Source organism: Tunturibacter gelidoferens (genome assembly GCF_040358255.1).
Taxonomy (GTDB): domain Bacteria; phylum Acidobacteriota; class Terriglobia; order Terriglobales; family Acidobacteriaceae; genus Edaphobacter; species Edaphobacter gelidiferens.
This window is the reverse complement of the sequence record NZ_CP132938.1, coordinates 115344-173014: the sequence shown is the minus strand read 5'-3', so window position 1 is coordinate 173014 and position 57671 is coordinate 115344. Positions and strand designations below refer to the sequence as shown.

The window sequence follows — 57671 nt, the reverse complement described above, 5'->3', positions numbered from 1 at the left end:
GTCCAGACTGAAGTTTCCAAACTCGTATAAGTGGCTGACCGTGTGTGACATGGAGCTTAATAATTCCTTTATCTTTTTTTTGCAATTCTCAAAAGACTTTCTTGGACGCTCAGTCTACGGTGATAGCTGCCTGATCACCGAGAGTTCCTCACAGGCCCGAGATTATAGGCACAGCGAACTATGCAAGTCGAGACGTAAAAGAGGACCCCCCATGCATGACACAGCCCATGGCCCGAAAGATTCCGTCAAGATCAGCTCCTCTACCCAAGTCCCACCCACTATCGGAGCCCCTGAGCCGTCTCACGCACAACTTCTACGCTTTCCAAAGAAGTCTATAAGGCATAACGTCGCAATGCGATCCGGAGTGTCCTCTCTGTTGGCGCTGCTTCTCGCGCTCGTCGGCGGCATTTCGGTATCCCGCGCACAGACTAACCGCGCAAACCTCTCCGGAACCGTTGAGGACATCACCGGAGCCAAGATTCCCAAGGCTCAGGTCCTCATCACCAACGTCGACACCCGAATAAGTCGGACCATGGTTGCAAACGATGACGGCAACTACAACGCGTCCGCCCTCGTCCCAGGCAACTACGTCGTTAAGGTCTCCGCACCTGGGTTCGCCGGCGAAACGCGCAAGGGTGTTGTGCTAACCGTCGGAGAGGCCTCACTCATCAACTTCACGCTAAAGCTTGGCAGCATCTCCCAGGAGGTCGTCGTCACAGAGAGCCCCTCGTCGGTCGACGTCACCAGCTCTCAACTTAGCGACTCCGTGAGCGGCCACGAGATGCGTGAGCTTCCCCTCAATGGCCGCTCCTGGACCGATCTCGCAGCCCTCTCCCCGGGCGTTACCGTCATCCAGACCCAGCCGCCAGTTAGCGCGCCCGACCGCATGAAGCGGGGTCTCGGCGGTCAGCTCAGCATCGCCGGAGGACGTCCCCAGCAGAACAGCTATCTCCTCGACGGAATCAACATCAATGACTACTCGAACGCAGGCCCTGGAAGTGTCCTCGGAGGGAACATCGGTGTGGACGCATTGCAGGAGTTCACAGTCGTCACCACCAACCCCACCGCCCAGTACGGCCGCACCGCAGCTGGAGTCATAAGCGCCGTAACTCGCTCGGGAACCAACGTCTTCCATGGAAGCGTCTACGAGTTTGCCCGCAACGCCGCCCTCGACGCCCGCAACTACTTTGATCCCGCCCAGAAGCCGGACTTCAGCCGCAATCAGTTCGGAGCCTCCTTTGGCGGCCCCATTCAGAAGGAAAAGACCTTCATCTTCGGCGACTATGAAGGCGTCCGTCAAAATCTTGGAGTCTCTTACATCGATACGGTCCCGTCCCCAGCCGCTCGCGCCGGAACCCTCTGCGTTCCCTCAGCCGACGGCTCTAACCCCTGCGCCTCCACTACTCACGTGACCCCCGACCCCGCCATCGTTACCTTCTTGAACGCCTTCATTCCTCTACCGAACACTGGAAACACCCAGGGCGACACCGGGACCTTCACCTTTCCTGCCTATCAGGTGACCAGTGAGAACTACTTCACGATCAAGGTTGACCGCACCTTTTCAGCAAAGGACAGCGTTGCCGTCGTCTACATGTACGACAACTCACCCAGCCAGCAGCCGGATGCCTTCAACAACGTCCTTACTCTCAGCAAAACAGTTCGCCAGGCAGTCTCGATCCTCGAGACGCACCTGTTCTCCTCAGCCACAGTCAATACCGCCCACATCGGCTTCAGCCGCGACAACGCTGGCTCCCCCTACGCCGCCTCCGCCATCAAGCCAGCTGCCGCCGACCCGCAGTACGGCTTTCAGCCTGGTGACAGCGCCGGAATCGTCCAGGTTCCCGGCCTCACTACCTTCACCGGAGGCGTGAGCGCTGCGAGCCCGCTTCTCTTTCGATGGAACTCCTTCCAGGGATACGACGACGTGTCTCACACGGCCGGTAAGAATAACTTCACCTTCGGCATCAGCCTCGAACGCATCCAGGACAACCAGGAGAGCTCCGATGCCCCCGGCGGCAACTTCTCCTTCCCATCTCTTGACGCCTTCATCACCAACCAGCCACAGTCTTTCATCACCACCCTGCCCTCCACCCTCACCCCGCGCAATCTGCGGCAAACCATCTTCGGAGCCTACGTCCAGGACGACCTCCGTCTGACCCCATACCTTACCCTCAACCTGGGCCTCCGGTATGAGACCGCCTCTGTCCCCTACGAGATCAATGGCAAGCTCTCCAACCTCCGCGTTCTCCAGGGCGATACTCCCTACCTGGGCAATCCCTATATCAAGAACCCAACCTTTAAGAACTTCCAGCCGAAGGTCGGCTTCGCCTGGGATCCCTTCCGCGATGGAAACACCTCGGTCCGCGGAGCCTTCGGAATCTACGACGTGCTCCCTTACATCGTCGAGATGGGCAGCGGCGTTGACGCGGCCTACCCCTTCGCCCAGGATGCCAGCACAGGAGTCCTCCCTGCAGGAGCCTTTCCAACCACCGCCTATGACATCGTCGCGAACAATCCAGCTAGCCGCAACTTCTACGTCCTCCAGTACGATCCTCCACGAAACTACATCATGATGTGGAATCTCAACGTCCAGCGTGCCATCGCCAAGGACACCACCTTGCTCGTCGGCTACGTCGGCTCTCGCGGTGTCCACAACTGGTACCAGACGGACGATGGAAATATCGTCCTCCCGACCACGCCGGATGGAAAGAGCTATTACTGGCCTACTCCCATCGGCAGCGGAACCGTCGTCGATCCTCTCGTTGGCCAAACCCTCGACGCACGCTGGAACGGTAACTCCTACTTCCACGGCCTGGAGACCCAAATCACCCAGTCTCCCTGGCATGGCCTTCAGGGTCAGCTCTCCTACACCTGGTCTCGTTGCATCGATACTAGTTCCGGCTCGGCAGCTTCTGATCAGTACAGGAACTCGCTTAATGTCGACCTCTACACCGCACCCCAAACCCATCGCGGCCCCTGCGACACAAACATCGGCCAGAACCTCACCATCAACTCGATCTACAACATTCCCGGAGACCAGTCCCGGCATGGCATCGCTGGATGGGCCACTAATGGTTGGCAGACCGGTGGCATCTTTACGGCGGCCAGTGGAGCTCCGTTCAGCGTCACCATCGGCGGAGATCCCCTTGGAACCAACGCCGCGATACCCTTCGACTTTCCCGACCGGCTCAAGGGCTGCGGCAAGCTCACCACCGGAGATCCGAACGGCGATATCAATCTCAAATGCTTTGCCTTCCCAAATCCTGTCAATCGCATGGGTAACGCCGGAAGAAATGAGCTCACAGGTCCGAGAAGCATAAACTTCGACTTCTCTATCTACAAGAACACGCCGATTGAGCGGCTCGGCAAAGACGCCAACCTGCAACTTCGGGCAGAGATCTTCAACTTGATGAACCACGCCGACTTCGCTGCACCCACAGACCACTTCCAAATCTACGATGGGTCAGGAAACGCCGTTCCTGCCGCCGGTCAGATCGACCAGACCACCTTCACCTCAAGGCAAATCCAGTTAGCAGTCAAGCTGACCTTCTGATCTGTCGAACCCCCCACCAGTACCTGCATCGCGAGCAGCACACAGGCCCTGGAAGCATGGCCCAAGGAAGTGACCATGAGAACAGAGATCGCTCCAGCCGTTGAGGTACGTACACCCTTTTATCAAAGCCTCTCAATACAGGTAACCGTCGCGATCCTTCTCGGTGTCGCCCTCGGCCGCTTTGCCCCGCAGACAGCCATCGCCATGAAGCCTCTCGGAGACGGCTTCATCAAGCTCATCGCCATGGTCATCACCGTGGTGATCTTCTGCACCGTCGTCACGGGCATCGCAGGCATGCAGGACATGAAGAAGGTCGGCAGGGTTGGAGGCAAGGCCCTGCTCTACTTCGAGATCGTCTCTACTCTTGCGCTTTTCATCGGCCTGGTTGCGGGAAATCTTGTCCACCCTGGCAGAGGCTTGAACGTCAATCCCGCCACCCTCGACGTAAAGGCTGTAGCCGAGTACGCCGGCGCCGCCAAGGCACAAAACACCACGCAATTCCTCCTGCACATCATTCCCAATACCATGGTCGATGCCTTTGCCCGCGGAGACATTCTGCAGGTCGTCTTCATCTCTGTCCTCCTGGGTATCGCGCTCGCCATGATGCGCGGCCGCGCCGAGCCTCTCATCCGCCTGCTCGAGGTGCTAACAGGAGCCATCTTCACCATCGTCAATCTCTTTATGCGCCTCGCGCCCATCGGCGCGTTCGGAGCCATGGCCTTCACCGTAGGCCGCTATGGTGTTACGTCCCTCGGGCCTCTGCTCAAACTCATTGTCACCTTTTATCTCACCTGCGCCTTTTTCGTCTTCATCATCCTCGGTGCAGTCTCCTGGCTCGCCGGCTTCAACATCCTCCGCTTCCTGCGTTATATAAAGGAAGAGATTCTTCTCGTACTCGGCACCAGTTCCTCAGAGTCTGCTCTCCCCAGCCTTATGGAGAAGCTGGAGAACCTCGGCTGCTCCAAGGCTCTCGTAGGCCTCGTCGTCCCCACCGGCTACACCTTCAACACTGATGGCAGCAGCCTCTACATCACGATGGCCGCGCTCTTCGTAGCTCAGGCGACGAACACCCACCTAACCTTTGCCCAGCAACTCAGCCTTTTTGCTGTTGCGATCTTGACCTCCAAGGGCGCCAGCGGCGTACAGGGCGCAGGCTTCGTCGCGCTCGTCGGAACCCTCATTGTCGTGCCCGCTATTCCCGTCGCAGGCATGGCGCTTATCCTCGGCATCGATCGCTTCCTCAGTACCTTTCGCGCTCTGGTCAACATGATCGGAAACGGTGTCGGCACCATCGTCGTAGCCTCATGGGAGAATGAGATCGAAGGCTCCGTACTCACCCACGCTCTCGCCACGCGTGAGAACCGTACCATTGACCGACAGATTATGGACCAACAGATCGCGGAGGGTGAAGAACGTGAACGCATCTGATGAACCTCTACTCACAAGTTTCGCCACGGCTGAGGTCACGCCTTCCCGCCGAAGTTTTCTGCTCAGCTCACCCGCCATCCTCGCGAGCGGCCTGGCAATATTAGAAGAGTCCTCTTTACACAGCGCCCGCGCCTCTGCCCAGCAGCCTTCGCAACCGGCCATCTGGAGCCGCGAGTACTGGGCACGCAGGGGCGACATCAAACTTTACCTCTTCCGTAAGAACGCCGGCTCCGCCTCTTCAGGTCACTCAACCCGTCCCATCCTCTTCCTCTGTCACGGCTCCTCCGTCTCCTCCCGCCCCACCTTTGATCTCACCGTCCCCGGCCACGGCGAATACTCCCTCATGGACAAGTTCGTCGAATTCGGCTTCGATGTCTGGACGATGGACTTCGAGGGCTACGGAAGATCTTCACCCTCCGCTGGCAACTCGAACGTCGCAGACGGCGTGGAAGATTTAAAAGCAGCCAGCCTGGTCGTGGAACTCGAGACCGGCCAGCGCAGCTTTCATCTCTATGGAGAATCCGGAGGTGCACTCCGCGCCGGAGCCTTCGCCGTCGCCCAGCCCGCCAGCGTCCGTCGCCTCGTCCTCGCCGCATTCACCTGGACCGGCAAAGGCTCTTCCACCCTCACCAAGCGCGCCGAGTCTCTCGACTCCTACCGCACCCACAACCTCAGACCCCGCGACAGAGACGCCATCCGCAGCATCTTCACGCGCGACAAGCCCGGTACCTCCGACCCCGCTGTCGCCGAGGCCATGGCCGACGCTGAGCTCAAATTTGGTGACTCCGCCCCTACCGGAACCTATCTCGATATGTCCGCCAACCTTCCGCTGGTCGACCCCACGAAACTCCGCGCTCCAGTCCTCATCGTTCGTGGCGAGTACGATGGCATTGCCACCGAGGAAGATCTGCTGAACTTCTTTCGCAGCCTTCCGGTCCCCGACCGTGAGTTCATCATCCTCCCCGGGGCCGCTCATTCCGTCGCCCTCGGTACGAACCGAAGTCAGCTTTGGCATACCATGCGAGCGTTTCTCGATATGCCTCCGCGTCTCGACCAGAGACCTGCGCCACCCACGTCCGGTTTATAACTTTGTTCTTTAGCTTCTAAGGGCAGTCCGCATCAGTACTTTGCGTGAACTTTCGGAAAGCGAGCACACTCTTTTCCTATGAGTCTCTTTAATCTGCTCTCCCGCCGTGACTTCCTCGTTCAGGGAGCCTTGGCTGGTGCCTCCGCAAACGCGCTTCCTCTCGTCTCTCCCGGCCCGTCTCCGCAGCCACCCGCGCAGCAAGCAACCAGCGACGTCCAACATTCCACTACCCCCGTGACCCACATCCTCGCCGATTGGCTGGTCGCCTGCCCGCCATCCGACGTACCCGATAGCGTGCGCAAGGAAGCCGTGCGCTCTATCGTGAACTGGGTGGGAGTCACCGTCGGAGGCTCTGGCCAGCAGGCCGTCCTCCGAGCCCTCAGCACCCTTCAGCCCTACACTCGCAGTTCCACGGCCCATCTCTTCGGACGCTCCGAGGCCCTCGACCCGCTCCGCGCCGCCCTCATCACCGGCATCAGCTCCCATGTGCTCGACTACGATGACACTCATCTCGAAACCATCATCCATCCAGCAGGCCCCGTCGCCAGCGCCCTCTTCTCGCTCGCCCAGAGCCGCCTCGTAAGCGGAGCCGATCTCCTCCACGCCTTCATACTCGGCACCGAGATCGAGTGCCGCCTCGGCAAAGCCATCTACCCTTCCCACTACGATATGGGCTGGCACATCACAGGAACCTGCGGAGTCTTCGGTGCCGCCGCCGCCTGCGGGCGCATCCTCGGACTCAACGCCCAGCAGATGCGGTGGGCTCTCGGCGTCGCCGCCACCGAAGCCGCTGGCCTCAAGATCATGTTCGGAAGCATGTGCAAGAGCCTCAACATCGGACGTGCCGCCGAGAACGGTCTTCTCGCCGCCCTTCTCGCTGCAAACAACTTCACCAGCTCCGACGAGAGCATAGAAGGTCACGAAGGCTACATCTTCGCCGCCTCCCGCCAGCACGACTACGCCCCTCTCGTCGACGGTCTCGGCCAACACTACGAGATCGCCCTCAACACCTACAAGCCATTCGCCTGCGGCATCGTCATCCATCCCATCATCGACGGCGTCATCCAGCTCCGCAACGAGCACAACCTCAAAGCCACCGATATCCGCTCAATCTCCATTCGCGCCAACCCACTCGTCCTCGAGCTCACCGGCAAGAAGACGCCTGCCACTGGCCTCGAAGCAAAGTTCAGCGTCTTCCACTCCGCCGCAGTCGTTCTCGTCCGCGGCTTCGCAGGAGAGAAGGAGTACACCGATGAGGCCGCACGCGATCCCCAAGTTATTGCTCTGCGCGAGCGCGTCTCCGTCTCCGTTGACCCTGCAATCCGAACGGACGAGGCTTACGTCACCATCACCACCACCGGCGGCCAAACTTTCACCAAGCACATAGAGCACGCCGTGGGCAGCCTGAAGAACCCCCTCACCGACAAAGACCTCTCCTTCAAGTTCACCCAACTAGCCTCTGGTATCCTTCCCTCCGCCCAGATCGAAAAGCTCCTCACCTCCGCCTGGAATCTCCCTGCGCAACACAACGCCGGCGACTTGCCGCGCCTCGGAGCCCTCGCATGACAAACGTTCCATCCACTACCTTAGCGAGGAATCCATGCTGAAACAGAACGACGAAAGGCCTTCCGTCGACGCTCTATCACGCCGCTCCTTCCTGGAGGCCGGTTCCGCGGCCTTGGCTGCAGCAGCTTTGGGAGGCGCCAGCCTCTCCGCCCAACAGCCACCCGCCGCCTCACCTAACGCATCCGGCTCTAATCCCGGTCAAGAGAATCTTCCGCTCCTCAAAGAAAACCCCAGCTCCAACACTCCTCCCCGCACCGACCACGGAGACGTTGGCCCGATCTGGTATTCCTTCGACCTTAACCACAAGCGCCTGGAGAACGGTGGCTGGACACACCAGGTCACTCAGCGCGAACTTCCTCCATCCAAGGATCTCGCCGGAGTCAACATGCGCCTCACCGCCGGAAGCTTTCGCGAGCTCCACTGGCACACCGCAGACGAGTGGGCCTACATGATCTACGGCTCCGCTCGCGTAACTGTCCTCAACCTAGATGGGACCATCCAGATCGAAGATGTTTCCAAGGGCGACCTCTGGTTCTTCCCCGCCGGCTTCCCGCACTCCATCCAGGGCCTCGCCTCAGACGGGTGCGAGTTCCTTCTGGTCTTCGACGAAGGATTCTTCTCCGAGGAGAACACGTTTTCCATCTCCGAGTGGGTCGCTCACACCCCTCCAGAGGTCCTCGAGAAGAACTTCCGCCTTAGCCGCAGCGAGCTCTCGAAGCTGCCCACACGCGAACTCTTCATCTTCCCCGCCGCTCTCCCGCAATCCCTCGAGCGAGACCGCCAATCCGCAGGCGGTCCCTCTGCCGAATCGTCCATCCAATACATCTTCCGCGCCGGCTCCATGCCGCCCACCAAGTCTTCACCCCAAGGCGAAGTTCGCATCGTCGACTCGCGTAACTTTCCCGCCTCGAAGTCCGTCGCGGCCGGTATCGTAACCCTCAAACCCGGGGGCCTGCGCGAGCTCCATTGGCACCCCACCGCTGCCGAGTGGCAGTTCTACATCGCGGGTTCCGGCCGAATGAGTGTCATAGCCCCAGGCGGCCGCGCTCGCACCATGGACTTCAACGCCAACGACGTTGGCTTCGTCCCCACTGCTGCTGGTCATTACATCGAAAACACCGGATCCTCCGACCTCATCTTTCTTGAGATGTTCAAGCTCGATCAATTCCTCGAGTTCTCTCTCAATAACTGGATACGTCGCCTCCCTCCAGAGATGGTCTCAGCTCACCTCAACCTTGACGCCTCTTCGATAACCCGCATCCCCGCCGAGAAGCTGGCCATCCTTTAATCGCATATCACGATTGGATCCGAGGGATCCTCACTGTTGCGCTTCCCCACTCGCACCGCGATTCGCCGAATTCAGGAGACTCTATGGACGCACCGCACAGATCGTTCGTACCAATGGCGGTCCCGAACTCCGGCCCCGAGCTCACCCGTCGGAATCTACTCGCAAAGGGCACCTGGGTACTGGCCGGCACTGCTCTGCATCTTCCTTCCTACCTATTCTCAGAGCCGCAGCAAACACCCTCCGTCTCCACTCCCATCGGCCCCGTCATGCAGAGCCTCAGCACCTACATGGCCTCAGCCGCCACCCGTCCCCTGCCTCCCGCCATCATCGAGCAGGCGAAAGATCACATCCTCGATACCTTCGCCGCCATGATCTCCGGCTCCCAGCTTCCCCCCGGCCGCGCCGCCATCGCCTTCGCAGAATCCTATAGCGGCAAACCAGTCGCCTCCGTCGCCACGTCCAATATCCTTTGCGGTCCGCTGGAAGCAGCGCTAGCGAACGGAGTCCTAGCCCACTCCGACGAGACCGATGACTCCCACTCCCCTTCACAGTCCCACCCCGGCTGTGCTGTAATTCCCGCCGCCCTCGCCGCGGGCGAACAGTTCAGCATCTCCGGCCACCATTTTCTTCGCGCCGTCACCCTTGGGTACGACATCGGCCCGCGCTTCGGCGTTACCCTCGGAGGAGTTGACTACCAGACCGAGACGCATCGCGATCCGCACGCTACCTCCGAAGGCTTCGGAGCCGCAGCGGCCGCAGGCTGCGCCGCCGCTCTCGATGCCCGCCAGATGCGCTTCCTCCTCGACTATGCCGCGCAGCAGTCCTCGGGCTTCACGGCGTGGCAGCGGGACACCCTTCATTTCGAAAAAGCGTTCGTATTCGCCGGCATGCCAGCGCGCAATGGAGTCGCTTCTGCGCTGCTCGTTCAGGCCGGCTGGAGCGGAGTCGACGACGTCTTCTCCGGCCCTGAAAGCTTCTTCGCCGCCTACGCCCCCCACGCCAATGCTAAGGGCCTCGTCGATGGCCTTGGAGAATGTTACGAGATCACGCGTACTAATATAAAAAAATGGTGTGTAGGTTCTCCGATTCAAGCGCCGCTCGACGCCGTTCAGCTCCTACTCAACCAGCACTCCTTCACCCCCGACCAGCTCCGTCACGTCACCGTAAGAGTCGCCACCCGCGAGGCCTCTATCGTCGACAACCGCCCACTCCCCGACATCTGCCTCCAGCACCTCGTCGCCGTCATGCTCGTCGAGCGAACCCTCACCTTCCGCTCCGCCCATGACACCGCTTTGATGAAGGACCCCGCCATCCTGCGACAACGCGCCAAGGTCACCCTGCTCGGAGATGAAGAACTCGAGAAGCGTCTCCCCGCCCGTGAGGCCACCGTCGAGATCCTCCTCAACGACGGAACCGTACTCACTCAGCACGTCGACGCTGTCCGCGGAACCGCGGAGAATCCTATGAGCCGTGAAGAAGTCATCGCCAAATCCCGCGATCTCATCGAGCCCGTCCTCGGCGCTGCCTCCTCGAAGCTGTTTATCTCCGCAGTCCTCCAGCTCGAACAACTCACAGACATCCACCATCTCAGCCGATTGCTTCGGACCTCCTGATTCGAACACGCCTGACTCTGCCTCTTTGGCGAGAAAACACATGGGTTGAATCTTCTGGCTGGCGTTGACTAATCTCTCTCGGGTTGGCGGTTGGAGAAATTCCTTGGAACAGACTAGGCGGGTTGCTCTACGTCGACAGCCGGAATGGGGTCGCCGCCGTCGTCAGTCCGCCGGAAGAGGGCAAGAGACAGCTTGGACAAGGAAGTTTGTTGCAGTAATTTTTTTGGCGTGGTGGATGCCCGTTTTTGCTGGGGGTTTTGGCAAAAACGGGTGCCAAGACGTGGTGTTTTGGTGGTGAAGTTGTGGTGTTATGCGTGGTAAACGTGGCGTTTAAGCAGTCACTTTGTGGGGCTCGAAAAATGCGCCACGAATTCTGGATTTATTTTGAGAGTTTCCCGTTTTGGGAATACTATTCGCGTATCCGCCCAAAAGCGCTCAATGCAGTAAGATTTCGTTGCTGATGGCATTTATGTATTCCGACGCACCGATCACAGTCGCGCCGCTCGACCTCGAATTCCAAGATAGACAGCCGCGACCGCTCTTGCGCTTCTTCAAATGGCATAACTGCTTCTTCAAATCTCAATCAGCTTATTGGATTTTTGGGCACCGAACATGTTTAATGTTTCGGCTCTACGAAGTCGGACGGTGCGCGAGTGAGGCGATCTACTTTATATATGACTACCGTGTCGATCTTACCCGCGGCGATGTCGGCGATCAGTTTCTTCAGTCCGGGTCGCTCCGTGTTGCCACCAGAGAATCCGCCGTCGTCATATTGGGTTGACAGAAGCTGCCATCCCTCGTGTCGTTGGCTCAGGACATAAGCTTCGCAGGCCTCTCGCTGGGCATGGAGAGAGTTGAAAGACTGTTCGAGTCCCTCCTCGGAAGACTTTCGGGTGTAGATGGCACAACGAATCTGACTCTTTGTCAAAGTCACGAAGCTTTCACCTTCTTCGTACCGAAAAACGCCGGGCCAGACCACCGCGTCCCAGTGATCTCACATGCGATTGGAGAGAGACTCTTGTAGGTCTTTCCGATGTAGTGATAACCTTCATCGTTGAGTGTGACCTCGTGGGCCTTTCCCCTCCATTCCCTTATGAGTTTTGTCCCGGCCTTGAAGCGCTGACGCGCTTCATCCCTCGAACGGCTCTGCGGTCTCAGCGAGGTCGCAAGTGATTGCGACCTCGCAATAGCCTTAGGGGAAAGGCCGCCATAGGCTTTTTCCTGGATCCTGTACGCAAGAATGGGCAGCATGAGTTCCGGACGTACCCGTCCCGGCTTTTACCAAAGTTATCCTTCCATAGCTCTACTAGGCGCGCTTTTAGGAAGTTTGGGCAGGCTACGAATGAAGGCAGATGTGACACCTTGCGGTTGTGTTTCCTCCATGAGTCCGCCCTCTCTGCGGCAGTCCCATTTCCGCTCCAATGAGGCGAACAGTCAAGTTGAAACCATCTCCACCTAGTCTGAGGCTATAAAGGGCCGAGCATCATTAGGAGTCTTCCGGCAACAAAATTCGGCCTTGCGACTACTCTCTTTGTTTCACTAATCCTTGTGCGAACGCCGTGATCGCCATGGAAAGTTTAGGTTTCCGAAGTATCGAAATGGATCCAGCCTGAGTTAAGACTCTTCACCATCTCGATGTAGAGCGCGGTGCGGTCGGCTGGCATACCCATCCCCTCCAGAACGCTTTGCCAGGCTGCCTCGGGCAACTTTGAAGGAAATCTGCGTGGCTGTCTTTCTGGATCGCAATATTGCAGCCACACCGTTTTTATGCGGGGGGTCCGAACAGAGCCGCGGCGTTTGGCGTCCCGGCCTGCATCTCATCGCGGATCTGCTCTGCGATTTTAGCCAGTGCAGCCTTATCGTCGCCTGGCTTGTAGTTGAAGACCACGCCCACAGCACCTACCGTTTTGCCGCTTTGATCTTTCATGGCAACTTCGTCCTCGAAGTGATTGCCGTTGACCTCCAGGTTGCTTTTGCCGGTGCGAATGCAGCGCGTGTCATCCTCGTCGCCGATCTTGCCAATGCGTCCGAAGTTGGAAGCTACGATGAGGTTTTTGTGGCCGGGAGGCGTTGCGTGTATCGCAAGGAGGATGACTTCAGGGTGTTTGGCGAGTGCTTCGTCGACCAACTTCTGCGCGCCGGGGGCGGCACTAGTGTAGGTGGGGTCCATCTCTTTGGCATCAACTTTTCTCATGCCTGCGATAGCCTGCTCCCGTGTTTGCTGCGCGTATGCTACGCCGAGAAGTGTCGCAAAGCTTGCGATCCATAGGATTCGAAGTGCTGTTTTCATCATGTCTCCTAGACTTAATCCGGCAATTACTCCGGTCTTCTGTGTGACGCTGTTGAAGCAGGTTTACCGGTATTCAACAGTAACAACGATGCCTCTCCGAGATGAGCCGCGACTTAACCAGATATGAAATTGCATTCATTCAGAGAGACTGGCTAGATAGCAGGTTAGAAGATCACCTTGAGAGCGAACTGGGTTTGACGACTGCTTCCGGCAGTGGGGCCTACGAGCACTCCGCCGGTGGAGGTGAGGACGGCACCGCTCGCGTTGAACAGCTGAGTGCCGGTTTTGGGGGGTGTGGCGTAGTTCACTTGATTCAGGACGTTGAAGAGTTCCGCGCGGAACTGGAGATTGAACGTCTCCGAGATGCGTGGAATATACGTGTTCTTCACAAGCGAGGTATCGAGATCATTGAGGCGGGGGCCGATGATGGAGTTGCGACCTGCGTTTCCGAGATGCGTGAGCCCGGACGTCGGGTCGAAGGAGGGGAAGGCGAAGCAGTTGAGGTTGACGTAATGACGATTGAGCGAAGAGACGCTTTTGACTGGATTGCCTGTGCACCCCGGACCGGTGAGACGGTCTGGAAAGGCGAACGGATCGGCGCTATGCAGGTTGAGAGAATCGCCGGAGATGAGAGGCGTGAAGGGCTCGCCTGAGCTGGTCTGGAAGATCCCTCCCCACTGCCAGCCATTCAGAAGTATGTGAGCTACCGGGATGTCCTTGCGGACGTTGGGAAGCTCGACGATGTAGTTGAGGACGAGGTTCTGTCCGATGTCGAAATCGGAGATGGCGCGGCGGCGATTGGGCGCCCACAACGGCAGACTGGAGACCGAGTTGGCAAAGGTGTCGCCAAAGGTGGAGGAGGAGCCGTCATCTATGGATTTGGACCACGTATAAGAAATTTGAAACTGCGTATGGTGATTGAAGCGCTTGTTGAGGCTGGCCTGTAGCGAGTTGTAATGGGAATAGCCGGTCATGAATACGGCACTAATCTGGCCAATGTTGGGGTTCAGCTTGGCAGCATTAAGAGCAGCGGCGCTCGGCGAGTTTTTTCCGTTGGGGCCATAGAAGAGGTAACTCCCATTAGTGACGATGGGTTGTACGGTGTTGACATCGTCCACGCGGTAAGGAAGGTGAGTGCCACGAGATCCTGCATAGCCTACCTGAAGGATCATGTCGTAGGGCAACTGCTGCTGGACGTTCATCGAATACTGCTGGACGTAGCTGCGGGAGGAGTGATTGGGGGCGTAGGCATAACGCAGATTTGCTGCAGAGAGCGCGAGATAAGCACCCGTCGGGAAGGAGCCGATACCTGGAGCGGCGTTGTTGCCGAGTTCAAGATAGGGGGCGGTGAAGATGGATAGCCCCTCGTAGAGGTAGTTGAGCTGTTGCGCGTCGTAGATGCCGTAACCGGCGTGAACGCTCGTCATGTCCTTGCCAAATGGATCCCAGGCAAAACCGACGCGTGGAGCTATGTTCTTGAAGCTGGCATTTTGAAAATATGGACTGCCGAGATGGGGGGTCGTGTCCGTGAGATTGCGGAGGTTGGCAAGACGGTTGGCCGTCTCGGTGGGGACAGTAACTGGCTCGTAACGGACACCGAGATTAAGAGTGAGATTGTTGGAGATGCGGTAGTTGTCTTCGAGGTAGCCGCCGAAGACCGACTGGCGAAGATCGCGTGGGCTGACACCCTGGGCGAGCGGCGCGTTGAAGCTTGTGGGGTGATTGGTGAGGAAGCTCTGCAGGCTGGAGAAGATGAATTGGCCATTGGGATTGGAAGTGCCAAGTTGATTGTTCTGCAGTCGCTCGAAGGCAAAACCAAATTTGAGGGCGTGTTTTCCTTTGGTCAAATAAAGATCGTCGTAAAGCTGGTATGAGTTGAGGTGGAAGACAAACTCGCCGGTCGCCTTGAGGCCGCCCTGAAAGTTGGAGAGTCCTCCGATATTAATCAGTCCAACAGGAAGCCCCGGAACGAAACCCAGAGCAGGATCACTCGCAGCTGGGTTGATGGCAGCGAGGGTGGTGGGCGCATCGGAGAAGACGCGGCTATAACCAAATTTAAAGGAGTTGAGCAGCGCGGCGGAGAAGACGTGCGATTCGCCAATTGTCGCCAGCTGACGTTTGGCCAGATTACCGGTGATACGAACGTTGAAGGGATCGGGTGAGGTGAGTTTTCCGTTGTCGTAGAAGTAGGTTCCTGTGAGCGAATCCTTGTCGGAGATGCGATGGTCGGCGCGAATGGTGAAGTAATCTTCGTGGCTGACAAAGGGATCGTTGAAGAGGAAGCTGCCAGTGTCGGCGTTAGGACCGGGATCGACGGTGGGGAGCGGATACAGAGCAAAGTAGGGACTGACTACCGGACTGACGGGCACCTGCATGTGGCTGGCGCAGGGGTTGCTACCGGAGGCGACACAGAGGCTACCGGTGCGGGCCGCGGCGGAGGGTACGATGCTGGAGGTATTTGCGCCCTGGTATTGGCGGAGACCCTCATAGTCACCGAAGAGAAAGGTGCGTTCTTTGATAACGGGACCACCAGCGGATGCGCCGAATTGGTTGCGACGGAACTCGGCGATCTGCCCCGGAGTATCAAACTCATTGCGCGCGTCGAGCGCGGAGTTGCGGAAGAACTCATAGGCGGAGCCGTGAAGACGATTCGTCCCGGCGCGAGTGACCGCGTTGATGATGCCGCCAGCAGCCTTGCCGTAATCAGCAGAGGCGTTGGATGTGACGACAGAAAACTCCTGGATGGCGTCCACGCCGAGGTTTGACCCGATGACGCCGCCGGGGCCGCCATTGGAGTAGTCATTGATGCTGATGCCGTCGACCCGATAATTGTTCTGCTGCGGGCGCGCGCCGCCGACGGTGAGTTGATTCCCGATGCCACGGTTGGCTCGTTGATTGGTGACGGCGATGGCAGGCTGGGTGCGCACTGCGGCGACGCCGGGCTGCAGATTGGCGAGTTGAGTCCAGTCACGTCCGTTGAGCGGGAGGGCCACGATTGTGCGCTCGTCGACGATCGGCATGGTGGTGGAGGTAACCATATCGATTGCGGGCGGCGCGGTGGTCACTACGATTTTCTCTCGGGCCGAACCTATTTGAAGCTGAATGTTGATCTCCTGCTGCGCACCAACATTGAGGGCAATATCCTTGATCTCCTGTGGCACAAAGCCGGATACGGTAATGGAGATGGTGTAAGTACCCGTTTGGAGATTGGGAACAGAATAAAAGCCGGAGGAACTGGCCGTGGACTGGGTGACAATCCCCGTGTCGGTATTTGTAATTACAACGGGAGCATTTGGAACGAGTGCGCCGGCGGGATCGGTGATGGTTCCTGCAATGGTTCCGGTCGAGACCTGTGGGCGCAGAGCTGGAGCTGCGCAAAGAAGAAGGGTAGCTAGGTAAAGTGCTTGCTTTGAAAATCGTACTCTCATGTAGTGCCTCTCAATACTGGCTGACTGCAATGCAATCGCTGTAACGTAATGCCAGAGTGATGCTCACGCGGCGGTGACCCAATTCATCACGGCGACAATGCATGACTATTGGACCTCTGCCATTTAGTTCTTTGCGAATGAAGAGTCGCTGAAGGTTACATAAAAGTTTGTTTAGAGATGGCTGTTGAGTTGTTTCTGAACGCAGCGACGAGCAAGCATAGCGGCGGAGAGTGGATGAATGCAATTTCATTTTGCTTTCAACACAGCCTCATGATGGTGCATGAGGCTTACTGTGAAGTCCGCGTAGATGGAGTGGCTCGATTCGGGCGACAAGAGGTATGCGGCCATCGAGGAGAGGTATCGGATGAAGATTCAGAAGAGATTAGCCGGACTGCTTGTCTTGAGTTCCTCTGCAGCGATCTATACCGTTGCGGGAGTGACGGGTGCCCGCGCGCAGGCACCCGCTATGAAGTTGGTGCAAACAATAGAGCTGCCGGGCTATACAGGCGACTTCGATCACTTCGCTGTGGATGAACAGCGCGGACGGCTGCTACTGGCCGCAGAAGACCATGCGACGCTGGAGGTCTTTGACCTGAAAACGGGTCGACACCTGAAGACAGTGAAGGGCTTTGACGCGCCGCACAGCATTCTGGTGCGGCCTGCCGCTTCGACGATCATCGTAACGGATAGTGGCAAGACGATGACGAAGGTACTCGACGCGGAGACGTACGCGATCAAGGGCACGATCAAGTTGACGGAGGGCGCGGATTCAGCGGCATATGACCCGGAGACGAATATCTACTACATCGTGACCGGCGGCAAAGATGTCGACATGAAGACGGCCAATGTGGAAGCGGTGAACCCGGATACGGGGCAGCGGCTGGGCGGGGTTACGTTCAAAGACAACCATGTCGAGGCAATTGCGCTGGAGAAGAATGGGAACCGCATCTTTGTGAATCTGACCCAAACAAACAAGATGGCTGTGGTGGACAGAAAGACCATGAAGGAAATTGCCGAGTGGCCGGTTCCGCCGGCGCAACAAAATGCGATGGTGGCTCTGGATGAGGCGCAGCACAGGTTGTATGTGGTATGTCGTGCAGACCTTAGCGGTGCTCCGGCGGGAAAGGTAGTGGTGATGAATTCGGATGACGGCAAAGTCGTGAGCACGCAGGATGCTCCGACAAGAGTCGACCAGGTGATCTACGACATCGTGATGCATCGACTGTATGTGCCTGGGGGGCAGGGATATACCGAGATTTATGACACTTCCGATGCCAATAATCTAAAATCCGTGGCGAAGGTATCGACCGCCCCAGGGGCCAAGACGGGGATTCTGTTGCCGGGCAAGAACTTGGTGTTGGCGGCTTCACCGGGTGAAACCAAGGCCGTTGCCAAGGTGATGTACTTCAGCATCCCATAGCAACTTCTCGCCACGACACTCCCGTTGTAGCAGTCAATCGCAAGTGAGGGGGTTTTCATCTATGCTTCATCTCTGCTTTACTGCTCAAGACTGTAATAGTGCGAGGTGTACGCAATGCGGATATTGCTTGTGGAAGATGAGCCTAAGGTCTCGGGCTTCGTAGAGCGTGGACTCGCCGCCGAGCGGTACGCAGTGGATGTCTCGGCGGATGGCCGCGACGGTCTGGAGATGGCACAGACCTATCCTTACGACCTGATTATCCTGGATCTAATGCTGCCCCGGCTGGATGGCCGCGAAGTGCTGCAGCGGCTTCGCCATAAGGATGCATGCGTCCCCGTTCTAGTGCTGACGGCGCGGGACTCCATAGAAGACAAGGTACGCCTCTTCGAGAGCGGTGCGGACGATTACCTGACCAAGCCCTTTGCATTTGCTGAGCTGCTGGTTCGGGCGAAAGCCTTGTTGAGGCGCGGACCGGTAAATCGATCGAGCACGCTGATGGTGGGAGACCTGGAGCTGGATCGCCTGACCCAACAGATTAAGCGCGGTGGCAGACGCATCGAACTGACAGCGAAGGAGTACTCCCTGCTGGAGTACCTGATGCAGAATGCAGAGCGGGTGCTCTCACGCAATATGATCATCGAGCATGTGTGGGACCAGAGCTTCGACGGAGTGACAAACATCGTCGACGTGTATGTGCGGCATCTGCGTTCGAAGGTAGACGACGGACAGGAGAGTAAGCTGATTCGCACAGTGCGCGGAGCCGGATACATGATTCGTGCAGGTGGTGAGGCTTGATTCCGGCCATCCATTTGACGACACTGCGGACACGGGTCACAACATGGTATGTCGGCCTGATGGCGGCTGCGTTGCTTGTCTTCGGCGCGGCTCTCTACTTTGGCGTGCAGGGCTATCTGCGAAGCTCGTTGGAGGAATCGCTGATTGGTGAAGCAAAGGGGATCGTCCTCACTTTTCTCTCGCAGGAGGAGAGCAAGGGACAATCATGGATGCAGGGTGAAATCGCTGAGGCATATGCCCCGGAGAACAGCGGACGGTTTATTCGCGTTAGCCGGCAGGATGGCACCGTGCTGTACCAGGGCGGCGACACGCGAGATCCTCATATCGATTCCTCGATTGTTTCGCAACCTCAATTGAGTGAGTCGAAGGATTTTTTTCGACACGAAAGTGCCGGCGGAACGCACAATCTGCTGATCTATTCACAGCCATATGTATCGCCCTCGGGAACCAGATACGTCGTTGAAATGGGCGCTTCCCTTGCCCCGATCTCACGTGTGCTGGCAAGCCTGTTGAAGATTCTGTTCCTTATAACGCCGTGCATTCTTTTTGCAGCGGCACTCGGTGGACACTTCTTGATGAAATTGCCGCTGCGGCCCCTGGAAATCTTGAGCGAGCAAGCAGAACGGATCGGCACTCATCAATTTGGCGAGCGCCTGCCCGTCATAGCGACCGGCGACGAGATGGAGAGGCTGTCGCTCTCGCTGAACCGTATGATTAGTCGCCTTGAAGACGCGCTTGCCTACAATCGGCGCTTCTCTGCAGATGTGTCTCATGAGCTGCGTACGCCGCTCACGATACTTCGCGGCGAGTTGGAACAGTTGCTCCACACCTCCAGAATGCCGATGACGCAGCGTGATTCCCTGGGCAGTGCACTCGAAGAGATCGACCGCATGGCACAGATAGTGGAAAGCCTGCTGACCATCTCCCGACTGGATTCCGGCACTGACGGTATGGACCTGAAGCAAGTAGACCTGAACTGCCTCGCACAATGGACCGTCGACCAGATGCACCTCATGGCGGAGGAGAAGAATATCGCGCTGCGATGCTCGCGGGTTGAGCCGGTGGCAATTATGGCTGACGCTGGCAGAATCAAGCAGGTGCTGGTGAATCTGTTGGACAACGCCATCAAGTACACACCAAATGGAGGCGAGGTGGCCGTCTCGGTATCAGCAATCGGCGCAACCCAGCTTGCGATTCTGGAGGTCAGCGATACCGGCATAGGCATTCCGGCTCGATCGCTGCCGCATGTCTTCGAACGCTTCTACCGTTCAGACAAGGCACGGACCAGAGAGTCGGGCGGTACTGGTCTGGGACTCTCGATCGCGAAAGCGATCTCGAAGGCTCACGGTGGAACCATGTCGATAGAAAGTGTAGAAGGCAGAGGGACGCGAGTCAGGCTCGAACTCCCTCTGTCTCCTTTGCCCGTTTCGGCCGTCCCCGGACTAAATATCCAGACCACGCCAGAAGGAAAGCCTGGAAACGTCTCTGTCGAACGAAGTCTTCATCAATGCGTGCATCTCGGTAGTGATCGGATTGGTCAACACAATCTGAATTCCCGTTAACTAATCCATCTCCATGACTCGGCGATTTTGCTTCAATTTACTAGTCGATGAGACCCACCCTTCCGAGTTGCAGACGAAACACAATCGCAAGGCACCACACCTGCCTTGATTCGTGGTCTACCCAAACTTCCTAAAACGCGCTTAGTAGAGCTATGGGTTGGTAAAGAACCGGGACGGTACGTCCGGAACTTCGACGCGTGGGTCGGTGTATAGGTCTGACCCATCGGAAGTCACTACCTTCCCACTCAGCAAGCCCGCTGATCTACGAGCTGCTGCGATCATGTCGCTGTGTGCGATCTACGGGCTGCGAAGTCCGGATCAGCAACATCAGGGTGAAAGCCTCGGAGGTTGCGCGTCAGGCACCATACGTATCCGCCGTCCACAACTACAAGACTCCCGCCGTCAGTCGCGACATCTTGGGAACCGAAATCGAAAAATGTTCGCTCTTTAAGGAACGGCCCAAAGCAAAGAGTAATGTCGACTGCTGAAAGAGTTCCGCCGCTCTCATCGATTCAGCTTGTGAGAGCCAATAGAGCGGTCCCACGCGCCAAGTTGCCCGGCTTACACCGAGAAGAGTTCGAAGCGCCGGTTCATTTATACGCCAGTGCTTTGTAAGTACCTCGGCAAAGAGACTATTGTGGGACGTTTCCGGGACTGCCATGCATGACTCTAAGCGGATACGTGAAGGCGGCCTGACGCTGGGCGCAAAGTGAATAAGCTTCCGATGGATGTGCCGGATATGAGTTCGTGCGGTGTCAGCGACGAAGGAAAGCTTCACGGGAAGAGTGAGGCAGGATACTATTCTAGCCATCGATCAAATGGATGGCGGATGGAGATTCCTGGGGTGAGTGATCGGGTGACGGCATCGCGTCTTGTTCGTCTCTGTGGCTTGTTGCTGAAGCAGTTGGAGAGCGCGGCCCGGGCACGCGTGCTGGCGACCGAGGTGGAGGCGCTGTTTGCGGATTCGGCAGTGGTGGTTTACATGGCGGATGAAGCGGCGCAGGCGTGGCAGGTGAAGGCGACTGTGGGTGGACTGACGATCAGCCGTGGTGCGATAGCGTATGATGCGGCGGGCAGCCTGGGCGCGGTGTTGGAGGAGCACGCGGTGATGCAGTTTGCCGCGGGGGATCTGGCGCGGGAGGAGTTTGCGCACCTAGATCTGCGGCGGAGTTTCAGTGCGCTGAGCTATGTGCCAATTCTGTTGAACGATCGGCTGCTGGGTTGCATAGAGATTGTGAGCTTTGGCGAGGCCGCGACGGAAGAGGCGCTGGACGAAGCGGCGGAGATGGCGGAGCATGCGGCGGTCGCGCTGGACGCGGCGCAGCGGTATGAGGCGGAGCGGGGCGCAGGGCTGGCTTCGGTGCTGCGGCTGACGCAGCTCTACGACATTGAGCGGGTGTTCAACTCTACGCTGGAGATGCGGGAGCTGCTTCCGATCATCTGCTCGAAGGTGCAAGATCTGATGGGGGCGGATGCGGTGAATCTGTGGTTGGTGGATCAGAGTGATCTGCTATTGACGGAGCAGGTGGGGGAGGAAGGGACGGCGTTGGGGGAGCGTCGAGCAGATGGCGAAGGGGTCGTGGGTGGAGTGGGAGAGACGGGCGAAGAGGCGCTGGTGCAGGAGGACGAGCGGTCGGTGATAGCAGCTCCGCTGCTGCATGCAGAGGCGCTGACGGGAGTGCTGGAAGTGGTGCGGTTCGGCGCGCAACGGCGGTTCACAGAGGATCATCTGTTCACGCTGACGCAGGTGGCGGGGTCGGCTGCGCAGGCGCTGCATAACTCTTCGCTGCTGCAGGCGGAGCGGAAGATCGAGGTGCTGCGGACGCTGGTGGGGGTGGGGCAGGAGATTACGTCGACGCTGAATCTCCAGCGTGTGCTCGAGGCGATTGTGAATCAGCCGCAGCTGGTGATTCCGTATGAGCGGGCGGCGATTGCGCTGGAGAACAGGGGCCGGATCGCGGTGCAGGCAATCTCGGGGGTGACGAAGCTGAATGCGTCGACGGCGGAGGTGCAGGAGCTGAATGGGGTGTTGAGCTGGGTGGCGGGCTTGGGAACGGAGGTGTATGTCACGCAGCGTGGGGAGGCGATCAGCGACGCGAGGCCGGAGACGCGGGAGAAGTTCCGGCGGTACTTTGAGACCTCGGGTATGCGGAGCTTTTATGCGCTGCCGCTGACGGATGATGAGGGGCGGCTGGGGATTCTATCGTTCGAGAGCTCGGATGCGGAGTTTCTGGGAGCGCTTCACCTGGAGATCATCAAGATTTTGTCGAGCCAGGCGACGCTGGCGCTGAGAAACGCCTCGCTATACAAGGAGGTTCCGTTCATCGGGATATTGGAGCCGTTGATTGAGAAGCGGCGGCGGTTCATGGCGATTGAGCGACGGAGACGGGGGCTCCTGTTGGGTTCGGTTGCGATGGTGGCGTTGGCGATGGTGCTGGTTCCGCTACCAATGCGGGTCTCGGGGCAGGCAGAGGTGAATCCATCGCAGATGCAGTATGTGCATGCGGAGGAGGACAGCGTGGTACAGCGTGCGTTTGTGCACGAGGGCGATCGCGTGGAGCCGGGGACTCCGCTGTTCCAGATGGCGGACTGGGGGCAGAGGGCGACGCTGGCGGGTGCGCAGGCGAAGTACGAGACGGCGATGGCGCAGAGGAATCGTTCGCTGACGGACAATGATGCAACGGCGGCGGGGCAGCACGAGGTAGAGGTGGAGTATGCGCGGGGCGAGGTGACGCGGCTGAACGACAGACTGGAGCGGACGACCTTGCGGTCGGAGATTGCGGGTGTGGTGGCGACTCCGCATGTGGAGGACCTGGTAGGGAAGAAGCTTTCGAACGGGGATCCGGTGGTGGAGTTAGTGAGCACGGCGAGTGTGGTGGTGGATGTGGCGGTGTTGGAGCGGGATGTTGCACTGGTGAGGCCGGGAGCGGAGGCAGTGGTGAAGCTGGAGTCGTTTCCGACGGCGACGTTTCGCGGACGGGTGGATGTTGTGAGTCCTTCGGGGACGACGGTGGGAGATAAGCACCTGTTCTTTGCGCGGGTGGAGCTGCCGAATGCAGATGGACGGCTGCGGCCAGGAATGCAGGGCACGGGGAAGGTTCGAGTGGGTTTACGGCCGCTGGGGTATGTGCTATTTCACGATCCCGCTTTGTGGGTTTGGTCTACGCTGTGGAACTGGTTCGCCTGGTAAGGAGCGCTATGGTTCGTCTGGTTGCGGCTGCTTTGGTGATGTTCGGGATGTCGGGATGCACGTCAGACCCACCTCCGGTGGCGGCGGCTTCGGCGGAGAGGGTGCGACCGGTTGTGGCTTCTACTTCGAGTGCGAGCGGGCCGCGGGAGATTGTGGTGTCGGGTCCGGTGACGGTGGAGGAACAGCTGGACGTAGTGGCGCTGCGGGCGGGGGTGATTGTTGCGATGCAGGTGGATGTGAACTCGGAGGTAGAGAAGGGTCAGGCGATGGCGCGGCTGGATGCGCGGCAGCTGGAGGCGGATCGCGCGACGTCGGAGCACAAGGCGGAGAGTGTGGATGCCGATCTGAAGAACTGGGAGTCGGAGCTGCAGGTGAAGGAGGCCGACCTGCGCCGGGCCGAGGCGATGCACAAGGAAGGGATCAGTACGCAGGAGGCATACGACCATAGCCTCTACGAGGTGACGGCGAGTAAGTACGAGGTGGAGCGGCAGCGCGGAGACGAGTTGAGCGCAAAGGATAGTGTGCGGTCGATCGATCTTGAGCTGGAGAAGACGCGAATTGTGGCACCGTTTCGCGGTGTGGTGTCGCAGCGGTATGTGCGGCAGGGACAGTATGTAACGGTAGGGGAGAAGTTGTTTCGGGTGATCGGGCGGTCGTCGCTTGAGGTGCGATTTACACTGCCTGCGACGGAGGCGCAGCTGCTGCGGCGTGGCGATGTAGTGACGGTGTCAGCGACTACAGACTTCAAGGAGAGCACGGCGGCGACCGTGACGCATTTGAGTCCGGTGGTGGACCCGGGAAGCGGCACGATTGAAGTGGTAGCGGTGGTGAAGGACCGGCTGCGGGGGCTGATTCCGGGGACGATGGCTTCGATAAGGATAGCGGGCACGCGATGAACCTGGCCGAGGCGCTTAATGCGGCGTTGCCGGATCTGCCGGCGCGGCGGGTACGCACGGGTTTTCCTAAGATGGATCCGGCGGCGGTGGTGAAGGAGAACGTGGAGGACGGAGAGCCGGTGATGGTGGTGTTGAACCGGAGCACGGACAAGATGTTTCGCTTCAACCCGGTGCAGTGGCGGATCATCGAGCTGTTCGATGGCGTGCGGACGTATGAAGAGATTGAGGCGTTGCATGCGGAGCGCTACGGTGTGGCGTACGGGGCGGACGATCTGCGGGAGTTTGCGGCAGGGCTGGATGATGCGGAGTTCTGGTATCGAACGCCGCTTGAGAGGAGTGTGGCGCTGCGTGAAAAGCTAGAGAGCGGACGTCACCAGCACACGCACAGAAAGTCGAAGTGGGGCGACATTGCGCATATGCAGTTTTCGGCGTGGGATCCGGATCAGTATTTCAATCGGATCTATCCGTACACCCGGTGGGTGTACAGCGGATGGTTTACGACGCTGACGGTGGCGTTGTTTGCGTGCATGCTGTTGCTTTCGGCGGCGAACTGGCAGCAGATCCGCCTGGACACGGTGCAGTTCTATACGTTCACGCACAAGAGCGCGTCGGAGCTGGCCCAGTTCTGGCTGATTTTTCTGTTCCTTGGGTTCTTTCACGAGTCGGCGCATGGGCTGACGTGCAAGCACTATGGCGCGGAGGTGCATGGGATGGGGTTTCACCTGGTTTATCTGACGCCTGCGTTCTTTGTGGATGTGAGCGAGGCGTGGGTGTATGCGACGCGGTGGCAGAGGCTAGTGACGATCATCGCGGGGATATGGGTCGAAATGATCTTCTGCGCGATGGCGACGATAGTGTGGTGGGGGACGCCGCCGGGAAGCGGAGCTCACAACTTTGCTTACAAAATCATGCTGCTGACGGGAGCGGCGGTGGTAGTGGTGAATATGAATCCGCTGATCAAGCTGGATGGATACTATGCGTTCTCGGAGATCATCGGGTTTTCGGATATCAAGGAGAAGTCGACGGCGTATCTGTCGGGGCTGGTGCGGGGCGCAATCTTTCGGCTGCCGGTGGAGATGGAGTATGTGGTGCAGCGGCGGCGGCCGGGGTACGTGGCGTATGCGCTGCTGTCGGGAATCTACAGCTATGGACTGCTATTGACGGTGGTCCGTTTCAGCTACAACGTGGCCGTGAGCTACAGTCCGCAGTGGGGTTTTCTGCCTGCTGGAGTCTTTGCGCTGGTGATCTTCCGCGGGCGTCTTCGAACGCTGCTGCAATTTGCGCGGACGGTGTACCTGGACAAGAAGGATAGGGTGCGGGCGTGGTGGACGGGAGCGCGGGTGGCGTTGGCGTCGGGGGTTGCACTGGTGATTGTGTTTGCTCCAGTGTGGCACGAGACGGTGACGGCGCGATTTGTGCTGGAGCCGGGCGAGCGGGCGGTGGTGCGGACTACGGTTCCCGGCAGGGTGGTGTCGGTGATGACCCGTGAGGGCGAGAGGGTGACGGCGGGCACGCCGCTGATCGAGATGGAGAGCCGCGAGGTGCGCTCGATGCGTGCGGGTGCGGGAAGCGAGTTTGCCTTGACGGGGATGAAGCGCGTGGAGGCGCAGCTGGAGCATGGCGATGAGAGCGAGGCGATTCCGGAGCATGCGCGCGCGGACGTGGAGCGGACGATTGCGGAAGAAGTGGAGCAGCAGCTGCGGCCGCGGGCACCGATCTCCGGTGTGGTGATGAATGCAGGCTTGAAGAACCTGGCGGGAAGTTACCTGGATGCAGGGGCGATGGTGGCGGAGATCGGCGATACGGAGCAGATGCGGGCGCGGATCTTTGTGCTGGAGTATGCCCTGCCGCGAGTGCGGGAGGGAGCGCGTGTGGATCTACTAGAAGATGGACGGTTCGGTGTGCTGCGATCGCGGGTGCAGAGCCTGGAGAGAGCGCCGGAGGCACTGGATGCGGCACTGGATACGGATGAGAAGATTCGAGGGGCGGGGACGCTGACGTACTTTGTCGTCGATGCGATGATCGCGAACGATGGCACGCTGCGCGATGGGATGACGGGGACTGCGAAGATCGCAGTGCGGCGGCGCAGCCTGGCGGGGGTAGCGGCTCGCGAGGTGCGGGAGTTTGTGCAGCGGAAGCTTTGGTAGGGAGAAAGAAAAGACGGGCGGAGGCAGAAGCCTCCACCCTGATGCACTTCGAGTTGCTGCAGAGAACCTAAGCGGAATTAAAGCAAAGGACCAACACAGGACAGAGTTACGTATACAGATCCTGAGGTTGTCCGGAGTATCTACGGTTAGAGCGAGGGGTTCATGGCTCGGCTGGCGATCTTCTTCGAGAGGACCGCGCGGCTGGCGATGGTCTTGGAGAGGACGGCTCGGCTGGCGACGGTTTTCGACAGCGCAACAGGAGCAGCTGCGGCGGCTGACTTGGGTGAAGACTTCGTGGTGGAGGCGGACTTCTTCTCGGGGCTCAGGTTGCTGGTGAGGGATTTCTTTTGGATAGCCATGATAGTTTCTTCTCCTTGAAATGTCTTCAGATCAGCTTGAGGTTCTCTTTGCTGGGACTGTGCTATGTCTTATTGCAAGCAGCGTGCCAAAGGTGGGAATTGCCAAAATACAGGGATTTTGGCGATTTTCGGCATGGGGCAGGTGGATGCGTACGATGGAGGGTCTCCGTGGGGGGGTAAATTTTCACCTCGCCGGGTTAATTTTTAACCCCGGACTACCTTTTGCCGTTGAGTTTGATCTGGTCTTCGTGGATACGGTGTTTGCGGCAGAGATACTTCATCTTTTCGACTGGGATGTGGAGGAGGGCGGCAGCGGCCGTCTTGCCGCCGGCGCGGCGCAGGGCGGCGAGTAGATAGGCGACCTCGATACGTGTGAGCTCATCTTCGAGGTCGAGGCCTTCGGGGGGGACAAGGATCTCGTCGTAGCTGGCGGTGCTCTCGTAGAGGACCTTTTCGGGGAGATGCTGCATGGAGATGGTGTCGCCGTCGACCATGAGGGCGAGGCGCTGAACGAGGTTTTCGAGTTCGCGTACATTGCCGGGCCATGCGCCGGTTTCGAGCACCTGGAGCGCTTCGGGGGAGAAGCGTTTGTGCCGCAGATTGCCGGCGGTGCAGTACTTGGTGAGGTAGTGGTCGAGCAGGAGGGGAATGTCGCCTTCGCGGTCGCGGAGTGGAGGGAGCGCTACGGGGATGACGCAGATGCGGTAGAAGAGGTCTTCGCGGAACTGGCCCTGCCGAACCATCTGCTCAAGGTTGTCGTTGGTGGCGGCGATGAGGCGGAAGTCGATCTTGCGCGGACTCTTGGCGCCGATACGCTGAACGGTTTTTTCCTGGAGGACGCGGAGCAGCTTGCTTTGGAGGAGGAGAGGGAGCGAGCCGATCTCGTCGAGGAAGAGGGTGCCGCTGTCGGCGAGTTCAATTTGTCCGAGTTGGGTGGCGTGGGCTCCGGTGAATGCACCTTTTTCGTGGCCGAAGAGCTCGGACTCCATAAGGGTTTCGGGGAGGGCAGCGCAGTTGACGCTGATGAAGGGCTGGCCGCGGCGCGGGCCGAGGTCGACGATGGCACGTGCGGCGAGTTCTTTGCCGGTGCCGCTTTCTCCGCGGAGGAGAACGGTGCTGTGGCTAGAGGCGACCCGGCGGAGGGTTTCGTAGAGGCGCTGCATCGGCTCGCTGCCGCCAATCATGTCGCAGAGGGAGTTACGCCGGGCTAGCTCGCCGCGGAGGTGCACGGCTTCGAGGTGCCTGCGGTGTTGCTGGCCGGCTTCGAGGAGATGATCGCGGAGTTCGGGGAAGCCGATGGGGGCTAAGAGGAACTCGTCGGCTCCGGATTTCTTTGTGCGAATGCGGGCGTTTTTGAGATGCGTCCGGGAGATGACGGTCAGATAGATGTGTGGCGCGGCGGCGCGGATGGATTCGATGTAGCAGAAGACGTCGGTGCCGGGCGAGACGATAGTGTCCAGGTCGATGACGAGGATCTCGGGTTTGTGTTCGGCGAGACTCTGGAAGAGAGTTTCGGAGTCTGCGGCAAGACGGATGAAGAAGGCGGGCGCGAGCTCCTGGCCGATCTCGGGCAGAGCGTCGTTATCGCTGGTGGCAAATAGCAACTTCAGCCCGTCGGTGGACTCTTGTGCACCTGCATTGGATAGCAAGGGCGCTCCAATAATAAAAAAGGATCAGGCGAGTATTATACGAGAGCTTCAAAATATCGTCCGCGATGAGCGACGGATAGCCATTCACTCCGGCGACGAGGATTGCCCATCCACGATCGACCGGAGCATCCACTCGCGGGATATAGCGGCAATCAGGTCCGCAATCCGATTCCGAATCCTCGCAAAATGGAGAGGTTTCTCACGCCGCCACCTGCATGTACACAATGACACCCGATAAGCATTTCATAATCGATGTCCATCCACGGCAATCCTGTGGAGTTCAAAGGGGAGCTGGTGCAGGTTCGAGCTCAAATCTGGCCTGTTACGGTTACTTTGAATGGGACAAGGCTCGATGGATACCAGTTCCTTGGGGTAGAGTCTGGAACCTGTCATTTTTTACCTGCTAACTTCATCAGACCTAACAGTCTGTACGGGCATACTTACTTTGCCACCTTCACTGGGAGAGTTGTCGGAACAATCAGGCCGTTGATCCACTTCACCCTTGGCGGCCCAGTAGGCGCTCTCCGGTTATGCTGCTGATCGAAAGTCAAGCAGACGTTCACGGAGAGGAAGATTACCTGAACGGCCTGGTCAGAAGGCCACAGATCTACGATCAACATAGTCGTTCCTTCATTACTCCGGAATAGCGCGATTGTCGTTCTGCCCGAAAAGTCACCTTTGCGGCAAGTTCAAGGTCGAAGTTTCTCATAACCCTGTTTCAAGGAACTACAGGAACCACTTGTCCGAGAAGCCGACTATACGGCCAAATGGAGAAGTTCCGGTTTGCCGACGACCCGGAAGTGAATGACCAAACAGATTGACCGGTCATCGCATGATCATAGGTTCGCTGGGAACTTGGAGAGGTCGGCTATTCAGAACACAGACTTCGATTGCTCGAGGCGCCAATTCGATCATTCACGGCATTATGAATCCGCTGCTTGCACCCTGGGTAACGCTCCGTTGTCTGAACTGACATATGGCCAAGCAGATAACGCGGTTGTTAGCTGATTCAACCCAGCTCATTTTGTTTCATGAGAGCCATCCGAGATCCAAAAGGTCGGCGATAGGTTCAGTAAACGAACAGGAGCCGAAGCCAATAGCGAAGTTCTCTCGCGCTTCTCTGATTTGTTCCGCGGATAGTTCCTGATCACACCATGCAAGAGCGTGCCTGCTCCAGCGAAAGGCGGTAGGATCGTGTTCATTCAACACTGCTAAAACCTTCTCTTCTGTTGCTCCGTAATAGGCGATGATTGCCGCGACGAAGACATTGATGAAACCGTTCATCAGAGCGGATGCGCTCCCCGGTTCATACGTGAGCCGTTGAACGGAACGCAAAGGATGATGCAGTCCAGCCGTTGCCTTGAAGGGAACCTTTGCTTCGGCGCAGGCCGCGAGAAATTCCGCGACCTGCTCGACGCTGGGGATGGCATCGGCAGTAACGCCTCCGGTCCTAATCTTTGCGCGCGCGTTCCCTTCCTTCAGTGCAGGAATCATTTGCCTGCAATTCTTCAGTGGAAATTCGACGTAGAGAGTTGTCTTTGGGGGTGCGGCTGAGAGCAGCTCATGCACCTCAGCCAGATTTGCAGCCTTGGACTCGAGGACGTCAACAACTGCGACCCTCCTATCGAGTCCAGATATCAGGCGAGCATCCTGCTGCGCATTGCCCGTGCCGAGTGCGCCCAGGAGCCATGGTGTCAGCTGCTCGTCGCTGCCCACCTCCATCAATGCCGCGCTGAATTCTGTCAGCCTCGCAACTGGGACGATCAAGCGTCCCAGAGCCCGTGCATATTTACCAGAGCGGTAACTGGCATAGTTCCGGGTCGACGTTAGCATATCGAGGCCTGCGGGAGGAAAGAGCCCCGCGTAATCTATCAATCTGTTCAGGAATGGTTCAATTGGAGTCATTTGCTTTTTCTCTTCTTTACCTTCGTCGTCGGCATTCCGAATTCACCCTTCCATATGCGATGCCAGTCTACCTCCTGAAAGGTCGGGTCATTGGCAACTTGCCGAAAGTTCCGCCGGGTGCGGGCCGCGTGCCCGTATTCGCGCCAAGTTCGCCTAAGTGCGACCGGAGGGCTGTCGCTATCGTCGCCTGACCAGCGACCCCGCTCGTCAGGCGAAGTTGCCGATAACCCCGTTTTCAAGGAAGTTCGACGCCAAGGTTCTAGGCGCGCCCGCTTCTCGCTGATACTCTGGCGTCACCACGGTCCCCAAGGAAACTTATGCCTGAGACACCGGACATCTCGGCGGCTGTGCCCGCTGAGGCGACGCCACCGCTGAGCGAAGGCGAGACGGCAGAGAGTGCGGAGACAACACACGTTCCAGAGACTGCGAAGGAGCACGAAACCATGCTTGATGTACACCCGGCGCATCATGCGGCCAGTAGCTGGAAGGAATTCTTCATCCATATCGCGACGATTGTGCTCGGGTTGCTGATTGCGGTCGGTCTGGAGCAGGCGGTAGAGCACTCCCACCATCGCCGGGAGGTCGCAGAGGTGCGGGAGGAACTGCGGGGCGAGCGCGAAGCTAACAAGGACTCCTTCAGGAGTGAGACGACCAACTGGCGTTGGGAGACGGCGGAACTCGAAAATAACCTGATGGTATTGGCCTATCTTCAGAAGCATCCGGGCACGCCGGATGAAAAGCTGCCCGGCAGCCTCGTCTGGTTCCATGCTTCCGCTCCTAACACCCAGGCGGCCTGGGATGCGGCCAAGAACAGCGGCGTCACCAGCCTGATGCACCGCGAAGAGGTAGAGCAGTATGAAGACACCTACAACAAGCTTAAGAGGATCGATGACGCGCGGTCGCTTGCGTATGACGGGATGAATGACGCCTCACGGTACGAATTGACGGATAACCGGCTTTCGCACCTAAGCCCCGCGCAGATCGCCGAGATTACCACTCTGACGCAGATCGCGCTAACCAAGCATTGGTTGGAGGGTGTCGCGCTCGAAAACACAACTCGGGAGTTCAAAGATTTCCCGCCCTCGATCACCTCAGACGAGCTCTCTCAGGTTCGTAACCGGAAAAATGTGGCTGAGGCGATGAAGGAATCGCCCTTTGCTCTGACGATCTCGCGGATGAAGGCGGCGGGGTATGTGCCGTAGGCGGCGGCCAGCGTGCAGGTTCCGGAGATGAATTAAGTGCATCGCTCCATGCGAGGCGTCTACCCGCCGCATCACGCCGCCAACACCGCCAACACCGCATCTTTCCTTCAATGAGGATAGAACTTTGAATTCCCGTAAAGTCGGCATTTCGGCAAGTTCGTCACGAAGTTGCCGAAATGCCGTTTTCATGGAATGACTGTTGCGTAGTCGAGGATTACTACTGAGAAGCCGACTTCTCGTTACTAATCCAGCCTTGATGAGCGCTTAGACGATGACGTACCAATTGAGTGCCTCTGGAAGATTGGCGGAATATCGACTATTCGGCTCTCAATGCTTTCATTGGATCAAGGCGCGATGCACGCCACGCGGGAACGATACATGCAAAAACGGCCACTGCAAGCAGTGTTGCGGCAACCGCGGCAAAAACCGCCGGATCGAGCGGCTTGATCTGATAAAGCAAGTCGCGCATCAACCGGCCGGCTGCCAGGCTTGCTGTGAGTCCCACGACAAGACCGAAGACCGCGGGCCGCATTCCATCCAGCAACATCTTCCGCATTACCTGTTCACGTTGTGCTCCCAGTGCGATGCGGATGCCGATCTCGGTCGTCCGCTGCGCTCCGATGTACGACATCACGCCAAACAATCCAACCGCCGCAAGAACCAGCGACAGCGAGCCAAAAGCGACGAGCAGCGTCGTGTTGAAGCTCTGGTCCTGGGTCGATTTCCCCAGCAACTGGTTCATGGTGAGCACATCGGAGACAGGCAGATCGCGGTCCATCTCCGAGACGATTCGCTGTACCGGGAGAGCGAACTGCTCCGGGTCATGACTCGAGCGAATCACAAGCGTCCCAACGTTCTCAACGCCGGCATCCAGCGAAAAGTACTGCACCGGCCTCGGCGTCTCGCCGATTGCGTAGCGGGTATCCCCGACAATCCCCACAATAACGGCATTCTGCCCGTGTACGTGCAGATGCTTGCCCAGCGAATCTTCACCCGGAAAGTACTGGCTGGCGAAAGATTGGCTGATAATCACTTCGTTGGCTGTAGCCAATCGCTTCCCGTCAAATGTGCGTCCGCGCAAAATCGGAATGCCCATCGCGCCGAAGTACTTCGGATCGGCCGAGCGGCTTAAAGCATACAGACCTCTGCCTTGGGGCAAAGGGGGATGCTCCACAATGTTGAAAGTTGAATCCACCTCATAGCCCTGCCCGGGCACAAGTGTTGCAAAGCCTGCCGCGTCCACTCCCGGCAAAGCGCGCACACGTTCGAGCAGCGTGTCGTAGAAGTTGGCTCGCTGGGCTGGCGTCGCATAGCGGGCATCAGGGAGGCCAAGATGCATGGTGATCACACCTTGCGTAATGCAGCCCATGTCGGCGGAGCGCAATCGTTCATAGCTTTTGAGCAGCAGCCCCGCGCCAACGAGCAAGATCACAGTCAGTCCGACTTCGAGCATGAGCAGCACCTTGCGCAACGTGGCCCGCGCATTGCCCCCACCTACCGAACGCGACGCCTCATGCAGCGCGCCGAGAATGTGCCTGTCGCTGTTACTGAACGCAGCAATGAGTCCGGAAAACAGCGCGCACAGCATGATAACGCCGACCGTAAACGCCGCCACCACGCCGTCGATGTGGATCGAGTCGACACGGCTCATGTCGTGGCGAGCCTGCGACAGCCAATGAAGCGTGGCGAAGGCGAGCAAAAGTCCCAGAACACCGCCGGCTGCCGAAAGCATCAGGCACTCCATCATCCGCTCGCTCATCAGACGCAGCCAGCCTCCGCCCAGAGCGGTGCGAATAGCCAACTCTTTGCGCCGCGCCGCCGCACGCGCCACCAGCAGGTTGGCCACATTGAGGCAGGCAATCAGCAGCAGGCAGCAGGTCGCCTCCAGCAGCACGTAGAGCGGCTTCTTGATTTCGCCTACCAGGTGCTCCAGCAACGGCCGGCTGCTCGCGCCTCTGAATACGAATGGGTCGTCGAGGTGCGCATTGTGGGTGCGCTGGGAGATGAGACTCAGATCGGCCACGCCTTGCGCCGCGCTGACTCCCGGCTTCAGCCGCCCCACAACGCGAAACATGTGATTGTTCAACGAGGTCATCGTGGCTTCGGGCTTGTCGTGGTAAACCGGTGTCCATAGCTGCGTAGACGGGTCAGGAAAATCGAACCACGCCGGCATAACGCCGATAACGGTGTACGGCGCAGCATCCAACTCGATCGTCTGGTTCAGAATTGCAGGGTCACCGCCGAAGCGTCGCTTCCACAGACCCCAGCTGAGCAACACTGTGCCGTTGGCTGTGGGACTGTCATCGGCCTGCGTAAAATCGCGGCCCAGCGCGGGCTGCACGCCCAGTGTGCGGAGCATGTCCCATGAAAACAACGCACTCTTCAGCTTCTCTGGCAATTGCCCATTCGAACCCGAGAGCCCAACCCGAATATCCTGCGCGAGCGCGAGACTGCTGTAGCTGCGGTTCTCCTTCTTCCACTCGGCGTACATGCCGCCAGAGACCACGTTGGTATCGGTCGTGTCGTCCCCAAGAGCGCCCGCCTCGTAGAGCATCACAAGGCGATCCGGATCATGGAACGGCAAGGGCTTGAGCAATACGCCACGCACCACCGTGAACAGCGCGACGTTGGCGCCAATGCCCAACGCCATCACGAGAATGGCGATGATCGTAAAGCCGGGCGTGCGGCGAAGCGTGCGCAGACTAAAGCGCAGATCGCGGGCGAGGGATTCAATCCAACTCCAGGACCACACCGCGTGTGTCTGGTCACGAATAAGAGTCGGATTGCCAAAGGCGCGCAGGGCTGCGTAGCGAGCCTCTTCTCCTGAAACGCCACCCTCCCGCTGCTCCTCTTCTTCCAACTCAAGATCGGAGCGCAACTCCCGCTCCAGGTCGGCATCTCTCTTCTTGATCTGCCACCATCTCATGTCAGGCCTCCTCGGGTACCGGCCACATCACGCGCGCGACGGCTTCGGCCATCTGCTTCCACTGCGACTCTTCGACCAGCAACTGCTTCCTGCCTTTGTCAGTCAACCGGTAGTATTTGAACTCCCGATTTCGGTCCGGCGCAGTCTCCCATTTGGAGACGACCCATCCTCGTTCTTCCAGGCGATGGAGCGCGGGATAGAGCGAGCCATGCTGCATCTGCAGGAATTCATTCGTGGTCCTCTGAATATGCTTTCCGATCTGGTGACCGTGAGCAGGCCCATGGAGAAGGGTCCTCAGGATAAGCATGTCAAGCGTTCCCTGGAGCAGCCCGACCCGTTGCTGTGCTCGCTTCGCCATAGAAGACACTCTACCGTCGATCTGGCAGTGATAGTAGACATTCGACCATCGCCTGTCAAGGGACAAAGCAGGGTGAATTCTCCGAAGACGACCTCAGGGACGTAGAGCTCATTGAGAATAATTTGTGCGCCAAAAGGCCGATCAGTAACGAGAAACGCGCTTGTGTTTACCAATAGGCGGCTAGCGTTCCCGAAAAGTCCCGTTTTCGGAAACTACGGGTGCTGCCTGCATGGAAGTTGCCGAAAGCCCCGTTTTTCGTGAGGAACGGATGGTGCAGTTACGCCAGGGAATCTTAGACTCGTATTGCGCCGTGAAGGGTGGGGTCGAAATTCTCCGGCCAAATCGTCAGAGAGTCAAACGTCGCACCTATCAATCGAGTCCTGTCAAAAACACACCCGCCAAGGTTTGCTCCGTTGAGGGATCCCGTTTATAAGCGAGGCATCAGTGAAATTTGCGTGGGAAGCGTCCGCACCCATCAGGTAAGCGCCTTGAAGGTCCGCCTCAATAAAAGTTGAATATTTGAGGTCAGCTCCCTCAAATATCGCTCGGTGCAAGTACATGCCGTCAAAGTTATAGCCTGCGAGGACTGATGCATCTATTTCGATCTCAAAATCTGCGCGGGTGGCGATCTTCATTAGATCTTCAGGAGTTTAGAACCATGATAGTTCCTTGAAAGTCGGCTTTGCGGCAAGCTCAAGGTCGAAGCTTCTCATAACCCCGTTTTTCGCGAGGTTCGATGTCACACACACTCAGGCCCTATGATGTCGATGAGCCAGCGCCAACAATGCGAGCAATCATGGGCCGTGTATAAACCTCCACGGGATCTTCGTCTCGATTGTTCCCGTGGTAATACTCACCTTCGTCAAAAGCGACGAATATATCCCAGAGGGCGGGGCGGTGTTCGTCGGCTGACGTAATCACACCGTAAAAGACCGTTCACCACTGCGTCGCAGAAGGCGAACGTCATCGCAGAAGAGTGGAAACCCTGAGCTAAATTCATTGCTATTTCGTCGTACAGAGTAGAGCGGGGTTCGTCGAGCAAGCGCTCCACCGTTGAACGTCGGCTTCAGTCAACCCAGGCCCGCGAGGATGTGGGTAACCCAATTGATCCTTGTAGAGAACTTCAACTCAGTCAGGATGTCCAGGACATGCATGCCGAAAGTTTAACCCAGGCTGATTCTTTCCAACTCCGCTGGACGAAGTTTCCCAAAACTCCGTTTTGAGGGAACGTCTCACCCCGCGTATTCTCAACCCATCAACTACGCGACTGTCGTGCCTGAGTTGTTCATCCGAATTCCCAAGCTAGAAGCTGTTTATCGTACAGAATTCGCATATATGGGAGACGAAGAACCCGGTCAATACAGTGTCTTCGGCTCGATCCTCATCCCTGCCCTGACCGCTGCGATGGAGAACGGAGATCTGGAAATGATTTTGCCAATCTGTGCATTCTTGGAGGATGTCTCGACCGCTGCCCGCCACGACGGCGTACTGGAGACGCTGTTGAAGGTCGAAGTGGCAGAGTGGCTTGGATGGGCGGCGAACGAGGAGCGACTTGCTCCATGGCTAGGTACAGAGACAAAACGCATCTGCAACTATGTTCCCGGGCTTGCGACCCAACGACTCCAGCTACGGTCTGAAGAGAAAGCCAACACGATCACTGCTCGGATCGCTGCAGCAATCAAAAGTCTCAACCCAAGGTAAGTTGAAGATTCCCGCAAAGTCGGGTTATCGGCAAGTTCACCCCGTCGGATCGGTACGCCACCTCAACTAAACTCACCCCCCACCGGCATCTTTTCTGGCTTTACCGATAAATCGAAGGGTCTTTCCTTCATCGATACCGACGCCCTCCGAGTGGTAGCCTGTTTGCCATGCCACAAGCCCCCGTGGATCTCTTGAACGAAAAGCTTGCATCTGTCGCGACCGACATTGAGGCCATCGAAAAAATGATCGCCTCGGAGCCGCCACAGACCACAGACCAGCTCCTGGCGCTCCGCACCGTACAGGAGCTATACCGACGCCTGGCCGACGATCTCCGAGTCGCCATCTCCCTCTTCGAGTAGCACTAAGGTCAATTTCTGGGGACAGACCGTGCTTCAGGGAGTGCGAAATCGCTTTCGCACCGACTGAGCGCCCTAGAAGTCCTCGTTCGGGAAGTGTCTCAGAAAAGCTCTCATGGCGCTTGTTCAGGCTCGGTGACCGAGATAGAACCGGAAGCGAATAATCGGAATGCCTCCACGACTAGCTTGGGCACCTCCTCGTGATTCCGCTTCGTCACGAGTTCGTGCCCTGCGCCAGGAACTGGAAGCAGTACGGTCCTTGCCCGAATGAGCTTCAGCACCGCCACCACCTCATCGATGGAGCCGAACCCATCCCGTGTGCCGTGGACGAACATCGCCGGGGTTCGGAGGCGTGGGAAGTGCTCCGTTCGTAACTCATGGGGTCGTTGTGGTGGGTGAAGCGGGTATGAGAGCAATAGGAGTCCGTCGACGAGACCGGGTTCGGTCGCGCCGAGCATCGACGCTTGCCTCCCTCCGTACGAATGACCGCCGAGGAACACTCGGCCCGAAGTTTGTCGGCGCAGGGATCCAACTGCCGCTCGAAGTCCCTGTTGATCGCGCTCAGCACTGCCGCGCGGTGGGGGCCCATGTGGTCGCATCTGGCGGAAGGGAAGATCGCAACGAAGGACTGTTAGCCCCGAGTCGCAAAACGCAACCGCCAGTGCCACGAGAAGCTGAGATCCGCAGTTCGCTCCCGCACCGTGCGTTAGGACAAGGCAGTCGCCGCCCGAACCGGTCGGCCGGTGCACGAACCCTCGAACGGGTGCTTCATTCGGTGTAGCGTCCAAGAATTCCCGGCTGTTGTTCATGGCGTCCTGGAGTGGAGAAACGATCGCAGCATCGGCTGAAACAGACTTTGGTTACAGTATCTCGTGAAAGCACGAGGTCAGTTTGCGAAAACTCCGGTTATTCCCAGATGAAAGCGAGATTGTTGCTGCGTCGTATGTACCGCGATATGCTGACGCCATCATGGCGACCAGAGATGAACTCAAACTTCTTATCGACCAATTTCCCGAAGGACGCCTTGAGCCTGTGATGCAGATGCTTAGTCATCATGTAAATCATCGAGGTCCCAAACTGGATATAGTCCGTATGCAGAGAAAAGGCCAAGAATACAAAAAGCTAGTTATGCAGCGGTTTCGTGAGACAAGGAAGCCCGGAACGATAAGCTTAGGTGATTCTCAGGAATGTACGAGGGCACTCCTTTTGGACAGCATTCCTTCGTTTACTGGGATGACAAAGCATTAGTCCACCAGACCCTTCAATCCTTCGACGGTCAAAGTTCTCCGCCGATGACATCGATGGTTCCCATTGTTCGGGAGAACATCACATTGATTCGGTGAGGCCCTGTTGGCAGTTCGCCTGTTACTTTGCCCCGAACCGCATGCCAGATTGGACGGGGGATCTGTATCTGCAAACCCGAGATGTCTGGCCGAGCTGAAAGTCGAAGTCCGTCGCAGCGTCCGCTTCTGGACAAGTCATTCTCATAAATGGACACAACAACAATCTTTTCTCATGTAGGCATTCAACATAAAACTGCGCTTATGTAGAGATCCAACATGGCAACCTAAGTGCTCTTGATGGATGCGGTCATTTAGGAGGACCTTACTCATGAAAGCCTTTTCTATGCTGTCCAGCGGATTCGTCGTGCGGTCGAAGAGATCGTATCTTCTTCTTGTTTGCCTCGCGGCATGCTGTGCGAACGGCTTGCGGCTGAAGGCGCAGATCCTGACACGGGAAGATCTGCAAAGAGAGACAGCCGCGTATGAAGCGGCGTCGCGTAGTGCAGAGCCACCGCAGATGCCGGCAGTCGAGGCAGGGCGTATATGGTTACGTCTCGGCATTCTGTACCAGGATGCAGGCAGGTACGGTCCCTCGGAGACGGCCTATGAGCACGCTATGAGGCTGCTGACGGCTGTGCCGGTCTCTGCGCCAGACCTCGCAGATACCATTGATCGCCTGGGAACCCTTTACATGGAGACGGGTAATCTAAAGGGTGCGGAAGCTGCGGAGTCGAAGGCGATGAAGATGCGGGAGGCGGCTGGGTTGGAGCCAGAGCTGCCGCAGAGCTGGTATCACCTTTCTGCGCTATATCTGCGGGAACATCAGGCGGAGAGATCTCGATCGTTTGCGCTGCGCGCCTTCGATGCGTTCTCGAAGGACAGGAACGCCACTCCGGAGGACAAGATCGGCGCGCAGCTGGTTCTGTCCGGCTCTCTATGCCAGTTGCATCGATACCCTGAGGCCATCTCTTACCTGCAGTCCGGGCTACAGCTTTCGAACGAATTTTATGGGGCTGAGCAGCTGCCAACCGGGCTGAATACATTTCTGCTGGGCTATGCGTACTGGAAGAGCGGTGATGCGGCATCGGCGAATAGCCTGATGCAGCGTGGATCGGAGATTCTGGGCAAGACGTTGGGATGGCATCCTACTTATCTGTCTGTGCTGACGCAGTACGCGCATTTTCTTCGAGACACGCATGAGCAAAGAGCTGCCCACGAGGTGGAGCGGGAGATTAAGCAGGGGCGTGCTCATTTGAGCCGGGAGCCAAACAGCCAGACGATGCAGACGATCGATATTGCTGCGCTCTTTTGAAGGGAGCGACTACTCGGTCTTCAGTGCCTGCATGGGATCGATGGAGACGGCACGCCGTGCGGGCAACAGAGCGGCCAGCACGGCGATCGATACAAGCAGCATCGCAGAGGACAGGAAGATGGCGGGATTACCTGGTTGGATCTCAAAGAGGAAGTCGCGGACCATGCGGGCGGCGAAGAATGCGCCTAGTCCTCCGGCGAAGAGACCTACGGCGAGCAAGCGCATCACCTGACGCATGACGAGGTGGAAGACTTCCATGCGAGTCGCACCGAGTGCCATTCGGAGACCGATCTCCGTTGTTCTCCGGGTCACGTTCCATGCCACAAGACCATAGACACCGATGCCGCTTAGCAACAGACCGAGGAATGCGAAGAAGCCTGACATGGCGGATAACAGCCGCTCGCGTGAGACTGAGTCGAGAAAGGTCTGTTTGAATTCGAACGGGGCGATCTCAGGACTGGACGGGGCCATCTCGTGCAATGCAGTGAGATATGCCGATCTCGCAGCGGCATCGTTGCGGGCATGAATGACGAAGAAGAGATTGGCTCCGGCGTTAGTCATGCCGGCATTGCCGGTAGTAATTGGAAGATAGACGATGGGTGGGGTCGACTCGCGCAAGGTGTCGTACTTCGTATCCTGAACGATGCCGACGATCTGGAAGTCGTGGAAGGGATAGTTGGCGTTTTTTTGGTAACGAACGATGTTTCGCAGGGTTTTGCCAAGGGCCGAGGTGTTGGGGAAGTAGAGCCGAGCTGCGGCGTGGCTTATGACGCAGGAGTTTCGGTCGGAGTCTTTATTTTCCAGGTCGCGCCCGGCGAGGATGGGTATGCCTACGGCAGAAAAGTAGTGGGCCGCTATTACATTCCCCATGACTTCAGTTGGCTGGGCTTGCCCGGATTTGTCTGCAGCGACGAATTCGTCCATCCAACGATCTCCCATGAGGGGTGAGATTGCGGCGACACTGGCCTGCTCGATGCCTGGAAGCTCCTCCATGCGCGCAGCCATGCGGCGGTAGAGGGCGACTAAGGCATCGCCTTTTTCGGGGATGCGAAGGAAGTCGGTCAGCACGATGAGTACGTTGTCGGTTCGATAGCCGGAGTCCTCGGTGAGCAGATGGGTTATGGTGGTGCCGAATAACGCAGCGACCACAACCAGGGTGAGCGAAAGGGCCAACTGAAAGGGGACGAAAAAACTGCCCAGCCCGGCGGCACCGAGATGCATTCGCGGATGGGAGCTGCGGAGGTCCGCGTCTACGCTGGTGCGGCCTGCGGTCCAGGCGGGAGCCATCCCGAAGAGGAAGGCACAGAAGACGGCACAGGCGATGGTGACAGAGAGCACGGTGAGATTGGGCCGCATGGAGATTGCCTGCTCCGCCTCGGCGTTGCCGAGCATGTGGAGGATCCAGGGGCCACTGAGGGTGGCGAGCCAGATGCCGAGGAGCGCGCCGGGGAGAGCCAGCATGAGGCACTCGACGAAGAGCTGCCGCATGAGGCGCAGCCGGCTTGCTCCCAAGGCTCCGCGAATCGCGAACTCCTGCCGGCGGGCGGAGGCGCGGGCGAGAAAGAGGCCGGAGAGATTGGCACAGCAGATGAGCAGAACGGCGGCGACCATCAGTTGCAGGAGCAACAGCGGTTCCGTGTACTGTGAACGAAGCCTGCTCCAGCCAGTGCTCGCGGGCCTGACTTCGAGACGGGCTCTCTCAATCTGAGGCATATGCCGCAGAGCAGGTGGCAGAGTCGCGTCGAGGATGGCGGGAAAGAGAGCGCTGATCTCTGCTTCGGCCTGCGCGCGGGTGACGCCTGGGTTGAGACGGGCAAATGTATCGAGCCACAGCCGGCCGCCGTCGCGCTTGGTGTCCTGACCATAGAGGATTGCCTGAAATTCGAGCGGCAGATAGATGTCGGGATGTTCGGCGACGATGACTCCCTCGAATCCAGCGGGAGCAACACCGACGATGGTCGCACTGTGGTCGGTCACGGTGATGTGCCTTCCGAGCACGGAAGGGCTGGCTTGATAGCGTTCGACCCAGATGCGATGGCTGATGACTGCGGCCAGGCCGTCGGGTCCGCCGCCCGGCTGGTCGTCGGCGGGAGTAAGCAGACGGCCCAGCGATGGGTTTACGCCCAGAGACTGAAAGGCATTGCCGCTTAGGATTGCGCCGTGTATGCCGCTGTTGACGGCTCCGTCCCTGAAGGGAAAGTCGTAGACACACCAGGCAAAGATGCCATGAAAGGAGCGCGAATGACTCTCGATGAATTCGATGATCGGGAGGTTGAGAGGCGCGTTACTGCCATTCCTTTCGGCGCTCATACTGATGGTCAACCGCACCAACTCGCCGGGATCGCGGACGGGCAGAGTCTTCAGCAAGAGGGCATGGGTCAAGGTAAAGACGGCAGTGTTGGCTCCGATTCCGAGAGAGAGCGTAAGGATGGCAATCAGAGCGAAGCCGGGAGAGTGCCTGATCTGACGGGTTCCAAAGCGCACATCCTGAATCAGCGCATCGACGAATGGGAGCCCACGTTGCCGGCGGTAGCTTTCCTTGGTCTGGGCTACGCCCCCAAATTTGAGGAGTGCGGCGCGCCTTGCGCCCTGTGGCGACATGCCGCGATGCAGGTTCTCTTCCACGGCGAGATCGAGGTGCGTAAGCAACTCCTCGTCGAGCTCCTCGTCGAGCTTGCTCTCTCCGAAGAAGGCGACGCAGCGGCTCCACAAGGTTTGCAGCCAGCCCATAGAAGAACTCCTAACGAGGCGTGGTGAGGAAGCGGGCCATCGTGGCAGCGATCCGCTCCCAGCTTTCCGTCTCTTTTTCGATCTGCTTCCTGCCGGATCGGCTCAGGGAGTAGTACTTGGCGCGGCGGTTGTTCTCTGAGGTTCCCCATTCGGCAGTAATCCAGCGCTTCTGCTGCAGGCGAAGAAGAGCCGGATAGATGGTCCCCTGATTCAGGTTGAGAGTGTCATCGCTTACCTGCTCGATCCGACGTGCTATGCCATAGCCATGCAATGGGCCCATGGACTCCAGTGTCTTCAGCACCATCAGATCGAGGGTGCCTTGCAGAACGTCAGATTTGCTCTCGCCCATTTGCTCCCCTGTTGATTTTCAACAGATACTTTGCGCCCTTTTCCAGTTGAATGTCAACAGGAAGTCCCTCGATTGTCTCAAGAGTATAGTTCGCCTATCACGAAAACCTAGGGACTAATTGAGCCTCGTGAGGGGTTCCAGATTCCCGGGTTGCGGCCGGATGACGGGCAAACCCGGAGTATCCCGTTGTGCCCGTAAAGTCCGGTTATCGGCAAGTTCGATCCCGTTATTGTCGAAAAACCCGTTTTGCGTGCACTACAAAAGGAGAATGATTACTTCCGTATTGCAGACCATCCGGGAGTTAGGTGACGAGCATGGCGTTTACCAGGACTGATCTCCGAGCTGTGGAGCTGCAAGGGCCGCCGACGAGGCTCTAATCAAGTCTGGACTACGCTTAGGGAAAGAAGCATAATGTCGTGGTCAAGAAGGCAGGCGTGATGACCCCGTTGAAAACTCGGGTTCTTCAGTTGCAGACGATCTGAACCAATTCTTCGCAGAGGATTGGAACAATTAGGGATGCTGATCACTGCCAAAGGCTCATTCGCAGACGCGACGCTGAGGGTTTTCAGGACGATAGGCAGTAAACGAAGCGGCAGCCGACTATCGTGTACCGCCAATGCACAGCGTTATTGCGTTGATGTGGGGGTTGGATCCAGACGCAGCTCACTTCCAATCTGGCCGTTGGTCGAATTGCCGGACCGGAACATAGGGCTCGGTTCGCAACATTCGCGGCGCCAGAGAAAATTGAACATGGAGGGAAAGAGCCATGGAATATAAGGTTAAACTCATTTCGACAGCTGGGATTGCTGTGGCCATCTCGAAAGCTGAACTCTATCGCTCGCTCAACGAACCGGAAGAGGCAGAGTCGATCTGTCGCGATATCTTGACCATCGAACCGCAGCATCAGCCCGCACTCCGTTTGCTTGGTCTCTCCCTTACAGATCAATTCACCGGCCGTGAGTCTGATCGCTACCGGGAAACCGAAGAGATCTTCCGGCAACTCAGGGATTCGTACGAGCGCCTCTACTACGCTGGGATTCTGCACGAGCGACGCGCAAAAGCCCAGCTCAACGCCGGGCAACTGCCTCGCTCATTGGTGGCGCTTTTCGACCATGCTCTGCGCCATTTTGCAAAGGCTGAGAAAATCCGCCCGGCAGGGAACGACGATGCCATCCTTCGCTGGAATAGCTGCGTGCGGCTGCTTCAAAATCCCGCCTACGAATGGGGAGAATTGGAACAGGAATTGGTTCCCTTTGATGTCCAGGACGCCCGGCCGAGATAGCAAATCTCCCCGGTATTGGGAGAAGTGAGTTTCAGTTAGAGGATGCGGAACAGCCGCTTCAGGGGATCGAAATAACGGTCCACGACGCGCTCTTTGAGCGGGATGATCGCGTTCTCTGTAATCGTGATCGACTCGGGGCAGACCTGGCGGCAACAAGTCGTGATGTTGCAGTAACCGATGTTGTGTTTGTGCCTCAAATCGCTGACCCGGTCTTCGGTGTCAAGCGGATGCATTTCCAGTGCGGCTGAATAGACGAGCAGACGCGGACCGATAAATTCGTCGTGCTTGTGGTGTTCCCTCAGAACGTGGCACACGTCCTGGCAGAGAAAACACTCGATGCATTTGCGAAACTCCTGCACGCGCTCGACGTCGGCCTGCTGGATTCGCCATGTTCCATCGGCCGCGTCGGGTGGGCGTGGCTTGAATTGCTTGATCGTCTTCTTAGCCTGGAAATTCCACGAAACATCTGTGACCAGATCGCGTATGACCGGAAACGCGTGCATCGGTTCCACGATGACTGGCATATTCAGGTCGATGGCACTTAGCCGGGTCATACACATAAGGCTGGGCATGCCATTGATTTCGGCAGAGCACGACCCACACTTGCCGGCCTTGCAGTTCCATCTCACCGCCAGGTCGGGCGCTTGCTGCGCCTGGATGCGGTGCACCGCGTCCAGAACAACCATGCCCTCCTCCACGGCTGTTGTGTAATCCCGGAATGCGCCGCCTGCGGAGTTTCCGCGCCAGATGCGAAATGTCGCTGGTGTGGCCATCTCTGTCGTCTCCCGCTATTTCATCTCTTCAATCACCTTCTTTAGCTCATCCGGCATCGGCGTCAGTGCGCGCCTTTCGACTTGCATCTCACCGTCTGCGCTTCGCCTGATGACGATGTTGTACTTTCCCCACTCCGAATCCTTGTTCGGGAAGTCTTCGCGGAACTGCGCGCCGCGGCTTTCTTTTCGCAGCAGCGCAGCACGGGTAATTGCTTCAGACACGACCATCATGTTGCCGATATCGATCGTCGTGTGCCAGCCGTTGTTGTACTCGCGATTGCCCGCTATGCCTGTTCGCTCTGCTCGCGTGCTTAACTGCCCGATCGCGTCGAGCGCCTGTTGCATTTCACTCTCGACCCGCACGATCCCGACGAGGTCCTGCATGGTTTCCTGCAGATCGTATTGAATCTGGTATGGGTTCTCGCCGGCAGGGCCACGGTCAAAGGGAGCGAGGGCCGCTGTTGCGGCGGTCTGAAGCTCCTCCTCGTCGATCGTTACTGGGCCGTTGGCGTTGGCGAATTCTGCGGCAAAGCGCCCCGCACGCCTTCCGAATACAACGAGATCAGAAAGGGAATTTCCGCCCAGCCGATTCGCGCCATGCAATCCTGCTGCCGCCTCCCCCGCGGCGAAAAGCCCGGGCACACTGGACATCTGCGAATCGCCATCGACGCGAATTCCCCCCATCATGTAGTGAGTCGTTGGACCAACTTCCATCGGCTCTTTCGTGATGTCAAGATCGGCAAGCTGCTTGAATTGGTGATACATGCTGGGGAGCTTGCGTTTGATATGCTCCTCTGATTTCGGCATGCGCTCCTTGATCCAGGAAATATCGAGGAAGACACCGCCATGCGGCGAGCCGCGACCTGCCTTGACTTCGCGATTGATGCACCGCGCAACATGGTCCCTGGTGAGCAGCTCAGGCGGACGGCGCGCATTCTTATCGCCTTGCGTATACCGCCAGCCTTCTTCCTCAGAGTCCGCAGTCTGCTCCTTATACAGGTCAGGGATGTCGTCGAACATGAATCGGCGGCCTTCGCTGTTGCGCAAGACGCCGCCTTCGCCGCGGACACCTTCGGTTACGAGAATCCCGCTCACGCTGATCGGCCAGACCATGCCGGTGGGGTGAAACTGAACGAATTCCATGTCCTGGAGTTCGGCTCCGGCGCGATACGCCAACGCAAGGCCGTCGCCTGTATATTCCCAACTGTTGCTGGTCACCTTGAAGGCACGCCCGATTCCGCCGGTGGCCAGCACCACTGCCTTCGCGTCCCACAACTGGAAGCGGCCCCTCTCGCGGTCGTATCCGCAAGCTCCTGCAATGCGATTTCCGTCGAGCAGCAGGCTGAGTACCGTGCACTCCATGTGGACTTCCATCCCAGTATGGATGCCGTGGTCCTGGAGTGTGCGTATCATCTCCAGGCCGGTGCGGTCGCCGACGTGGGCCAGCCGGGGATATCGGTGTCCGCCGAAGTTTCGTTGAAGAATCTTGCCGTCCGTCGTGCGATCGAAAAGCGCGCCCCATGCCTCGAGTTCGCGGACGCATTCCGGAGCTTCTTTAGCGTGGAGTTCGGCCATGCGCCAGTTGTTCAGGTACTGACCGCCACGCATCGTATCGGCGAAATGAACCCGCCAGTTATCGCGATCGTCGACATTGGCCAGCGCTGCCGCGATGCCTCCTTCGGCCATTACGGTATGCGCTTTGCCGAGTAGTGATTTGCAGACCACGCCGACCTTCGCACCCGCGGCTCCAGCTTCGATGGCGGCGCGCAGGCCTGCTCCGCCAGCTCCAATCACGAGTACGTCGTAGGAGAACCGCTGGAATTCCGGCATCTAGAGAATTCTCCAGTCATGCCAGATGCCCATCGAACAGAGACGGATGTAAATATCGGAAAAAGCAACCCAAAGAAGGCTCGCCCATGCCCACTTCTTATGCCCCGCGTTCAGTCGGCTCACAAAGTTGTAGATCTTGTGCCGAACGGGGTGATCCGAGATCTGGTCAAATGTTCCGCCGATCAGGTGTCGGAATGCATGACACCCGAATACGTATCCGGCCAGAAGCACGACATTCACGACCAAAACGAGACTCCCAATCCCGATCCCAAATCCCTCAGGAAAAAAGAAAGACCTCAACGCGTCGTAGACCAGAAAGCCCCAGACAATGTACGAGAGCCTCAGAAAGTAGCGATGAAAATTCTGCATAATGAGCGGAAAGGTTCTTTCCCCCAAATAACTTTTCCGGGGCTCACTCACCGCACATGCCGGAGGATCGGCCCAAAACGATTTGTAATACGCGCCGCGGTAGTAGTAGCAGGTCACACGGAACAAGCCTGGAATCCAGAGAATGAACAGCGCTGGAGAAAAGGGCAGAAAGTTCGGATACCATCTCGGTTTCGGGCCAAACAAGGCGTGTGGGGAGCTGCCGAAAAGCTCGGGCGAATAAAACGGCGAGATATACGGACCATAGGTGTAATGGCTGTTCTGGAATGCCGCCCAGTTGGCATAGACGAGAAACGCGCCAAAACCCAAGAGGATTGCCGTCGGAGAAAGCCACCAGGCGTCGCGCCGCGACGTTTGGCCAAACTTACCGTCTTTCCAGACTATGTCGGGAGCTGACACAAGTCCCTCCACGGCGGATGGGCATTCGCAGACTGCGCCCTTCCCGCCTCGATGGCATCGGATTGTATAGCAAGAACTCTACAGTCAACCACCTGCCATGTGAGTCAGGCTGATTCCGGACCGACAGTCATGCGGAAGTGATCCCCGGTTCGGCCCTCGTGCTACCTAATTCCTCCCGGTTGACGGGCAAACCGGAAGTATCCTGTATGCCCGTAAAGTCGGCTTTTCGGCAACTACGCCTCATCGTGTCGCCAATCATTCAAAACTGCGGGTGATGGGCTTCATTTAGTCATCACAGAGTCACCGAAAAATGAACGCAATGTGACGAGATGCTGAAACAGTTGAACTGATTGGTGTCCCCGGTGGGATTCGAACCCATGTTATCGCCGTGAAAGGGGGGTTAGTGGTAGTTTGTATGAGCTATGCAAAGCTTCCTCCGATTCAGTGAACCTGATTCGACTCTTGTTCGGTTCCTGCAAGTTCGCGAAACTCGGGTTATTGAGTGCTCTTGTCGCTGAATGTGCAGTTCAAACAGGAATGCCCGGGTAAGAGTCTATTTGTGCCATCGCACGTTGCGGGAACATCATGTCATATCTGTTCTTCAAACATGCGTCGCGTAAAAAGGCATATCGTTGTCATCAAGAGTTCTCCGCCAATGCTTCTTGCAATTTCTGATTGCGCAAAGACCACTGGTGTCCAGTCAATCACAACAACGACTCTGTCGTTCTGCGTTTGGACGCTGACTAAGCCGCTATCATGTAAGTAGCAGCAAATACTCCATGGTGTGCGAGATAACGTTCTTAAGGCACATTGGTACAAACATTCCCTAGAATGACGTCGACGGCAGCGCAAGCCAATAGCTCGAGTTCGGAATCACTTTCATGCTCACCGATTCCTGCCAACAGACGGTATAGGATGTCTCCCGTCAATGAGTCGTGAAGCATCACTGCTATCCGTTCAATCGGGACCGTCGTCCCTCGCAGCTCATCGCGATGGCTTTCCAATACCAATCGTATGAAGGAAGCCGTTCTGGCGGGACCGTACGTGTACCACGCCTCGCCTACTTCGGGACAATTTGCTGCCTCCCCGATGGCGAGACGATGAAGCTCCACGGACCGTTTTGCGCTGATGAGCTTCAAAATGTGAAAAGAGAGTTTCTTTAGGCTCTCTTCAAGGTTCAAACCTGTGTAGTCGATCTTCGCGAGCGGCTCATTCGACTCGCGGCACAGGTTCTCGATACTGCTAATGAACAGCCCACATTTCCCGCCGAATTCGCTGTAGACGGTGCTTTTCGAACCGCCAGCCAACTCAACGATCTTGTCGATGGTGACACCTTCATAGCCGCGCTTCAGAAACAAGTCTGCTGCGACTTTTTGAAGTTTGCCGTTTCGAACGTCTCCTCGCGACCGCTTGTCAGGCATTCATCTTCCGTCCTGAATGCGTAAAAAATATTCAATAAGATCCACAGCTTCACTTCTCCCGTAATAACAGCATTTTATGTGCTCTTTTTCTTCAGCACCTCTGGAACACTCGTGCGTCGAATTTGCCGTCGAGCGCATCTAATGTGTAATGTACAGTACAGTACATTACGAACGCAAGGCAATCATGAACTATCTGGAGGTCATATGGGAAGCAAACCTAATGATTCGTTCATTGACCCGATAGCTGACCAGGTTGCGATTCAGCGTGGAGTCGCCGTTCGGTCGACGTCTCAACCGGGATCCAATTCAACGATCAGCGTTGTGCATCCCGCTGAATTGAGCAGCGAGACTCAGCAGACACCGGGATCGCTGAGGATGTCCGCCATTGCAGCGATGCATGGCATCGTCTCCTCGCTATGGGCAGGCATATTCGTGGTCGAGCCTTCAGCTAAGACCGGCATTCACCACCACGGCGAACAGGACACCGTCGTTTACGTCCTAGAAGGAGAGGCTTGTGTGCGGTGGGGCGATCTGGGAGAACACTCAGCCACCGTTAGGGCGGGTGATTTTCTGCATGTGCCGGGCTGGTTGCCGCATCAGGAAATCAATTCGTCGCGGGAGCACACATTTCGATGGGTAGTTGTACGGAGTACACCAGAGCCGATCGTGGTGAACTTGCCTGATGATTTCTGGACGTCAACCAACTCAAAACCGTTAAAGAGGAACGCCAGTGAGCACTAGAAGAGATATCTCGAGCTTTGCTGTCGAAAAGACGGCCACTCTGAATATGCCTTCCAAAATTCAACACGAAAAGGAGCAGTCTAATGAATAAGAAACCGATTCTTTCAGCTGCAGCTGCCGGCACACTCACCTTCGGTGGCGATATCACGGTCAACCGGATGGGCTATGGCGCCATGCGTATCACTGGGGCAGGCGTGTGGGGACCTCCCGCGGACAAAACCGCCGCCTTGGCGACTCTACGGCGCGCGATTGAACTCGGCGTGAACCTGATCGACACGGCCGACTCCTATGGCCCTGGCACATCAGAAGAGTTGATTGAGGAGGGGCTCCACCCATATCCAACTGGATTAGTAATCGCAACCAAAGGTGGGTGGGAGCGCCCGGGCCCCGGCCAATGGACGCATAATGCCAGCCCGAAACATCTTACCGAAGCACTCGAGGGGAGTCTGAAGCGTCTGCGTCTGGACCGTATCGACATCTATCAACTGCACGCTCCCGATAATGCCGTGTCCTTCGAGGCTTCGGTAGAGGCACTGGCCGGACTCCGGAAGCAAGGTAAGATCCGTCATGTTGCGCTTTCGAATGTGACTCGCGAACACGTGGAAAGGGCACGCAAGATCGTGCCAATTGTCTCGGTGCAGAACCGCTACAGCTTCGCTGACCGGGAATCCGACTTCATCGTCGATTATTGCGAGCAGAACAATATTGCTTTCCTTCCGTGGGCTCCCCTCGGTCAAGCGAAGGAGGCACATGATGGCATCAAGAAAGTCGCGAATGATCTTGATGCAACTCCTTTGCAGGTCGCCTTGGCCTGGCTGCTTAAGCGTTCCAAAGTAATCCTGCCTATTCCCGGAACGTCCTCGGTCAAGCACCTGGAGGAGAATATCGCTGCTGCCGATCTTGAGCTCCCTCAGGCAGCGTACGACAAGTTGGCTGCTGTAAGCCATCCTCCCGCAAGTTTACGTGGTTGAAGCGCTGTTAAAAATTTGAATGCTTCTTGCTAAGCCATTGCACGATCGACTGTCGCCAAAAATACAGATCTGGAGATAAGAATTATGAAACGTTCACGCTTCGCAAAGTTCCAAGCATTAGTCCCTCTCGCCTTCGCCGCGTTTCTTCCGTCTGCGCTCCATGCCCAGCAGACGATCACCGGTCAGTCCGCCTTCGCCGACTACACGCAGCAAAAGCCTGGCGTCCGACGAAAGATCACCGTGGCAGACTTGCCGGAACCGAAGCCGTCTGAATCTGTAGACAACGGTCCGACCCTTGCTAAAAGGCCAGAGGGCGCGTGGCCCATTGCCCCAGCCGGTTTTACGGTTCAGCTCTATGCGGGCGGTGACGCAGCCACTCCTATGCAGCGATCCGAAAATAAGAAAGAGACGCACGGGCCTACCTCTGGAACCTTCGTGATGCCCCGCATTATCCATACTGCACCGAATGGCGATCTCTTCGTAGCAGACTCGCAGGCTGGCTCCATACTGGTGCTGCGCGGCGTTACTGATGCGGGGAAGGCGGACACCATCAGCACCTACGCTACGGGTCTCGATCACCCCTTCGGCATTGCGTTTTATCCCGCGGGCCCAAATCCTCGCTGGATATACATCGGCAACGCGACGACCGTGGTTCGATTCGCTTACAAGTCCGGAGACCTGAAGGCAGACCGCGCGCCCGAAACAGTCGTGCCCGATCTTCCTGGCTATGCTCAACTCCGCGGCGGTGGCCACTGGACGCGAGACGTTGTCTTTTCTGCCGACGGTAAGCATATGTTGGTGTCGGTGGGAAGTGGATCGAATGCGGACGATCCTGACACCCATCCCGGAGAGTTTCACCGGGCCGATGTTCTTGAGTACACCCCTGAGGGCAAATTTGTCGAGGTGTACGCCTACGGCATTCGTAACTGCGTCGGCGAGGCGATCAACTCTATTACCGGTCAGCTCTGGTGCTCAACGAATGAGCGTGACGCCCTTGGGAACAATCTCGTTCCAGACTATGTGACTTCAGTGAAAGAAGGCGGCTTTTATGGTTGGCCCTGGTTTTATATGGGAGGCCATCAGGATCCGAGACTAATGGGCACGCATCCTGAACTCAAGTCCAAGGTGATTACGCCAGATGTGCTGGTTCAACCTCATATGGCCTCGCTCGGAATGACGTTTTACCCTACCAGTAAATCCACGTTCCCGTCCCAATACGATGGCGACGGATTCGCATCCGAACACGGGTCCTGGAATCGTGCGAATCGCGGAGGCTATGAAGTTATCCGGATTCCCATGAAGGACGGCAGAGCCACCGGCGAGTATGAGGACTTTCTTACAGGATTCGTCACCGCGGATGGACAGGTCTGGGGCCGACCTGTAGGCGTGGCCGTGGGTCATGATGGCGCTCTCTACGTGACAGATGACGGCTCTCGCAGCGTTTGGCGCGTATCTTACACCGGCAAATAGCCAGACGGTGCTGAATTTCGAGCAGACATCCAACCCAACATGGAGGCAACCGACATGATTTCTAAATACTGCGGGATTGGAATCGCCGCTATCGTCATCGGATCATCTCTGACGGCCCTACTGGCTCAAACCGGCGCGAATACCGTTGCAAGCGGTAAGCGCGAAATCCTGTTGCAAACGACCGAATCGTGGAACGGCAAACCGTACATACACTACCCCACTGCTCAGCCACAACTCACGACGATCAAACTAACCATCGCACCACATACCGCCTTGCCATGGCACACGCATCCATATCCAAACGTCGTCTATGTACTTTCCGGCACACTCACGCTGCATGACAGGGCCAGCGGCAAGACCCAGGTGGTTCATCAGGGACAAGCGGTCGGCGAGTCAGTGGACGATGTGCATCGGGGCGAGTCGGGTGACGAACCCACCGTACTGCTGATCACTTATGCAGGCACTCCAGGCGTTCCAACCTCAGTCCCTGCAAAGGGCGAGAAGGCGGAGTACTGAATCGTCTCAGCTCAACCGATCTATGAATATGGTGTTTCGTTATGTATAAGGCTTTACGGGTCGATCGAAATGAACTGCATTTTTGCCGAGCTTTGATCCTCCTTGCGATGTGCTTGCTCCCTGGCTTCGCGAAGGCACACGCTCAAGGAAACTACGAGATCCAGGTCTACGGCGCCGACACGGTGCCACCAAAAAATTTAATGGTCGAACTGCACTCGAACTACACCATCTCTGGCCAGACTCAAACGATTGGTGGCGTCTATCCGACGAATCACCAGGAGCATGAAACCGTCGAGTTAACGGAGGGAATCAACAACTGGTCTGAGATCGGTTTCTATGTATTTACCAGCGAGCAAAATGGGCTTGGAGTGCAGTGGGTCGGAGATCATATCCGGCCGCGTGTCCGAGCGCCAGATAGCTGGCATCTTCCAGTTGGCCTCAGCCTTTCCACTGAGATCGGATATCAACGAGCTGCCTACTCACCGGATACGTGGACCTGGGAGATTAGACCGATCATTGATAAGACGATGGGCCGCTGGTACCTCGCGTTCAACCCGGCGCTTGAACGCACCTTGCATGGTCCTGGCGTCAATCAAGGGCTCGGCTTTTCTCCAGGCGTAAAAGTCAGTTACGACTTCACCCGCAAGATCAGTGGTGGCTTCGAATACTACGCGGATTACGGGAAACTTGGGGACTTCTATACCCTTCATAATCAGCAACAGCAGTTCTTTGTCGTAACAGATTTGAACGTATCACCGAAGTGGGAGATCAATATGGGGATTGGAGTTGGCCCAACCGCGGCTACCGATCACCTGATTGTGAAGGGAATCATCGGCAGACGTTTTAATTGGGGGCGAAAGTCTGCGGTCGAATAGTAGCTGTTTACCGTGATTGCATTCAAGGGAAGAACATGGCCGACTCGGAAAAGAAGAAACTATTAGCTGCGCTTGATGCCAACTGGCAGGCAGAGATGGAAGGTCATTACACTTACTCGGCGCTGGCGAGAGGAGAAGTCGAGCCTCAACGTCGAAACGCGTTACGTGGATTAGCCGCCGCTGAAAAGCATCATGCCGATCTTTGGGCTGGACGAATCGAAGGTTTAGGCGGGGACGCACCGCGGTACACAGGCTCGCAGTCTGGTCTAGCGGATTCTTTGGCAACCCGAGTCGGGGGACCTGACCTGGCTATGCGACGCCTGGAGATCGATGAAGGCCGCGACATTGCGAAATACGGTAGGCAGCTGAAATCGCTAGGCGATGAGCCAAGCATCGCGATTCTCAAAGAAGTGATCGCGGACGAGCGGGAGCACTATCAAACGTTGAGCAATCTCATTCGTTCACGTCGTCCGCTGCCCACTGTACCGGCTGAGCAAGCTCAGGAAGCTCTGGATAGCCTCTTGAATGCCCGTAAAGAAGGGCATCCCGAGGCAGCAGGTTGGGTCGGAGATGCGATCTACGGCGTCAACGACGGACTCGGTTCTATCTTCGGTATTGTCTCTGGGGTCTCAGGGGCAACGCTAGGTAACAGCCACTTTGTTCTGATTGCGGGATTGGCCGGGATGGTGGCGAGTGCGCTCTCGATGGGCTCGGGGGCTTACTTAGCAGCTAAGAGTCAGCGAGAGATCTATGAAGCTGAGTTTGCCAGAGAACGGGAGGCCGTTGAAGACAATGAAGCCGAGGCCCGCGAAGTACTTTCTCTCAGCTACCAAATCCGCGGGCTGCCGGAAGAAGACGCAGAGCGTTTTGTACACCATCTTTCGAAGAACAAGGAACATCTGATTAGCGCTCTCGCACGGGAGCGTCTCAATACATCCGAAGAAGCATTGAGTAAGCCTCTCGTCTCGGCGCTGTCAGGGGCTTTTTCTACGGCTTTGGGCGCTTTCATTCCGATCATTCCGTTCTTCTTTATGGCTGGGATCAGGGCTGTAATTGTCGCCGCAGTTGTTTCCCTGATAGCGCACTTTGTTGTTGGGGCATCGAAGTCGCTCGTGACAATCCGTCCGTGGTGGAGCAGCGGATTGGAGATGACGGTCGTCGGAGCGATTGAAGGAATCGTCACTTACGTGATCGGCATGGGCTTAGGGAGAATTGGAGGAGGCTAGCCGATTGAAGAAAGCCTCGGCCATCTGCGGGCAACTTACGTCGTGGTGAATGACCCAATCCAAGGTGGAGATGTCAGGAACACAGGTCCAGAGCTTTGTGAGCCATGGTCTGATGACCCTCCTCACCTAGCTCTTCAGGGCCGCGACATAGCGGCCTACCACGAGGATGGCAGTGTAGTGGAGCTGCGAGGCACTCGATTGGCTTTGGACGGTTCGCTTGGTAGCGTTCGCTTCGTTGGTGCCCGTGACCAATAAGAACTGATCGATCACTCTGAGGCCGGAATGGCCGGCTGCACAGAATTCAATATGTTAGTCGCTGATAGAAATAGTTCGTGGCCGACTCGACCGCAGTTCGCAAGTTCACTTCTGTGAACGGCGCGACAAGTACGTCGAATCCCCCTGCCTCAAGCACAGCCGACCACATCGGAAAGTCGCTGCTCAGCGTGTACACGAGAATCGACGGCTGCGGCTCCATAGTAGAGAGCAATCCCCATAAGGTCCACCACTCTTGAGTTGGTAAGCTAGCTGGTATGAGCGCAACAGCATAGATCTTTTGTCGTGAGTGTTGCGCGAAGTCATCGGCGTTGTCGCAAATTGTCAGAACTCCAACAACGGCATTCACCAGATACCGCATACTCCGCTGCATATCGTAAGGTATCAGCGCCAAAACATCTCCAGTGGAGTTCTCGGTCATCGGCGCACCTCCGCTGAGATCGAAACAAACATTATTCCCTCGGACTTTCCTACGGAAGTGAGCTAACGGGGAGCGCGAGGGCAAATCAAGGCCTAACTCGCCTTTCGTCTTAGAATGGGATTGGCCAGCGGACACAATTTGCTATGACAAATAGCTCGACACACCGATCAATGGATGCAGTTCCCACAGATGCCGCGTTGAACGCATTATCACTAGTGCTCGCCAGCGAAATCTTCGCGCGATCCAATCGACTTTCCCAGTTCCTAAGATTTGTGGTGGAACAAACGGTGCACGGCCACGAAGACAACCTCAAGGAATACACCATTGGAACTGAGGCTTATGGTCGAAGGACTGACTTCGATCCTGGCCAGGACACGATTGTAAGGACTGAGGCGCGACGACTCAGAAGCAAACTGAAGGAATACTACGAGACTGAAGGCAAATCCGACGATGTAGTAATTTTTATGCGAACCGGAAGCTATGTTCCCGCCATCCGATGGAGGGCGAGCCTGGATGGCCAGTCTCAGGTATCAACACGAACAGCTAATGAGCTCTGGGTAGAGGGCGATGGAGTGCGGGTCGCTCTGACGGCTTTCCAGGCGCATGCGAACGATCCCATCGCCTCGGCATGTGCGTTTGGAATTACTGACGATTTATTGCACAGACTAGTTCAGGCTCCAGGCATCAAAGTTGTTTCGGAGACGGCGAGCCGGTCCTCCCGCAAAAATTCTGACTCCCTCAAGGAAGGCGGCGAACTAGAGGCACAGATCATTCTCGACGGAACAGTTCGCAGTGAACACAACCGCCTGCGGGTATCGGCGCGCGTCTCAACCACTCCTGGTTTGTTGCTTTGGTCACAGCGGTTTGACGCGGCAACGGATGAAGACTCTCTGCTGAAGCTGCACGATGCAGTCGCCGCAGCCTTGTTAAGCCGCATCGCTCCCAGAGCTTCCATTGTGCGCCGTTATCTGGGAACGCCAACGCAAACACTCTATCAGTTCTTCTCGAAAGCTCTTGCTGCAGAGTCACTACTCGAAGAGGGTACTGTTGTCACGATTTCAGATTCCCTCAAAAGGTTCGAGGAACTGGTCTTGGAGGCCCCGGAATACGGACGGCTCCATTGCGGTGTTGCTCAGTGTTACATGGCTTTAGCGCAAAGGGGCGCGCGCTCTTCAAAAGAATTTGTCTCAAGAGCAAGTGAGGCTTGCAAGCGCGCCATTGCGATAGATTCCAATGCCATTGACGCTCATTCAACGTTCGGGTGCATTCTCGCTCAAGAATGGAATTGGAAGGCTGCCGAAGAAAGTTTTCGCAAAGCGCTACGGCTTGGGGACCAGCACGCAGCCCATCGGCAGTTCGCGCAATTTTTACTGCTTCATTCACGCTTCGATGAATCCTGGAAGCACTTTCAGATCGCCGAGGGGATGGACCCCTTCTCTGCCCGGCAGAAGTCGTCCATAGCTCGCTTCTTTTATTACAGCCGTTGGCATCGAGAAGCGAAGGAATACTACGCCAGAGTCATGCAGTATGGCCCGTTGCCGATCGAAGCCACGCTGATTCGCGCGTTTACTGAGATCCAGATGGGTGAGTTGAAGAACGCGGTGGCACTGGCACAGGGAGTTCGCCGAAGGGTGGGAACAGTGCAGCTCTATCTCGCCACAGTTGCGGAGATCTTTGCGCTTTCAAATGAGGTGGATCAAGCGCGGTCGCTCGCCGTGAGTTCGGGCTTGCTGGCGGAACAGGCATCTCTGAGTTATTTTCGGAAGGCTTGCCTGGCTTTAGCACTGAACGAACCTGCAAAGTCGTTAGAGTTTCTGAGCGAATCGTTTATGCGAAAAGAGGCAGAGCTACCCTGGATCGCTGCAGATCCGCGATTCGATAGAATCCGCGGCGACGCAACCTACCAGTCCATCGTCCGCGCAGTTTTCTAGGAACCAACCCCTCTAATTAGGGATCCGCGAAGGGTCGATGCATGGTAAAGTCAGGGCTTTGCTCACGGTGATCTAACCTTCCCCTCACTTCCGAGGGGCTGTATAGCCTGCTTCAATCGAAATGGGCCTTCTCGAACAAAAATCCTATCTGACCGATTCTTGGTTTGGAAGCTGTTCTTGCGAGTGGCCTGCTTTGGAGATTTCCTGATGAGGTCTGGCTGTGAAGAAGTGGTCTATTGCGATTCCGGTATTGGTGCTGGCTATAGCCATCTTTCTCATCTTTGCCATTCGAGGTCATTGGGACTCTTGGAAGAGTAACGCTGTCCTTCAAAGGACAAACGATGCCTATGTCACAGGCGATCAGATTCCTCTCAGCACTCGCATCAGCGGTACTGTGCAGCGGGTTGGCGTGCAAGACTATCAGTCAGTCAAAGCTGGGCAATCAATCGTTGAATTGGATCACTCTGATTATCAGGCAAGTGTCGATGAGGCGCGAGCTGCGATTAGCGCCGCACGTGCTGAACTCAACGCAAATCAGGATGCGAAGCAGGCCGCTGACGCGAGCATAGATGCTGCAAAGGCGTCAGTAGAGCAGGCACAGGCTGCTGCCGACGCCGCACAAGCTGGGATCGATGCCGCACAAGCTCAGGTGACACAGTCCGTCAGCGAATATCAGCGACAGGAGAAGTTGCTGGCGAACCGGGCCGCGACTCACCAGCAGTTCGAGCAGGTCCAGGAAGCCCGAGACGCCGCTCAAGCTGC

At 57.3% G+C, this 57671-nt stretch carries 45 protein-coding genes and 1 pseudogene (2 of these 46 cut by a window edge); 25 read left to right on the top strand and 21 right to left on the bottom strand.

What is annotated here, in order from left to right:
• Positions 1-51: the beginning of a tetratricopeptide repeat protein gene (locus tag RBB81_RS01185; RefSeq protein ID WP_353072416.1), read on the bottom strand. Its footprint begins 1857 nt before the window's first position; the window shows 51 of its 1908 coding nt (coding positions 1-51); its start codon is at positions 49-51; its stop codon lies beyond the left edge, outside the window.
• A 313-nt stretch (positions 52-364) separates the two neighbouring features.
• Between RBB81_RS01185 and RBB81_RS01180 the strand changes: the two genes are divergently transcribed.
• The 6 genes from RBB81_RS01180 to RBB81_RS01155 all read left to right on the top strand — a co-directional run bounded on the left by RBB81_RS01180 (position 365) and on the right by RBB81_RS01155 (position 10535).
• Positions 365-3553: a TonB-dependent receptor gene (locus tag RBB81_RS01180; protein WP_353072415.1), complete on the top strand. Its 3189-nt coding sequence runs from the start codon at positions 365-367 to the stop codon at positions 3551-3553.
• A 75-nt stretch (positions 3554-3628) separates the two neighbouring features.
• Complete coding sequence (locus RBB81_RS01175; RefSeq protein WP_353072414.1) at positions 3629-4981, top strand: dicarboxylate/amino acid:cation symporter; 1353 nt, start codon at positions 3629-3631, stop codon at positions 4979-4981.
• Positions 4968-6068 carry an alpha/beta hydrolase gene (locus RBB81_RS01170; RefSeq protein WP_353072413.1) on the top strand — a complete coding sequence of 367 codons (1101 nt, stop codon included), beginning with the start codon at positions 4968-4970 and terminating at the stop codon, positions 6066-6068. Before RBB81_RS01175 ends, RBB81_RS01170 begins: the two co-directional genes overlap by 14 nt.
• 78 nt (positions 6069-6146) lie before the next feature.
• Entirely contained in the window at positions 6147-7634 is a 1488-nt protein-coding gene (locus RBB81_RS01165) for an MmgE/PrpD family protein (RefSeq protein ID WP_353072412.1), read from the top strand.
• A 34-nt stretch (positions 7635-7668) separates the two neighbouring features.
• On the top strand, positions 7669-8922 hold the full coding sequence (locus RBB81_RS01160) for a cupin domain-containing protein (RefSeq protein ID WP_353072411.1): 1254 nt from the start codon (positions 7669-7671) through the stop codon (positions 8920-8922).
• A gap of 83 nt (positions 8923-9005) precedes the next feature.
• Entirely contained in the window at positions 9006-10535 is a 1530-nt protein-coding gene (locus RBB81_RS01155) for an MmgE/PrpD family protein (RefSeq protein WP_353072410.1), read from the top strand.
• A 616-nt stretch (positions 10536-11151) separates the two neighbouring features.
• Here RBB81_RS01155 and RBB81_RS01150 read toward each other — a convergent pair.
• The 4 genes from RBB81_RS01150 to RBB81_RS01135 form a co-directional block, all read right to left on the bottom strand.
• Positions 11152-11469: a recombinase family protein gene (locus RBB81_RS01150; RefSeq protein ID WP_353072409.1), complete on the bottom strand. Its 318-nt coding sequence runs from the start codon at positions 11467-11469 to the stop codon at positions 11152-11154.
• Positions 11466-11786 carry a DUF2924 domain-containing protein gene (locus RBB81_RS01145; RefSeq protein ID WP_179585898.1) on the bottom strand — a complete coding sequence of 107 codons (321 nt, stop codon included), beginning with the start codon at positions 11784-11786 and terminating at the stop codon, positions 11466-11468. Before RBB81_RS01145 ends, RBB81_RS01150 begins: the two co-directional genes overlap by 4 nt.
• Before the next feature lie 514 nt (positions 11787-12300).
• Positions 12301-12828 (bottom strand): hypothetical protein, encoded by a 528-nt coding sequence (locus RBB81_RS01140; RefSeq protein WP_353072408.1) that lies wholly within the window; start codon positions 12826-12828, stop codon positions 12301-12303.
• A 161-nt stretch (positions 12829-12989) separates the two neighbouring features.
• Positions 12990-16253: a TonB-dependent receptor gene (locus tag RBB81_RS01135; RefSeq protein ID WP_353072407.1), complete on the bottom strand. Its 3264-nt coding sequence runs from the start codon at positions 16251-16253 to the stop codon at positions 12990-12992.
• 307 nt (positions 16254-16560) lie between these two features.
• On the opposite strand from RBB81_RS01135, the gene RBB81_RS01130 reads away from it, so the two are divergent.
• From RBB81_RS01130 to RBB81_RS01105, 6 genes are all read left to right on the top strand, one after another.
• Positions 16561-17673 (top strand): hypothetical protein, encoded by a 1113-nt coding sequence (locus RBB81_RS01130; RefSeq protein ID WP_353072406.1) that lies wholly within the window; start codon positions 16561-16563, stop codon positions 17671-17673.
• Between the two features lie 114 nt (positions 17674-17787).
• Positions 17788-18468 carry a response regulator transcription factor gene (locus RBB81_RS01125; RefSeq protein WP_179585890.1) on the top strand — a complete coding sequence of 227 codons (681 nt, stop codon included), beginning with the start codon at positions 17788-17790 and terminating at the stop codon, positions 18466-18468.
• 128 nt (positions 18469-18596) lie between these two features.
• Positions 18597-20030 carry a sensor histidine kinase gene (locus RBB81_RS01120; protein WP_353072405.1) on the top strand — a complete coding sequence of 478 codons (1434 nt, stop codon included), beginning with the start codon at positions 18597-18599 and terminating at the stop codon, positions 20028-20030.
• Positions 20031-20859: 829 nt separating this feature from the next.
• Positions 20860-23220, top strand: a complete 2361-nt coding sequence (locus RBB81_RS01115; protein ID WP_353072404.1) for an efflux RND transporter periplasmic adaptor subunit — start codon at positions 20860-20862, stop codon at positions 23218-23220.
• Positions 23221-23228: 8 nt separating this feature from the next.
• Positions 23229-24116 (top strand): efflux RND transporter periplasmic adaptor subunit, encoded by an 888-nt coding sequence (locus RBB81_RS01110; RefSeq protein WP_353072403.1) that lies wholly within the window; start codon positions 23229-23231, stop codon positions 24114-24116.
• Positions 24113-26263, top strand: a complete 2151-nt coding sequence (locus tag RBB81_RS01105) for an HlyD family efflux transporter periplasmic adaptor subunit (protein WP_353072402.1) — start codon at positions 24113-24115, stop codon at positions 26261-26263. Before RBB81_RS01110 ends, RBB81_RS01105 begins: the two co-directional genes overlap by 4 nt.
• Before the next feature lie 146 nt (positions 26264-26409).
• On the opposite strand, the gene RBB81_RS01100 is transcribed toward RBB81_RS01105, so the two are convergent.
• The 4 genes from RBB81_RS01100 to RBB81_RS01085 form a co-directional block, all read right to left on the bottom strand.
• Positions 26410-26622, bottom strand: a complete 213-nt coding sequence (locus RBB81_RS01100; RefSeq protein ID WP_179585880.1) for a hypothetical protein — start codon at positions 26620-26622, stop codon at positions 26410-26412.
• A gap of 215 nt (positions 26623-26837) precedes the next feature.
• Positions 26838-28271, bottom strand: a complete 1434-nt coding sequence (locus RBB81_RS01095; RefSeq protein ID WP_353072401.1) for a sigma-54 dependent transcriptional regulator — start codon at positions 28269-28271, stop codon at positions 26838-26840.
• A gap of 440 nt (positions 28272-28711) precedes the next feature.
• Positions 28712-28891, bottom strand: coding sequence for a hypothetical protein (locus RBB81_RS01090; protein ID WP_353072400.1), 180 nt, complete (start codon positions 28889-28891; stop codon positions 28712-28714).
• Positions 28892-29300: 409 nt separating this feature from the next.
• Positions 29301-29765, bottom strand: a complete 465-nt coding sequence (locus RBB81_RS01085; protein WP_183791758.1) for a hypothetical protein — start codon at positions 29763-29765, stop codon at positions 29301-29303.
• 728 nt (positions 29766-30493) lie between these two features.
• Here RBB81_RS01085 and RBB81_RS01080 point away from each other — a divergent pair.
• On the top strand, positions 30494-31378 hold the full coding sequence (locus RBB81_RS01080; RefSeq protein WP_183791760.1) for a hypothetical protein: 885 nt from the start codon (positions 30494-30496) through the stop codon (positions 31376-31378).
• Between the two features lie 316 nt (positions 31379-31694).
• Here RBB81_RS01080 and RBB81_RS01075 read toward each other — a convergent pair whose 3' ends face one another.
• The 4 genes and pseudogenes from RBB81_RS01075 to RBB81_RS01060 form a co-directional block, all read right to left on the bottom strand.
• Positions 31695-34304 carry an ABC transporter permease gene (locus tag RBB81_RS01075; RefSeq protein WP_353072399.1) on the bottom strand — a complete coding sequence of 870 codons (2610 nt, stop codon included), beginning with the start codon at positions 34302-34304 and terminating at the stop codon, positions 31695-31697.
• Position 34305: 1 nt separating this feature from the next.
• Entirely contained in the window at positions 34306-34662 is a 357-nt protein-coding gene (locus tag RBB81_RS01070) for a PadR family transcriptional regulator (RefSeq protein WP_179585865.1), read from the bottom strand.
• A gap of 292 nt (positions 34663-34954) precedes the next feature.
• Positions 34955-35053 (bottom strand): annotated as a pseudogene (locus RBB81_RS01065) (hypothetical protein); the annotation flags it as partial.
• Positions 35046-35222, bottom strand: coding sequence for a pentapeptide repeat-containing protein (locus RBB81_RS01060; RefSeq protein WP_353073880.1), 177 nt, complete (start codon positions 35220-35222; stop codon positions 35046-35048). The pseudogene RBB81_RS01065 and the gene RBB81_RS01060, both read right to left, overlap by 8 nt.
• Before the next feature lie 712 nt (positions 35223-35934).
• Between RBB81_RS01060 and RBB81_RS01055 the strand changes: the two genes are divergently transcribed.
• The gene (locus tag RBB81_RS01055) at positions 35935-36363 is read left to right on the top strand and encodes a hypothetical protein (protein WP_353072398.1); all 429 of its coding nucleotides are present in this window, start codon (positions 35935-35937) and stop codon (positions 36361-36363) included.
• 167 nt (positions 36364-36530) lie between these two features.
• Complete coding sequence (locus tag RBB81_RS01050) at positions 36531-36722, top strand: hypothetical protein (RefSeq protein ID WP_179585861.1); 192 nt, start codon at positions 36531-36533, stop codon at positions 36720-36722.
• Between the two features lie 110 nt (positions 36723-36832).
• On the opposite strand, the gene RBB81_RS01045 is transcribed toward RBB81_RS01050, so the two are convergent.
• A complete protein-coding gene (locus tag RBB81_RS01045; protein WP_353072397.1) occupies positions 36833-37528 on the bottom strand; it encodes an alpha/beta family hydrolase in 696 nt (231 codons plus the stop codon).
• An 802-nt stretch (positions 37529-38330) separates the two neighbouring features.
• Between RBB81_RS01045 and RBB81_RS01040 the strand changes: the two genes are divergently transcribed.
• The gene (locus RBB81_RS01040) at positions 38331-39314 is read left to right on the top strand and encodes a tetratricopeptide repeat protein (protein WP_353072396.1); all 984 of its coding nucleotides are present in this window, start codon (positions 38331-38333) and stop codon (positions 39312-39314) included.
• Positions 39315-39323: 9 nt separating this feature from the next.
• Here the strand turns inward: RBB81_RS01040 and RBB81_RS01035 are convergent, their stop codons facing one another.
• The gene (locus tag RBB81_RS01035; RefSeq protein WP_353072395.1) at positions 39324-42044 is read right to left on the bottom strand and encodes an ABC transporter permease; all 2721 of its coding nucleotides are present in this window, start codon (positions 42042-42044) and stop codon (positions 39324-39326) included.
• Between the two features lie 10 nt (positions 42045-42054).
• Positions 42055-42393, bottom strand: a complete 339-nt coding sequence (locus tag RBB81_RS01030) for a PadR family transcriptional regulator (RefSeq protein ID WP_179585853.1) — start codon at positions 42391-42393, stop codon at positions 42055-42057.
• A gap of 766 nt (positions 42394-43159) precedes the next feature.
• Here RBB81_RS01030 and RBB81_RS01025 point away from each other — a divergent pair.
• Positions 43160-43675 (top strand): hypothetical protein, encoded by a 516-nt coding sequence (locus tag RBB81_RS01025; protein WP_353072394.1) that lies wholly within the window; start codon positions 43160-43162, stop codon positions 43673-43675.
• A 35-nt stretch (positions 43676-43710) separates the two neighbouring features.
• Here the strand turns inward: RBB81_RS01025 and RBB81_RS01020 are convergent, their stop codons facing one another.
• The 4 genes from RBB81_RS01020 to RBB81_RS01005 form a co-directional block, all read right to left on the bottom strand.
• Positions 43711-44448 carry a succinate dehydrogenase/fumarate reductase iron-sulfur subunit gene (locus tag RBB81_RS01020; protein WP_353072393.1) on the bottom strand — a complete coding sequence of 246 codons (738 nt, stop codon included), beginning with the start codon at positions 44446-44448 and terminating at the stop codon, positions 43711-43713.
• Between the two features lie 15 nt (positions 44449-44463).
• Positions 44464-46278 carry a fumarate reductase/succinate dehydrogenase flavoprotein subunit gene (locus tag RBB81_RS01015; protein WP_353072392.1) on the bottom strand — a complete coding sequence of 605 codons (1815 nt, stop codon included), beginning with the start codon at positions 46276-46278 and terminating at the stop codon, positions 44464-44466.
• On the bottom strand, positions 46279-47064 hold the full coding sequence (locus tag RBB81_RS01010; protein WP_179585845.1) for a succinate dehydrogenase: 786 nt from the start codon (positions 47062-47064) through the stop codon (positions 46279-46281).
• Positions 47065-47864: 800 nt separating this feature from the next.
• Positions 47865-48422 carry a TetR/AcrR family transcriptional regulator gene (locus RBB81_RS01005; RefSeq protein ID WP_183792517.1) on the bottom strand — a complete coding sequence of 186 codons (558 nt, stop codon included), beginning with the start codon at positions 48420-48422 and terminating at the stop codon, positions 47865-47867.
• A gap of 267 nt (positions 48423-48689) precedes the next feature.
• Between RBB81_RS01005 and RBB81_RS01000 the strand changes: the two genes are divergently transcribed.
• From RBB81_RS01000 to RBB81_RS00975, 6 genes are all read left to right on the top strand, one after another.
• Positions 48690-49226 (top strand): cupin domain-containing protein, encoded by a 537-nt coding sequence (locus RBB81_RS01000; RefSeq protein ID WP_179585843.1) that lies wholly within the window; start codon positions 48690-48692, stop codon positions 49224-49226.
• 83 nt (positions 49227-49309) lie between these two features.
• Entirely contained in the window at positions 49310-50197 is an 888-nt protein-coding gene (locus RBB81_RS00995) for an aldo/keto reductase (RefSeq protein WP_353072391.1), read from the top strand.
• Between the two features lie 84 nt (positions 50198-50281).
• Positions 50282-51667, top strand: coding sequence for a PQQ-dependent sugar dehydrogenase (locus RBB81_RS00990; protein ID WP_353072390.1), 1386 nt, complete (start codon positions 50282-50284; stop codon positions 51665-51667).
• 54 nt (positions 51668-51721) lie between these two features.
• The gene (locus RBB81_RS00985) at positions 51722-52183 is read left to right on the top strand and encodes a cupin domain-containing protein (RefSeq protein WP_183791780.1); all 462 of its coding nucleotides are present in this window, start codon (positions 51722-51724) and stop codon (positions 52181-52183) included.
• 107 nt (positions 52184-52290) lie between these two features.
• Positions 52291-53058, top strand: a complete 768-nt coding sequence (locus RBB81_RS00980) for a hypothetical protein (RefSeq protein ID WP_353072389.1) — start codon at positions 52291-52293, stop codon at positions 53056-53058.
• 35 nt (positions 53059-53093) lie between these two features.
• On the top strand, positions 53094-54284 hold the full coding sequence (locus RBB81_RS00975) for a VIT1/CCC1 transporter family protein (RefSeq protein WP_353072388.1): 1191 nt from the start codon (positions 53094-53096) through the stop codon (positions 54282-54284).
• Positions 54285-54585: 301 nt separating this feature from the next.
• Here the strand turns inward: RBB81_RS00975 and RBB81_RS00970 are convergent, their stop codons facing one another.
• Entirely contained in the window at positions 54586-54978 is a 393-nt protein-coding gene (locus RBB81_RS00970) for a hypothetical protein (RefSeq protein WP_179585830.1), read from the bottom strand.
• Positions 54979-55253: 275 nt separating this feature from the next.
• Between RBB81_RS00970 and RBB81_RS00965 the strand changes: the two genes are divergently transcribed.
• Positions 55254-56909: a hypothetical protein gene (locus tag RBB81_RS00965; RefSeq protein WP_353072387.1), complete on the top strand. Its 1656-nt coding sequence runs from the start codon at positions 55254-55256 to the stop codon at positions 56907-56909.
• A gap of 220 nt (positions 56910-57129) precedes the next feature.
• Positions 57130-57671, top strand: partial view of an HlyD family secretion protein gene (locus RBB81_RS00960; RefSeq protein ID WP_179585825.1) — the 5' portion only. The gene runs 613 nt beyond the window's last position; 542 of the gene's 1155 nt are visible here — the first part of the coding sequence; its start codon is at positions 57130-57132; its stop codon lies off the right edge, out of view.

Coding starts and splice junctions, on each gene's coding strand:
- RBB81_RS01100 (WP_179585880.1), bottom strand. CDS start 26,622: ATGGCTATCCAAAAGAAATCCCTCACCAGCAACCTGAGCCCCGAGAAG.
- RBB81_RS01155 (WP_353072410.1), top strand. CDS start 9,006: ATGGACGCACCGCACAGATCGTTCGTACCAATGGCGGTCCCGAACTCC.
- RBB81_RS01125 (WP_179585890.1), top strand. CDS start 17,788: ATGCGGATATTGCTTGTGGAAGATGAGCCTAAGGTCTCGGGCTTCGTA.
- RBB81_RS01110 (WP_353072403.1), top strand. CDS start 23,229: ATGGTTCGTCTGGTTGCGGCTGCTTTGGTGATGTTCGGGATGTCGGGA.
- RBB81_RS01160 (WP_353072411.1), top strand. CDS start 7,669: ATGCTGAAACAGAACGACGAAAGGCCTTCCGTCGACGCTCTATCACGC.
- RBB81_RS01030 (WP_179585853.1), bottom strand. CDS start 42,393: ATGGGCGAGAGCAAATCTGACGTTCTGCAAGGCACCCTCGATCTGATG.
- RBB81_RS01135 (WP_353072407.1), bottom strand. CDS start 16,253: ATGAGAGTACGATTTTCAAAGCAAGCACTTTACCTAGCTACCCTTCTT.
- RBB81_RS01025 (WP_353072394.1), top strand. CDS start 43,160: ATGGAATATAAGGTTAAACTCATTTCGACAGCTGGGATTGCTGTGGCC.
- RBB81_RS01115 (WP_353072404.1), top strand. CDS start 20,860: ATGGAGATTCCTGGGGTGAGTGATCGGGTGACGGCATCGCGTCTTGTT.
- RBB81_RS01040 (WP_353072396.1), top strand. CDS start 38,331: ATGAAAGCCTTTTCTATGCTGTCCAGCGGATTCGTCGTGCGGTCGAAG.
- RBB81_RS00985 (WP_183791780.1), top strand. CDS start 51,722: ATGATTTCTAAATACTGCGGGATTGGAATCGCCGCTATCGTCATCGGA.
- RBB81_RS01000 (WP_179585843.1), top strand. CDS start 48,690: ATGGGAAGCAAACCTAATGATTCGTTCATTGACCCGATAGCTGACCAG.
- RBB81_RS01070 (WP_179585865.1), bottom strand. CDS start 34,662: ATGGCGAAGCGAGCACAGCAACGGGTCGGGCTGCTCCAGGGAACGCTT.
- RBB81_RS01130 (WP_353072406.1), top strand. CDS start 16,561: ATGGAGTGGCTCGATTCGGGCGACAAGAGGTATGCGGCCATCGAGGAG.
- RBB81_RS01035 (WP_353072395.1), bottom strand. CDS start 42,044: ATGGGCTGGCTGCAAACCTTGTGGAGCCGCTGCGTCGCCTTCTTCGGA.
- RBB81_RS01020 (WP_353072393.1), bottom strand. CDS start 44,448: ATGGCCACACCAGCGACATTTCGCATCTGGCGCGGAAACTCCGCAGGC.
- RBB81_RS01165 (WP_353072412.1), top strand. CDS start 6,147: ATGAGTCTCTTTAATCTGCTCTCCCGCCGTGACTTCCTCGTTCAGGGA.
- RBB81_RS00970 (WP_179585830.1), bottom strand. CDS start 54,978: ATGACCGAGAACTCCACTGGAGATGTTTTGGCGCTGATACCTTACGAT.
- RBB81_RS01045 (WP_353072397.1), bottom strand. CDS start 37,528: ATGAACAACAGCCGGGAATTCTTGGACGCTACACCGAATGAAGCACCC.
- RBB81_RS01145 (WP_179585898.1), bottom strand. CDS start 11,786: ATGCTGCCCATTCTTGCGTACAGGATCCAGGAAAAAGCCTATGGCGGC.
- RBB81_RS01140 (WP_353072408.1), bottom strand. CDS start 12,828: ATGATGAAAACAGCACTTCGAATCCTATGGATCGCAAGCTTTGCGACA.
- RBB81_RS01075 (WP_353072399.1), bottom strand. CDS start 34,304: ATGAGATGGTGGCAGATCAAGAAGAGAGATGCCGACCTGGAGCGGGAG.
- RBB81_RS01090 (WP_353072400.1), bottom strand. CDS start 28,891: ATGTTGATCGTAGATCTGTGGCCTTCTGACCAGGCCGTTCAGGTAATC.
- RBB81_RS01175 (WP_353072414.1), top strand. CDS start 3,629: ATGAGAACAGAGATCGCTCCAGCCGTTGAGGTACGTACACCCTTTTAT.
- RBB81_RS00975 (WP_353072388.1), top strand. CDS start 53,094: ATGGCCGACTCGGAAAAGAAGAAACTATTAGCTGCGCTTGATGCCAAC.
- RBB81_RS01105 (WP_353072402.1), top strand. CDS start 24,113: ATGAACCTGGCCGAGGCGCTTAATGCGGCGTTGCCGGATCTGCCGGCG.
- RBB81_RS01050 (WP_179585861.1), top strand. CDS start 36,531: ATGCCACAAGCCCCCGTGGATCTCTTGAACGAAAAGCTTGCATCTGTC.
- RBB81_RS01080 (WP_183791760.1), top strand. CDS start 30,494: ATGCCTGAGACACCGGACATCTCGGCGGCTGTGCCCGCTGAGGCGACG.
- RBB81_RS01060 (WP_353073880.1), bottom strand. CDS start 35,222: ATGTACTTGCACCGAGCGATATTTGAGGGAGCTGACCTCAAATATTCA.
- RBB81_RS00980 (WP_353072389.1), top strand. CDS start 52,291: ATGTGCTTGCTCCCTGGCTTCGCGAAGGCACACGCTCAAGGAAACTAC.
- RBB81_RS01085 (WP_183791758.1), bottom strand. CDS start 29,765: ATGATTCCTGCACTGAAGGAAGGGAACGCGCGCGCAAAGATTAGGACC.
- RBB81_RS01015 (WP_353072392.1), bottom strand. CDS start 46,278: ATGCCGGAATTCCAGCGGTTCTCCTACGACGTACTCGTGATTGGAGCT.
- RBB81_RS00990 (WP_353072390.1), top strand. CDS start 50,282: ATGAAACGTTCACGCTTCGCAAAGTTCCAAGCATTAGTCCCTCTCGCC.
- RBB81_RS00995 (WP_353072391.1), top strand. CDS start 49,310: ATGAATAAGAAACCGATTCTTTCAGCTGCAGCTGCCGGCACACTCACC.